Below are 49,029 nucleotides of genomic sequence, written 5' to 3'. Positions count from 1 at the left end.
CAAGGAAACCGATAGCTGGACTCCAGTCCGAACAAACCAAGCAGAAAAACTCACAGCGAATCCTTGTCGGTCGGAGCTCACGGCGCATGTCCAACGTAAACTCGCGAAAAATTGGCTAAACAAACAAAGTCCCACAGGAATCAACCAGCGGGCCATTTGGGTGTTGATGGGCCGAAAAGCTAAGTCGTCTCACCAAGGACTTGAAAGAGTGTCGCCACCATTTGGTCGATCATCTCGTCTTCAACGATCAACGGTGGGGAAAGGGCGATGATGTCGCCGGTTACTCGGATCAGGAGGCCGGCTTCGAAGCATTTGACGAAAACTTCGTAGGCGCGTTGTCCGGGGGCACTCTCACGGGATTTCAGTTCAATCCCGGCAATAACGCCTATGGTTCGGATGTCCTTGACGTGTTTTGCGTCTTTGAGGCTGTGCATCCGGTCTTCCCAGGTGCCGGAAATCTCGGCGCCACGGGTCAAGAGACCTTGCTTTTCGTAGATGTCGAGCGTTGCGAGGCCGGCGGCGCAGGCGGTTGGATGGCCGGAGTAGGTGTAGCCGTGGAAGAGTTCGATTGTTTCTTCCGGACCGCCCATGAAGGCCTCATGGATGGCATCCTGGGCGAACACCGCCCCCATGGGGATAACGCCGTTGGTGAGACCCTTGGCCGTGGTGAAGAGATCCGGTTTCACACCGAAAAAGTCGGACGCGAAGGGGGCGCCGAGGCGTCCGAAACCGGTGATGACCTCGTCAAAGATCAGCAGAATGCCGTGACGGTCGCAGATGGCGCGCAGTCGTTCCAGATACCCTTTGGGCGGGATAAGCACGCCAGTGGAACCGGCAACCGGTTCGACAATGACCGCAGCGATTGTTTCCGCCCCATGAAGCGCGACGATCCGTTCCAGGTCGTCTGCAAGATGCGCGCCCCAGGCTGGCTGCCCCTTGCTGAAACTGTTGTGTTCGGGGGCATGGGTGTGCGGCAGGTGGTCGACCCCGGTCAGGAGGGATCCGAAGTGGCGGCGGTTGTTGACGATGCCGCCAACGGAAATGCCGCCGAAGCCCACGCCATGATAGCCGCGTTCCCGCCCGATCAGCCGCGTGCGGGACGCATCGCCCCGGGCCCGGTGATAGGCGAGCGCCATCTTCAATGCCGTGTCGACGGATTCGGATCCGGATCCGGTGAAGAACACGTGGTTGAAACCCTCCGGAGCGACCTGTTTCAGGCGCTCGGCAAATTCGAAAGCGATCGGATGGCCCATCTGGAAGGACGGCGCGTAGTCCAGTTCGGACAGCTGGCGGGCGACCGCATTGGTGATCTCTTCATGGCCGTGCCCGGCGTTGCAGCACCACAGGCCGGCAGTGCCGTCGAGAATGCTGCGGCCATCGTCGCTGCGGTAATGCATGCCCTTGGCGGACACCAGCATGCGCGGTGCCTGTTTGAACTGACGGTTCGCGGTAAAGGGCATCCAATAGGCGTCGAGCGCCTGGTTTGACCGAAAGTCTGTGTCGCTGCTGACGATGTTCATATACGCCTCCTTGGTCGGTCGCACTAGAAAGCACCGATTTTGAAGCGACGAACAGTCTGTTTCTTCTCCATATCAAGCCCTTGAAAAGACGCAGCTTCAGTGGGAAAGTGTTTACGATGGTAAACACACTAAACACACTAAACACCGATGACTTCTCACGTGATGTCGGATTGCGCCTTCGAGCGATCCGCGCAGCACACGGATATTCGCAGCGAGAGTTGGCCAAGCGGGCCGGTGTTACCAATGGCTTCATCTCCCAGATCGAGGCAGCCAAGATCAACACGTCCCTCAGTGCGTTGAAACGTGTTCTGGACGGGATACCCATCGGCCTGTCGGAGTTCTTCGCCTATGAACCGGAGCGGCAGGAGCAGGTGTTTTTCGGCGTGGACGAACTGACCGAAATCGGCAAGGGCAACATTTCCTACAAGCAGGTTGGCAACAGCCTGTTCGGTCACGATTTGCAGATGCTTTATGAGGTGTATGAGCCGGGCGCGGATACGGGGCGGGTCATGCTTAGCCACGAGGGCGAGGAGGCCGGTTTCGTCATCGAGGGCCGGCTTGAGGTCACCGTTGGCGAGCAGAGAAAGATCCTCGGTCCGGGGGATGCCTATCTCTTCAGGAGCACGACCCCGCACAGGTTCAAGGCGCTCCGGAACGAGCGGTGCGTCGTCGTCAGCGCCTGCACTCCACCGACGTTCTGAACCGAGCTCTAGAACAGGCCAAGTTTCTTCGAATTGGCCTTCCATTGCACCAGCCGGTCAGCGGAAACTGTCTCGTTCGCCCTGGCAGCCACATCGACCATCAGGCTGAGCGCCGCCACAATGCCGATGATCGATTCCAGAAAAAGTCCCGTTCGGGAGGGGGCGTAGATGGCCGCGTCCGCGATCTCCCGGCTCCAGTGGCAATATTCGTCCGAGACAACAATGACCGACCGGCCTTGGCTTTTCGCCAGCCGGGCAAGCTTCACGGATTCTGACGCATAGGGAACGACATCCACCAGTATGAGGCAACTGGAGGCGGCGCTTTCCGGGCTTTGGTCGAGCCATTCTCCCAGCATGCTGTCGTGAGCGGACAGGAAATGGACATTCTTCCGCGCGAGTGCCAGCCGGCGGGCGAAGTCCTCGACCGTTCCACGGACCGACTGAAATCCTGTGGCGAAAATCGTCTCTGCGTCCGACAGCAGCCGGGTGACTTCATCCCAATTACTGCCCTGGGTCTGGTTGAACACATTGGTCAGGCCCTGCACCTCGGCCTCCAGTGTCTTGACGAACCGGACCGGAATGTCACCATCGGTGACGATGGAGGCGGTGGTGACGGAATAATGGTCGCGCAGAAGCTGCTTCAGCCCTTTCATCCCGTCGCATCCGAGGCGGCGCAGCAACCGGCCGACGGTAACCTCCGACACGCCGGCTTTTTCCGCGAGCGACTTGCCGGTTTCCAGTCCCAGAGATGAAATATTCAGACTGACAAACTGCGCAAGCCGGGCTTCCTGCTTGGGAAGCTTCGGCGTTTCATCCTGCAAGCGCTTGAGGAATTCATCGAATTTCGCTTGCGGGAAGGACGAGAAACCGGCTTCCATGTCAGCTCCCAAAATGACAGAAAAATAACATTTGACAGAAATGTCATAATTCAATCTCCTTTTGGATGCAAGCCCGTTCACCTCCCAGAAACGTGGCAGCAAACCAGAGGGTTCCATGACTAACAACACGCTGAAGAGAGTTGCCAAGGCAACACTTGCGGCAGCGGCACTGGTGGCTGTTGCCAGTGCTGCGCAGGCCGAGGAAGAACTGAATCTCTACAACTGGGGCGACTACATCAATCCGCAGGTTCTGGCCAAATTCACCGAGGAGACCGGGATCAAGGTCAACCTGGATACCTACGGCTCCAACGAGGAAATGCTGGCGAAAATCCAGGCGGGCGCTACCGGCTACGATATTGTGTTCCCATCGGTCCACATGCACGACATCATGTTCCAGCTCGGCCTTCTGGAAAAAACGGATATCGGCAGCGATCCGGCCTTCAAGAACATCGATCCGCAGTTCATCCGCGCGAAGACCGATCCGGATGCAGAATATTGCCTGCCCTATGCCTGGGGCACCGTCGGCATCGTCTACAACAAGAAAAAGGTCGCCGAGATGTCCGGGTGGGAAGACTTCTTTGCCCTGGCCGACAAGGGCGAGAAGATCATCCTGCTGGACGATCTGCGTGAGACGATTGGCATCGGTCACATCATGAACGGCACGTCGGTCAATTCCACCGACGAAGACGAAATCAAGGCCGCCGCCGATTACATTCTGGAGCGCAAGAAGAACGTTACCGCCTTTACTTACGACAGCATTCCGCTGGTTCAGTCGGGCGATGTGGCGGCAGCGCATTGGTATGTCGGCGCGAACATCTTCGTGCAACAGGCTCCTGACGTGCTTGCCTATGTCATCCCGAAGGAAGGCGCGACTATGTACCAGGAGGACATCTGCGTCCTCGCAAGTGCTCCGAACAAGGAAAACGCCAAGAAGTTCCTGCAGTTCTATCTTCAGCCGGAAATTGCCGCGCTGAACGTGCAGCAGCAGATGAACGGCACGCCCAACCTGTCGGCGCAGGAGCTTCTGCCGCCGGAAATCGCCAACAATGAAAGCATCTACCCGCCTCAGGACGTGATGGACAAGTTGCAGATCTTCGAGGACCTCGGCCGCGACCTGCAGCTTTACAACAGCGAATGGACGCGCATCAAAACGGCTCAATGAGCCCGGATGCGCACGACCGTCACGAGAAGACTGCGCGGCCTTGGGCCGCGCACGTCGCCTGACGTTCCGAGGGGGTAGAATGCAAGGAATTTTAAGGATCGAAAACGCCTCCAAGAGCTTTCAGGCTCCCGAAGGCGGCGTTATTCGCGCGTTGCACGAAGTGTCCCTGACGGTGGCTCATAACGAGTTCCTGACGCTGCTTGGGCCATCGGGCTGCGGCAAGACCACGTTGCTGAGGGCAGTCAGCGGGTTCGAGGATCTCGACAGCGGCGAGATCTACATAGATGGCCAGCCTGTGTCGGATCAGCCGGCGCACAAGCGGCCGGTCAACACCGTCTTTCAAAGATATGCCCTGTTCCCGCATCTGACGGTGGAACGGAACGTGGCCTACAGTCTCGAAGTGCGAGGCATCGCCAAAGCGGAGATCAGGGAGCGTGTCGGCAACATGCTCGAGCTTGTCGGCCTTGCCGGTATGGGCGCCCGCAAGATCGGCCAGCTTTCCGGCGGGCAGCAACAGCGGGTGGCGCTGGCAAGGTCACTGGTTGCCCAGCCGAAAATTCTGCTGCTGGACGAACCTCTGTCGGCCCTCGACAAGAACCTGCGCCACAAGATGCAGCAGGAATTGAAAATCCTGCAGCACGAACTCGGCATCTCCTTCATTTTCGTGACCCACGATCAGGAAGAAGCGCTGGTGATGTCGGACCGGATCGCGGTGTTGAACGGTGGCACCATCCAGCAGCTTGACGCCCCCGAGGAGCTGTACCGCCGTCCCGGGAACGAGTTTGTCGCCCGCTTTATCGGGGAGAGCAATCTTCTGGATGCCACGGTGGTTTCGGTTGAGGGCGAAAGCTGCGATGTCGTCCTGACCGACGGCACGGTCATACGCGATTGCCCGGTGAACGGCCTGAAGCAGGGCGATCCGGCAAAGGTGCTGATCCGGCCGGAAAACCTCGTCGAGAGCGTTGGGCAAAGCAGTGCTGACGAGCGGGCTGGGCACGAGATCTCGGGCACGGTCAGCGAGAGTTTCTTCGCCGGAACCGACTATCATCTTGTCCTGGCGTGCCAGGGGCTGCCGCCCGTCCGGGCGTCGCTTCGGGCAGGGCCAGGCACGTCGCATCACACGATCGGCGAACAGACCTCGCTGTTCGTACCGCATGATGCCGTGCACCTCATTCCGGAACGGGGAGCACCGGCATGAGCAAGGCGCGCCGCACATTGGAAAACAGGCGCAGGTTGACGCTGTTCGGCCTGCTGCTGCCGCCGTCCGCCTTCCTCGCGATTTTCTTCCTCGGGCCGCTCGCCATCATGATCGTCTATTCCTGGCTCACGCCGGGACTATACGGCGGCGTTGAATGGAAGTTCTTTCACCTGAACTACGGGCGCATTCTGGGCTGGGCAGACACCAAATACGAACGCTTCGATCCGGTCTATTTCGAGATCTTCCTGCGTTCGGTGAAGCTCGCCGCGACAACTGTTCTCCTCAGCCTCATCCTTTGTTATCCGGTCGCCTTCTGGGTGTCGCGCATGCCGGAGAAGCGCAAGAACCTGGTTATCTTCCTGATCACGCTGCCGTTTTTCATCAGCCTGATCGTACGCCTGTTCGCCTGGGTCCTGATCCTGCGGCCGACCGGTTTCTTCAATCAGGCGCTGATGGGGCTTGGGCTGATCGATGAGCCGCTGGAAATCATCTTCACCGGAACCGCGGTCGTCATCGGCATGGTCTATGTATTCGTGCCGTTCATGTTCCTGCCGCTTTATGCCAGCATCGAAAAGCTGGACCTCAGCCTGATCGAAGCCTCTCAGGACCTGGGCGCCAACCGGATTCAGACGTTCTTTCGCGTCATCCTGCCGATGACCCTGCCGGGCATCGTCGGGGGTTCGATCATCGTTTTCATCCCGAGCCTCGGCAACTTCATCGTGCCGTCGCTTCTGGGCGGGGCGAAGGTGGTGATGATCGGCAATCTGATCGAGCAGCAGTTCCTGTCGGCGCGCAACTGGCCCTTCGGAGCGGCGCTCGGAATGATGGTCATGGCCGCCGTGCTGGTCCTGCTGCTCTACTACATCCGCATCGTCACACGTGAAGAGCGGCAAGCGGACGGGCCGAAAGTGGCTGAGGAGGTCGCGGCATGAGGCGCAAGATGTCCTGGCGAAACCTGTTCCTGTCGGTCTACGGATGGCTGTTTCTGGTCTTCATCTATGTGCCGATCCTGTTGATCACGGTGTTCTCGTTCAACTCCAACCCGGTCAACATGATGATCTGGCAGGGGTTCACCTTCGACTGGTACCGAACGATCTTCGGGTTCCCGACAGAGCTGAACGAGCTGACGCTATATGTGGAATCCACGGACCAGCTCTATCACGCGGTTCTGAACAGCCTGACGGTGGCCCTGATCACCACGGCGGTGTCGACGGTGCTCGGCACGTCGGTCGCGCTGGCGGTTGCCCGCTTCAGGTTTCGTCTCAAGAACTTTTACCGGGCCCTGATGTTCATGCCGATGATCATGCCCGACATCATCCTCGGCATCGCGCTGCTGATCTTCTTCGTGTCCTTCGGCTTCGGCCTGGGTTTGCATACGATCATCATCGGCCACTGCACCTTCCTCAGCAGCTATGTGTTCATCGTGGTCAGCGCGCGCATCTCGGATATGGACGACAGTCTGGAAGAGGCGTCGGCGGATCTGGGGGCGGACGGCTGGACGACGTTCAAACGGGTGACCCTGCCGTTGATCGCACCGGGGGTTATCGGCGGCGCCATGCTCGCCTTCATCATCTCGATGGACGATCTGGTGATCACCTATTTCATCTCCGGCGTCGATTCCACCACGCTACCCGTGCACATCTACGGGATGCTGCGCAGGGGCATCAAACCGGAAATCAATGCTATCGCCACGGTCATGCTGGCGTTCTCCTTCATCATCGCCTCCGTAGGCCTCTACATGCGGTCCCGCAAGAAATGACGCAGAAACTCAAGTCCAAACGCGCCCGCGATCTGGGGCTGACCTTGCCGGGCACGCCGGGTCCGCATAACGCGATTACCGATGTTGAAGGTGTGCTCGTCGGCTACGAGACGCTGTCCTCACGCAAGACACCCGCGCTGGAGACCAACGGCCTTCCGGTGCAGACCGGCGTAACGGCAATCCTGCCCCGGGGCCGCTTGTCGACACCGCGTCCCGTGTGGGCGGGGCTGCATGCGCTGAATGGCAATGGTGAAATGACCGGCAGCCACTGGATCAAGGACGCGGGCTATTTCACCGGCCCGATCCTGATCACCAACACGCACAGCGTGGGCGCCGTACATGAGGCCGCCGTGCGCTGGATGGTCGATACCTACCGCGATGCCTGGCAGAACAATCATCTGTGGGCCATGCCGGTTGTTGCGGAAACCTATGACGGTGTCCTGAACGATATCAACGGCCTGCATGTGCGGCCGGAACACGCGGCAAAAGCCCTTGAAAATGCAACATCAGAGCCCCCAGCCGAAGGCAATGTCGGCGGCGGCGCGGGCATGATCTGTTACGAGTTCAAGGGTGGAACCGGCACGGCCTCGCGGCGTGTCGAAGCGGGTGAAAAAACCCATACGCTCGGGGTTCTTGTGCAGGCCAATCACGGCGTTCGGCCATGGCTCAAGGTGCTGGGACAGCCGGTGGGCGAGAAAATGACGGAGAACCGGATACCCGGCTTTAATGCGGAGCGCGGGTCGATCATCGTCATCATCGCAACGGATCTGCCGCTGCTGCCGTGCCAGCTCGACCGCCTGGCCCGCCGCGCGACAATTGGCATTGGGCGGGGCGGCACACCGGGTGGAAACAATTCCGGCGACATCTTCCTTGCCTTCAGCACCGCCAATGAAATGGATTTGCCGCAGCTCAGCGGTCCGTGGAAATCCATGGTGTCGCTGAACGACGATCTGCTCGATCCGGTCTATATGGCCGCTGTGGAAGCGGTCGAGGAGGCTGTCCTCAACGCCATGCTGGCGGCTGAAGACACGCCGACGGCCCGTCCATCCGGGTCGGTTTGCCGGGCGATCGACCCGGAAGCCCTCAAGAAGCTTCTCGCATAGCTCAGACAAGAACCCACCGGCGCCAATGTCTGCAAGGCACCGGCGGGTTGATTTCTGTCTTTATCGACCGATGGCGTAGGCCTGCATCAGGCGCGGTGTTGCCGCTGCCTTCAGAACGCCGTCTGCGCTGCGTTTGGCAGCGGTCAGCCGGCCGATGGTCCAGTTGCCGGAAACCTCCACCGAATGCCCGCGGGTCCGCAGCAGATTGATCGTCTCGGCGCTGAAATTGCCTTCGGCCATTACGTGCCCCGGCTGGCGCTGGCGCGGGTGGAACGAGGTCGGGAAATGGGTGGTGTGGAACAGCGGCAGGTCGATGGCTTCCTGCAGGTTGAGGCCATGATGTACGAGCCGCAGGAACAGGGAGAGCTGCCACTGGTCCTGCTGGTCGCCGCCGGGCGTACCGAACACCATCGTCGGGCGGCCTTCATGGAAGGCGAGGCTCGGTGTCAGCGTGGTGCGCGGGCGTTTGCCGGGTGCCAGGCTTGTGGGCAGACCGTCTTCCAGCCAGAACATCTGCGCCCGTGAGTTCAGGCAGAAGCCGAGCGAAGGTATGATCGGCGAGGACTGCAGCCAGCCACCTGACGGGGTCGCGGCAACCATGTTGCCCCAACGGTCGATAATGTCGAGATGAACCGTGTCGCCCCGCCGTTCGGAAAGATGCGCCATCGTCGGTTCGTAAATGCCTGTGTTGGCTATCCCGGCGCGTTCGATCACGGCCATGTTGGCCGCCACCTGGTCTTCGAAGCCCGGAAGGACGCCGGGGCGCAGGTCGAAGGAGGCGGTATCGGAAATCAGTTTGCGCCGCGTGTCGTTATAATCGTCCGACAACAGCGCGTTCATCGGAACGTCAACAAAGGCCGGGTCGCCGTAATAGACCTCGCGGTCCGCATAGGCGAGCTTCATGGCTTCCGTCACATGGTGGACGAAGTCAGCCCCGGCCGGGTCCATCGCGCCGATGTCGAAGCCTTTCAACAGAGCCAGCGCCTGCAGCAGCACGGGTCCCTGTCCCCACGGGCCGGTCTTGGCAACGGTCCAGTCGTGATAGTCGCTCAACAGCGGATCTTCGTAAGTCGCGCTCCAGTTCGCCAGGTCGTCGGCAGTCAGGACACCCTTGTGTTTGGAGCCCGAGCCATCCATCACCTCGGTCTTTTCCAGGAAGGCGGCGATCTCTTCGGCAATGAAGCCGCGGTAGAAACAGTCGCGTGCCGCGTCGATCTGCGCCTCGCGTCCGCTCTGGCTTTCCGCTTCGCTCAAAAGCCGCGTCCAGGTTTGCGCGAGAACCGGGTTCTTGAACATCTCGCCGGCTTCCGGCACGTTTCCGCCCGGCACCCAGGTCTCGAAGGACGTCGGCCACTCGGTCTGGAAGAAGTCCTTCAGCCCGCTGATGGTCGCCGCGGCACCCGGCAGCATCGGCTGGCCGTTTTCAGCGTAGTAGATCGCAGGCTCCAGCACATCGCGCAGGCTCAAGGTGCCATGGTCGCGCAGCATCAGCATCCAGCCGTCGAAAGCGCCCGGAATGACGGTCGACAGCAGGCCGTTGCCCGGAATGAGATCCAGGCCTTCCGCCTTGTAATGCTCGATTGTGGCTCCCGCCGGGGCAGGGCCCTGGCCGCAGACGACCTTGGTTTCGCCGGTACCGGCCTTGTGAAAGATCACCGGCAGATCGCCGGCCGGACCGTTCAGATGCGGCTCCAGAACCTGCAGCACAAGTCCGGTCGCAACGGCGGCATCAAAGGCATTGCCGCCTTTTTCCAGGATGCTCATGCCGACGGCGCTTGCGATCCAGTGGGTGGAGGTGACGACACCGAAGGTGCCGGTGATTTCGGGGCGGGTGGTAAAAGTCGGCATGAGTTACTCTTTGGGTTTTAAAAAACGGATCAGCTCTCGCGCGGGTCGAGGGCATCGCGCAGGCCATCGCCCAGCAGGTTGAAACCGAGAACGACCAGAAAGATCGCCGCACCCGGCCACCAGGCCATCCAGGGTGCCTGGGTCATGAAGTTCTTGGCGACGTTCAGCATGGAGCCCCAGCTTGGGGCAGGGGCTTGCTGACCGAGGCCGAGGAAGGAAAGGCTTGCTTCGGCGATGATCGCGGTCGCGACCGTCAGCGTCGCCTGAACCAGAACCGGTGCAAACACGTTGGGCAGGATGTAGCGGGACATGATCGCAACATGGCTGAGCCCGATGGCCCGGGCTCCTTCGACATAGTCTTCCGTCTTGACTGACAGCACCTGTCCGCGTGTCAGACGCACGAAGATCGGCATGGCCGAAAGCCCGATGGCAATCATGGCATTGGTCAGGCTTGGCCCCAGAAAGGCGGCAAGCGCGATGGCGAGAATGAGGAAGGGCGTTGCAAGCAGTGCATCTGTGACCCGGGAGATCGCCTGATCGGTCCAGCCGCCGAAGTAACCGGACAGAAGACCGAAGGGTACGCCGATCAAGACAGCGATCAACACCGACACGACACCAGCCATCAGCGAGGCCTGAGCCCCCCAGATCATGCGCGAGAGGATATCCCGGCCAATCTCGTCGGTGCCAAGCCAGTGGGCGGCGGACGGCGCCTTGCGCACCGCGCCCCAGTCGGTTGCGAGCGGATCCGCAATGGGCAGCACGGGCGCGGCGACGGCAATGCCGATGAAAAAGGCGACGATGATGAAACCGAAAAGCGCGCTCTTGTTGGCCTTCAGCTTTTTCCAGGCGCGGCTTTCGAGGCGGATTGTTTCCTCGGCCGGATCTGCGGCGGTGGTCACGGCGCTCACAGGCTGCTCCTCATGCGCGGGTTGAGAAGGAAATAGAGGACGTCAGCGATCAGGTTCATCAGGATGAAACCGGCGGCCGTGCACATGACGACACCCTGCACGACAGCGTAGTCACGGGTGAAAACGGCATCCACGATAAGCTTGCCGAAGCCGGGGATGGTGAAGATCTGTTCCGTCAGCACCGCGCCGGCGAGCAATTCGCCGAAGAGCAGGGCGCTGAGGGTCACGATAGGCAGCAGGGCGTTGCGGAAGGCGTGTTTCAGGATGACCACGTTTTCCAGAAGGCCCTTGGCGCGGGCCGTGCGGACATAATCGGCCTTCAGCACGCCAAGCATTGCCGAGCGCGTGTGGCGCATCAAGGTGGCGGCCAGCGCCGTGCCCAGCACAAAGGCGGGCATGATCATTGTCTGGAGTGACTTCAGCGGATCGACGAAGGGCGATTCATAGCCTGACGCCGGCAGCCATCCCAATTGGACGGAGACCAGCATGATCAGCATGATACCAAGCCAGAAATTCGGAATGGACAGACCGGACAGCGCCACGAAATTGGCGATGTAGTCGATGGCGGTGCCCTTGCGCACCGCGGACAGGATGCCGGCGGGAATGCCGATCGCAAACGCGATGATCATTGCCATCACGGCGAGCTGGATCGTGACCGGCAGCTTGTCGGCAATGAGCTCCGTCACCGGCAGATTGGTTCGCAGTGAAATGCCGAGGTCGCCCTGCAGCATGGCCTTCATCCAGTAGAAATACTGGTAGATGATCGGGTCGTTGAGCCGGTATTTGTCGCGAATGAACTCCAGCACAGCCGGATCGCGTTCTTCACCGGCAAGCACGAGTGCCGGGTCGCCGGGCAGCAGTTTCTGCAGCACGAAGACGAAGATCGAGACCAGAATGAGCGTAGGGATGGCGATGACCAGCCGGCGCGCGATGTAGGACAGCATTCGGGCAAAATCCGTTTAAGACGGGGCCCGGCCTTCGCCGGGTCCCGTCATCGGTGGGGTTACTTGAACTTGACGTTCTCGAGGCGGATCATGCCGTCCGGATAGGCGGTGAAGCCGTCAAGCTTGCCGGACAGCGCCCAGATCCAGGTCGGGTGGTAGAGATAGATGATCGGCAGTTCCTTGATCAGAATATCCCGTGCCTCGTCATATTTTGCCTTGCGCGTGGCGGTGTCGTTGCTCTGCCGTGCTTCGTCCAGCAGCTTGTCGACTTCGGGAATGCAGACCTTGGAATCGTTGATCCCGCCCTTGCAGGTCATGAACTGGTGGATGTTGCCGTCCGGATCGACACGGCCCGACCAGCCCACCTGGCTTGCCTGGTAGTTGCCGGCAGACTGATCCGCCAGCAGGCTGGCGAATTCCATCGACTTCAGTTTGACGTTGAAACCGGCTTCCGCCGCCATCGACTGAACAACCTGCATCATCTGGGTCTGCACAGGGTTGTTGGCCACCTGCACCTCGACATCGAGGCTGTCATAGCCGGCTTCCTTGAGCAGGGCCTTTGCCTTTTCGACATCGCGGCCCGGGACCGGATAGTCCTTGTCAAACCAGGGGCTTGTCGGCGGGAACGGCTGGTTGCCGGGGGCAAACGCACCTTCGAAGACAACCTGGTTGATCGCGTCACGGTCGAGCGAGAGGCTGAAGGCCTGACGGATTTTCGGGTCGTTGCCGAACGGGTTGTCACCCTTTTCGCCGTTGTTGATGTTCACCGTGATGCCCTGGTAACCCAGGCTGACGGCTTCGGCAAAGCCGAGGGAGTCGTCGCCCTTTACCGAGGCAACGTCGGTTGCCGCGAGGCGTTCCAGCATGTCGATGTCGCCGGAGCGCAGGTTGGCAAGACGGACGGTGGTGTCGGGGATCGGCAGGAAGGTCACCGTGTCGAAGTTGATGGCGTCCTTGTTCCAGTAGTCGTCGAACTTGGACAGGACGATCCGGTCCTGCTGGACACGCTCGACGAACTTGAACGGACCGGAGCAGACCGGATTGTTGCCGAAATCGGCACCGGCTGCCTCGGCGGCGGTCGGCGACACCATCATGCCCGCGCGGTCGGCAAACTGGGCCAGCAGCGTCGCGTCCGGTGCAGTCAAGGTGAACTTGATCTGAAGCGGGCCGGAAACCTCCACGCTTTCGATGGATTTGACCTCGCTCTTGCGGCGGCTTTCCGGCAGGTTCTTCGAGCGTTCGATGTTGGCCTTCACGGCTTCCGCGTCAAAGGGGGTGCCATCGTGGAAGGTCACGCCTTCGCGCAAGTCCATGGTCAGGACCTTGCCGTCGTCTGACCAGCTCCAGCCGGTGGCCAGTTGCGGGATGATTTCCAGATCCGGAGTGATGTCGACCAGCTTGTCGCACAGCGACGTGTAGACGATACGGCCGACAAAGGTCCGGGACTGATCTGGATCCAGCACATCGGCGTCGTCCTGCAGGCCGATGCGAAGATCGGCGGCGTGGGCGGCCGTTGCCAGGGTTGTTGCGCTGAGTAGCAGCGCGGCAAGGAAATGCTTACGCATGTTGGTTCTCCTATCGAAAAGGCTCGATTTAAGGTCTTGTGGCCGTCGTTGGCTCTTGTTGTTGGCTACGGGTTCGGAACAGCGCGAAGCGCTTTTCCGCATTGGGGCTCCTTGGCGGCTCCTGAACCGGGGACCGGTCAGCGTCCGCGATTTTTTCCCAGTGATGGCAGGCAACGGTTCTGTCTCCTGCAACGGTTGCAGGTGCCGGTTTTTCCTGGCTGCAAAGATCGGTTGCATGCGGACAGCGCGGATGAAAGCGGCAGCCCGAGGGAGGATCGAGCGGTGAGGGCACGTCTCCCGAAAGGGCGGCCTTCATTGACCTGCCGTGCGGCGAGGCAATCGGGATCGCGCGCATCAGGGCCTGTGTGTAGGGATGCAGAGGCTTGTCGAACAGCGCGTCATTGGGGGCCAGCTCGACGATTTCACCCAGATACATGACCGCCACCCGGTCGCTCATGTGGCGGATAACCGCCAGGTCGTGGGCAATCAGGATCAGCGTCAGGTCGAATTCCGACTTCAGGTCTTCCAGAAGATTGATGACCTGGGCCTGCACCGAAACATCCAGCGCCGAGACGGGTTCATCACCGACGATCACCTTGGGGCCGCTGGCCAGCGCCCGGGCGATGCCGATGCGCTGACGCTGGCCGCCGGAAAACTCGTGCGGATAGCGATTGGCGAAGGCGGGACGAAGCCCGACCCTGTTCAGGAGTTCAGCCACCTTCTGCCGGCGTTCGGCACGCGAAAGCGTGGTGTGGACCTTCATCGGTTCCTCGATCAGCGCACCGACGCTCATGCGTGGATTGAGCGAGGAGAACGGGTCCTGGAAAATGAATTGCAGATCCTTCCGCAAGTGGCGCATTTCCTGTTCGGAAAGGGCGGAGATATCGTTGCCGTCATAAAGAACTGCGCCGTCCGAAGGGGTCAGCAGGCGGACCAGAAGGCGGGCCAGCGTGGACTTGCCGCAACCGCTTTCCCCGACGATGGAGAAGGTTTCTCCGCGCTTGATATCCAGCGACACGCCATTGACGGCACTGACCGAGGTTGCCGGTTTGAACAGGCTCTTGCGGCCGCCGAACCTCTTGGTGACGGCGCGTGTCTCGATGATCTTGTCCCGGGTTGTCAGGCTCATCCTGCGGCCTCCGCAAATGCGCTTTCCAGCGGTGCATAGTGACAGGCCGCCTCGTGGGCGGGGCCGAGTTCGACAAGCGGCGGTGCGCTGTCGCAACGGGCTCCTGCAAAGGGACAACGAGGCGAAAACCGGCATCCGTTCGGCATGTTGTCGATGGTGGGAACCATGCCACCGATGGTTGCCAGCTTGCCGGAGCGCGGGCCGACCGACGGGACGGAACTCATCAGGCCGATGGTATAGGGGTGCTGCGGATCGTCGAAAATCGCAGAAACCGGGCCGTCCTCCACCGCACGTCCGGCGTACATTACACACACGCGGTCGGCGATTTCGGCAACGACACCCAGATCGTGCGTGATCATGATCAATGCCGTTCCGCTCTCCTTCTGCAGGTCCTCGATCAGGTCGATGATCTGGGCCTGAATGGTGACGTCGAGAGCGGTGGTGGGCTCGTCGGCAATCAGCAGGACCGGATCGTTGGCAAGCGCCATGGCGATCATCACGCGCTGGCGCATGCCGCCGGAAAGCTCATGCGGGTAATCGTCCAGCCGGCTGGAAGCAGCCGGGATCTTGACCCGTTCCAGCATTTCCTGCGCCCGTGCGCGGGCTTCGGCCCGGCTCACCGGGCGATGACGCAGCACAATTTCCGCAACCTGGTCGCCGATCCGGTAAGACGGATTGAGCGAGGTCATCGGCTCCTGGAAGATCATGGAAATGCGGTCGCCGCGCAGGTCCGCCAGAGCCCGTTGCGGCAGCGCCAGCAGATCCTGTCCGCCAAAGGTGGCCGTTCCGGACATGACTCTGGCAACGCCCCTCGGCAGCAGGCCCATCAGCGACAGGGCTGTAACCGACTTGCCGCAGCCGCTCTCTCCGACGATGCACAGGGTTTCCCCCGGACGGACGGCAAAGGACAGACCATCGACGATATTGGCCGGAGCGCCCTTGAAACGGAGCGAGAGGTCCTGAACCTCCAGGACCGGGGCGCTCGACGGAGCTTCAGTCGGCATTGGCCGCCTCGCTTGCACTCTGGAACAGGAGACGCTCTTGCAGCGCCAGCAGGTGGGCACGCATGGTTTTTTCCGCAGTGATGGGGTCCCGGTTGGCAATGGCCGCGATGATGTCGACATGCTGCGACCGGTAGAGCGTCAGGGCATCGTCGGTTCTCAGCGCTTCGCGCACGTGGCGCCAGGCGGTATCCTGCCGGACCCGGTCAACGACATCGAACAGGGCCAGGAACAGGGTGTTGCGCGCAGCCCGCGCGATGGCCCGGTGCAGGGCACTGTCCCACAGTTCGCGGCTGTCCATGTCTTCCGCCTTGCCCACGCGGTCGGCGAGGTCGCTCATGGCGGCGATATCGGACGGGGCTGCCCGCAGGGCCGCCAGACGGGCCAGCACGGGCTCTATCTGCAGCCGGACTTCCATCACCTCGAGCATGTTGGAGTTTTCGTGCAGCGACAGGATCTGTTTTTCCGGTTGGGCCGGTTCACTGCCGATAAAGGTCCCCGCTCCCTGCCGGCGCCAGATCTTGCCTTCGGTTTCCAGCACCTCCAACGCGCGCCGAACTGCCCTTCGGCCAACGCCGATGGTTTCGGACAGCTCGCGCTCGGTGGGAAGCTGCTCCGCCCCCTCCGCCGTGAGCTGGTCCACGATGATGCGAAGGCGTTCCAGAGCCATGCTGGAATTACGCTGCGAAGGTTTCTCGGTGCCGCTCATGCCATACCAATACGAACCAATTTGAATTGGTCACATTATTGGCGCGATATTTTTCGCGATGCAAGCCGGACTTTTTGCCGTGACAGGTCTGATGTCAGCTTGGGCCCATTCCTGGAGAGGCCGGAAATTGCAAAGGTTCCGTGAAATGAAAATCAAATAAGTATCTGTAAAATAAATGAAAAAATAACAGACAGTGATGGCATCGGCACCTTTGCCAAGCAATGCCTCGAAGCTTCTGCCTGAAATTTGTGCTAGGGAACAAATTTTAATCGGTTCCGCGACTTTCGTCGGGTTATCTCCTTTTGTGAAACTTTGTGCTCCCCATACAGTCTGAAGGGGTCGATTGTTGCTCGTTTGGCTGGCGAATTTGTCATTCTTTTCAAGAGAAGGGGCGGATTTTGATGTGTTGACTCTCGTTTGGCGTATGCGTCAAAATTGGTTCACCTGAGGCTGCTTGCCGCTGCAGTCGCTTGTGGCGAAATTTTATGCGTGGCTGATGTTTGAGCTTTGCGGCGATTGACAAGAATTTTTTCTTCGGCAATCCTGATCTCGAAATAGCGGCAATCGTTCAGCCGCACGGCAATTGCGCCCCGATCTGTCGCAGGTAGTCACCTGCGGGTCGGGGTTTTTTTATGTTCAGCCCCCACGGTTCACATCGTTCGGCTGAAGGGCAGGGTAATACATGGCCTTTGGTGAAATACCGGTTGGCGTTCTGTTTTCGAAATCCGGATCCTATGCCGCGATCGGGCAGGAAGGCTATTGGGGCGCCCGGATCGCCATTGACGAAATCAATGCGTCCGGCCTGTTCGATTTCCGCTTCCTGCGTGTGGATGGAGACCCCAGGGGATCTACCGAAAACTACGCCGTGGAAGCCGAACGAATGATGCGCGAGGCCGGTTGCCGGCATATCGTCGGCACTCAGACCTCGTCCTCCCGCAAGGAAGTGCTGCCGGTGATGGAGCGTGGCCGCGGGCTGCTCTGGTACACCACGCCTTACGAAGGCTTCGAAAGCCATGACCGCGTGGTCTATACCGGCGCCTGCCCGAACCAGGGCGTGGTCCCGCTTTTCCGCCACATCGTTCCGGAATCCGGCCGCAGGGCGTTCCTGCTCGGGTCCAACTACATCTGGGGCTGGGAAACCAACCGCATTGCCCGCGAGCTTCTGGCCGGATGCAACGGCGACGTTCTGGGCGAGCGCTATGTTGCCATCGGCGACGAGAACATCGACCATCTGATTGTTGAAATCCGCGAAAAACGCCCGGATTTCATCTTCAACAATCTGATCGGTGAAAGCAGCTACGCCTTCCTGCGCGCCATGAAACGGCTTGCGAAGGAAGATCCCGCCTTTGCGCCGAACCGCTGCCCGATCCTCAGCTGCAATCTGACCGAAGCCGAGCTGCCCATCCTGGGGGCGGCTGCGGAAGGGCTTGTGTCCACCTCGACCTATTTCGAGACGCTGGACACACCGGAAAACGAGGATTTCCTCAGCCGTCTGGAAGGCCTGCGCGGACCGGAGGCATCGATCTCGTCCATGTTCGTCGGCCCCTATGAGGCTGTCTGGCTGCTTGCCCGCGCCATCGAGGCCTGCGGCTCGGATGCACCGGATCATGTTCTGTCGGAATTGTGCCGACGGCCGCATCGCACGCCGTTGCGCGACATCCGCATCGATCCGCAAACGCAGCACGCCTATCTTCAGCCGCTGATCGCAGTGGTGGAAACCACCGGTCCTGAGCGGCTTCGTTCCCGGTTCAGGATCATCGAAAAGACGTCCGGGCCGTTGGCTCCGGACCCCTATCTCGTTCACTATGATCCGCTGGAAAGCGGCGCCGGGTCCTCCGGGGACGCACCGGTTCCGGACAACGGCAATGCGCCGGGATTGAGGCTGGTGTCGTCATGAGCAGCCTGTTCCGCACCCCCAGTTTCCGCGGCTGGTCCGCAATGGTCCTGCACAAGCCCCATTCCGACAGGGATGCAGTCTGCCGCCAGCTTGACCGTCTGGGCATCGCAACCTCCACCGCCTGGCCGGAACTTCCGGAAGACGCCCGGCGGGCCGATCTGGTGATCTTCGAGGCCGATGCAGGCCACGACGCCCAGTTTCCCTGGCCGGTGGAAGAGCACCCGATGCCGATGATCGCACTGATGGGCAGCGAGGCTCCGGGCCGCGTCGAATGGGCCATCCGGCGCGGTGCCATTGCTCATCTGAGCAAGCCCATCGCATCGAGCGGCGTTTACGGCGCGCTCGTCGTGGCCACGCGAACTTTTGCCATGCGCCGTGCATCGGAAGACAGGATCGCGAAACTGGAAGCCCGCCTCGCGTGTCGGCCTCAGGTGGCCGAAGCCATCATCCTGCTCATGCAGCACCAGGGGGGCGACGCTGAAACCGCCTACAAGCTGCTGCAGGACATGGCGATGGCAAGCCGGCAAACAATGGAAGACGTCGCGCTCGATCTGCTGGCGCGCTCAGGAGGGCAGAATGCCGGCCGACGTGAAGCCTGAAGCAATGCCGGATACCGTGCAAGCTGCCGCACCCGAAGCGCCCAAAGGCGTCTGGCGCCGTCTCCTACAAAGGAAACTGGCCGTAGTCGCCCTGGTTCTGGTCGGCGTGATTGTTGGCGCCGCTGTATTCGCCCCCTTTGTCGCGCCTTACGATCCGGCGGAACAGTTTTTCGAAGGCCTGACCCTGGAAGGCGCGCCCTTGCCGCCGAACGAAACCTTCTGGTTGGGCACCGATCTGCTCGGGCGGGATCTTCTGTCACGCCTGATCTACGGCGCGCAAACCTCGCTGATCATCGGGATCGTCGCCAATGGGATCGCCGTTGCGGTGGGGGCCTTTGTCGGCATTCTCGCCGGTTTTTTCCGGGGCTGGGTGGAAACGGTGCTGATGCGCTTCACCGATTTGATGATGGCCTTCCCGGCGCTGCTGCTCGCGATCACGCTGGCGGCGCTGTTCCGGCCCTCGCTCTGGATCGTTGCCATGGTGATCGCCATGGTCAACTGGGTACAGATGGCGCGTGTCGTCTACACCGAAACCAGATCGCTGTCGGAGCGCGAATTCATCCTGGCCGAGCGGGCCATGGGCGCGGGTCTCTTCCGCATTCTGTTCCGGCACATCCTGCCGCATCTTCTGTCGACCATCGTCGTTTTCGGCACGCTGGGCATCTCGACGACCGTGCTTCTGGAAGCAACGCTCAGCTATCTCGGCATCGGCGTTCAGCCGCCGACACCCTCCTGGGGCAATATCATCTACGAGAACCAGACCTATTTCACCTCGGCCCCTTGGCTGGTGTTCTTCCCGGGTGTCGCCATCATCGCGCTGGCGCTGGGCTTCAACCTGCTGGGCGATGCGCTGCGTGAGGTGCTCGATCCGACACAGAAGGGGAGGCACTGATCATGGGCGGTTATATTCTGCGCCGGGTGTTCCAGTCCGTGCTGATCCTTATCGGCATCACCTTCCTGACCTTCGTCCTGCTCTATCTGATCCCGGCCGATCCGGCCCGTCAGATCGCGGGCCGCAGCGCCACCGCGCAGACGGTCGAGAACATCCGCGAGCAGCTTGGCCTCAATCTGCCGTTCTATCAGCAGTATTTCCGTTATCTCACCGGGTTGCTGCAGGGCGATCTCGGCCGGTCCTACCTGCAGAAGACGGAAGTCGGCGCGCTCATCTGGTCGCGCCTGCCGGCAACGCTTCTTCTCATGGTTGGCGCCATCGTCTGCGAACTGGTCATCGGACTTACCATGGGGCTCGTCGCAGCCCTGCGCCGGAATACGGCGACAGATACGAGCCTCATGGTCCTTTCCTTTGTCGGGGTGTCCTCACCCCAGTTCGTGATCGGCATCCTGCTGCTCTATGTCTTTTCGGTGCAGCTCGGCTGGTTCCCCATCGGCGGCTACGGCACCTTCATGCACATGGTGCTGCCGTCGCTGACCCTCGGGTTCCTGGGCGCCGGCTGGTATTCGCGCATGATGCGCTCATCCATGATCGACGTGCTGCGCCAGGACTTCATCCGCACCGCCCGTGCCAAGGGCCTGAAACGCTGGCAGGTTCTGTTCGGCCACGCTCTTCCCAACGCGCTGCTTCCGATCGTCGCCATGATCGGGATCGATATCGGCCTCTTCATGAGCGGCATCGTTGTGGTTGAAAGCGTGTTCGGCTGGCCCGGCATCGGCCAGCTCGCCTGGCAGGCCATCCAGAGGGTCGACATTCCCATCATCATGGGCGTCACGCTCGTATCCGCATTCGCGATCGTTGCCGGCAATTTCCTCGCCGACCTGATCGCCCCCCTGATTGATCCGAGGATCAAGCTGCGCTGACGCGCGGCAATGGCCGGAAACCGTCACCAGAGCGGCCCGGCACATCACCGTAAGAACCGGAGGTTGGACTATGAAGAAGACAGTATTGGCAGGGGTTGCCGCCCTTCTTGCCGCCACCGCCCTGACATCGGCATCCGCTCTGGCGGACGATATCAAGCAAGGCGGATCGATGATCGTCACCTACAAGGACGACGTCTCCACGCTTGACCCGGCCATCGGCTACGACTGGCAGAACTGGTCGATGATCAAGAGCCTGTTCGACGGCCTGATGGATTATGAGCCCGGCACCACCAACCTGATGAAGGACCTTGCCGAGGACTATACGATTTCCGACGACGGCACGGTTTTCACCTTCAAGCTGCGCGAGGGCGTCAAGTTTCACAATGGCCGTGAAATGACCGCGGAAGACGTGAAATACTCGCTCGACCGTGTCACCAACCCGGCCACCCAGAGCCCGGGCGCGGGCTTCTTCGGCTCCATCAAGGGATATGATGCCGTAGCGGCCGGAGATGCCACCAGCCTGGAAGGCGTCACTGTCGTTGATCCCTACACGGTCAAGATCGAGCTGTCCCGCCCGGACGCGACCTTCCTGCACGTGATGGCCATCAACTTCTCGTCCATCGTGCCGAAAGAGGCCGTGGAAGAATGGGGTGCCGACTTCGGCAAGCATCCGGTTGGCACCGGCGCATTCTCGCTGGATGAATGGACACTTGGCCAGCGTCTGGTGTTCAAGCGCAACGAGGATTACTGGCGCGCAGGCGTGCCCAAGCTCGACGAAATCACCTTCGAGGTCGGGCAGGAGCCCGTGGTTGCGCTTCTGCGTCTGCAGCGCGGCGAAGCCGACATTCCGGGCGACGGCATTCCGCCGGCGAAGTTCCTGGAAGTGACCAAGGACCCGCAATACAAGGACCTGATCATCGAAGGCGGGCAGTTGCACACCGGCTATGTCACCATGAACGTGAAGATGCCGCCTTTCGACAAGCTGGAAGTGCGCAAGGCCGTCAACATGGCGATCAACAAGGATCGCGTCGTGCGCATCATCAACGGGCGCGCCGTGCCGGCCAACCAGCCGCTGCCGCCGAGCATGCCGGGATATGACGACGAGTACACCGGCTATCCCTACGATCCGGAAGCCGCCAAGGCGCTTCTGGCCGAGGCCGGGTTCCCCGATGGGTTCGAGACCGAACTCTATGTCTACAACACCGACCCGAACCCGCGCATCGCCCAGTCCATCCAGGCCGACCTTGCCGCAATCGGCATCAAGGCCGACATCAAGGCACTGGCCCAGGCCAATGTGATTGCAGCCGGCGGCGAACCCGATCAGGCACCGATGATCTGGTCCGGCGGCATGGCCTGGATCGCCGATTTCCCGGATCCGTCCAACTTCTACGGCCCGATCCTGGGCTGTGCCGGCGCGGTCAAGGGTGGCTGGAACTGGTCCTGGTACTGCAACGAAGAGCTGGACAAGCAGGCAACGGCTGCTGATAGCATGACCGATCCGGCACAGAAGGCCGAGCGCGAGGAAGCCTGGCGCAAGATCTTCATTTCGGTAATGGACGATGCGGCCTGGGCGCCGGTCTTCCACGAGCAGCGTTTCACGATGCGGTCCGAGCGGCTGGGTGGCCCTGACGCCATCTTCGTCGATCCGGTCCACATTCCCGTCAACTACGACTACGTTTGGGCGAAAGATGTGCAGTAACTGCAAGGCCGCATACACGATCCACGCGGCACAACACCATTTCGGTTGGGACAATTCCAATACCCCGGCCGAAACGGTGGCACCGGGCACGGTGCTGGAATTCGAATGTCTCGACAGTTCAGCCGGGCAGTTGACGCCCGAAAGCACTGTCGAGGATGTCTCGACGCTGGATTTCGGCAAGATCAATCCGGTCAACGGCCCCATCTATGTGGATGGGGCCGAGCCGGGCGACGCACTGGTGGTCAAGATCCACGAGTTCAAGCCGTCCGGTTTCGGCTGGACCGCCAACATTCCGGGCTTCGGCCTTTTGGCGGATCAGTTCAAGGACCCGGCCCTGCATGTCTGGTCCTATGACAAGGACAAGCTGGGCACGTCGGCCTTTGCTCCGTTCGGCAAGGTGCCGCTGAAGCCGTTTGCCGGCACCATCGGTGTCGCGCCGGCGGAAGCGGGTCTTCATTCCATCGTTCCGCCCCGGCGGGTCGGTGGCAACCTGGACATTCGCGACCTTGCCGCCGGAACGACGCTCTACCTGCCGGTGGAAGTTGCCGGAGCCCTGTTCTCCATCGGCGACACCCATGCGGCGCAGGGCGATGGCGAGGTCTGCGGAACCGCTATCGAAAGCCCGATGAACACGGTGGTAGAACTGGATCTGATCAAGGGGGCCAATCTCAGCATGCCGCGGTTCGAAACCCCGGGCCCGGTGACCCGCCATCTTGACGAGATGGGCTACGAGGTCACCACCGGTATCGGCACCGATCTGTTCGAGGGTGCTCAGGCGGCCGTGTCCAACATGATCGATCTCCTGTGTGCCCGTCACGGCTACAGCGCGGTCGATGCCTACATGCTGTGCTCGGTCTGCGGTGATCTCAGGATTTCGGAAATCGTGGACATGCCCAACTGGGTGGTCTCGTTCTACTTCCCGAAAGTCGTTCTCCAGTAATGCAGTCGGGCGGCGGTCAGCGCCGCCGCCCGTTTTCCAGAGTTCAAGAAAGACCAGGACGTCCGGATGTCCCGCCAGCCAGACCACGAAACCGTTGCCGAAGACGTCGTTCTTTCCGTCAGGAACCTGCGCACGGATGTCGCAACGCCGTCCGGGCGAAAGACCGTGGTCAAGGGCCTGTCGTTTGACCTGAAGCGCGGCGAAACCCTCTGTATCGCGGGCGAATCCGGCTCCGGGAAGTCGATCACCGCTCTTTCCATCATGGGGCTTCTGCCCGAGCCGATGGCCCGGGTGTCCGGCGGCGAAGTGCTGTTTCAGGGCAAGGACCTGACCAAACTCCCCGAGGATGCCATGCGCCGCATTCGCGGCGGCGACATCGCGATGATCTTTCAGGAGCCGATGACTTCGCTCAATCCCGTGCTGACGGTTGGCCGACAATTGCGCGAAGCGATCCTGGCGCATCAGGACGTCAGCGGAAACGAAGCCAACAAGCGCGCGCTGGCCATGCTGGAATCGGTGCGCCTGTCGGAACCGGCACGACGGTTGAAACAATACCCGCACGAGCTTTCCGGTGGCATGCGCCAGCGGGTGATGATTGCCATGGCGCTGGCCTGCAATCCGAAGGTGCTGATCGCCGACGAACCGACGACCGCGCTCGACGTGACGATCCAGGCGCAGATCCTGCAGCTCATCCGTGACCTGCAGCGCGATTTCGGCACGGCCGTCATCATGATCACCCACGACATGGGCGTCGTTGCCGAAATGGCAGACCGGGTGATTGTCATGAACCACGGCAATATCGTGGAACGCGGCACGGTTTCGGACGTGTTTGAACGTCCTTCGGACAGTTACACGCAGCACCTCCTGGATGCCGTGCCAAAGCTTGGCGCCATGACCGGTGTCGACAGTGCGGCCCGGACAACCGGTCAGCCCGAAGCGCCGGTTCTCGAGGTGGAAGACCTTGTCGTCCGCTTCGATCTGCATGGCGGTTTGCTCAATCGGGTGACCTCCCGCGTTCATGCGGTCGAAGGTGTTTCCTTCACGCTGGCTCCGGGCGAAACGCTCGGCCTTGTGGGAGAAAGCGGCTGCGGCAAATCCACCATCGGCAAGGCCCTGATGAACCTGGTGCCCTGGGAAGGAGCCATCCGGATTGCCGGACATCACGTCGGTCTCGGCAGCGCGCAAGAACAGCAGCGCCGCAGGCGCGACATGCAGATGATCTTTCAGGATCCCTATGCCTCGCTCGATCCACGCATGACCGTTGGCGATATCGTAGGAGAACCTCTGGTGATTCACGGTCTGGCGCGCGGCAGGGAGTTGAAGGACACGGTGGTGTCGCTGTTCGAGCGGGTCGGCCTGCCGGCAGACATGCTCACTCGGCATCCGCACGAATTTTCCGGCGGTCAGCGCCAACGTATCTGCATTGCCCGCGCCCTGGCGCTTTCACCCAAGGTCATCGTCGCGGATGAAAGTGTTTCGGCGCTCGATGTGTCGGTTCAGGCCCGTGTTCTGGATCTTCTCCAGCAACTTCAGGAGGAGTTGGGGCTCTCCTATCTGTTCATTTCCCACGATATGGCGGTGGTCGAGCAGGTCTCGCACCGCATCGCGGTCATGTATCTCGGCCAGATCGTGGAAATGGGCACGCGCCGGCAGGTGTTCGAAAACCCGCAGCACGACTATACCAAGCGGCTGCTGAAGGCGGTGCCGATCCCCGACCCCAAGCGCCGGCGCACCATTTTCGACGTGCCGACGGGGGAGATCCCTTCACCGGTTCTGCCGCTCGGGCAATCGGTCGAGCGAGTGCGCTATCTGGATGTCGGCGACCGGCATCTGGTCGCCGCGTCCTGAACCGGAACAGATCAGGCCAGATCAACTCAGATCAGGCTGGTGGTGCGCCGATGGCGTCCGGGTGGGCGTCTTTGAACGCGTCCAGTGCCTCTGCGGCCGCAGCGGCGCGCAGGATCTTCGGAAAACCGGACACATCCACACCCCAGCGGTTGGCATTATACAGCTGAGGCGCAAGGCAGCAGTCGGCCATGGTCGGCGTTTCGCCGTGGCAGAACGGGCCGTTGTCTTCCAGAAGGTTCTCGAAGGCGGCAAGGCCCTTGCCGATGAAGCGTTGCATCCAGGCTTTCTTGGCATCATCGCCACCACCGGTCAGTTCCGCCACGTGGCTGACAATGCCGAGATTGCAGACCGGGTGGATTTCCATGGCAATCGCATAGGAGAGCTGGCGCACCTTGTACTGGCCGTCGACGTCTTCCGGCATCAAGGTGGAACCGGGCGTGGTCGCGTGCAGATATTCGATGATGGCCAGCGACTGCGTCAGCGTCTTGCCGTCGACAATCAGCGCCGGCAGCAGGCCCTGAGGGTTGAGAGCGAGATAGTCGTCTTTCAGTTGGGCCCGGGTCAAAAGGTTCACCGGCCGGTACTCGGCCTCGAGCTTCAGCAGATTGAGCGCGATGCGAACGCGATAGCTCGCCGAAGACCGCCAGTAGTCATATAAAACAATATCTTTCGCCACGAATCTCTCCCAGCAACGCAGTGTGCATTGATACACTTATTTGGCCCTGAATTGGCAAGTCCATCTGTGCCAAATGGCTTCATGAGCCGATTATTGAGAAGCTGGCGAAAGCGGTTGCGCCCTCAGCTAAACGCAGCGCCGATCCACCTTCATCGATGACCTTCGTCTGTCTTTATCCTCACCGCCGCCTTCAGGACCCGCAGCCTCGTTCAGTCTTTGCGGCGGGTTTGAAAGATCCGGTCCGACATGTCTTTTGCCGGCGCAACAACGTGTTGAGGATCCAGCTCCTTCTGCCAATCCAGACCGACAGGGGCAATCTTTGCGAGGGCTTCGGCAAAGGGGGCACTGTCCTTTGCTGCGGCTGCGACAAGATCCTTTGCTTCAGCGCGGGAGACGCCGTTGCGGGCGAGAACGAAACTGGCGGTCTCGGCCGTGATTTCTGGGTTCGACTCCAACGTAGAAGCCAGTTTGATCTCATTCGCCTGCAGGCTGGTGGCTAGATCTTCTGCGTGAACCAGCGCAGCACCGGCAGCCAGGAGCATCTGCGGCAGGAAATGCCACTCCAGAGGCCAGGCGGTGCCGTCGCGCTCCTCCAGTGGGCTGGCGGCAGCGGCTAGTCCGGCCTGTGCGGCAATGGCAATGGTGTTGAGCACCTGGATGGTCTCAGCCTGCACCGGGTTGGCCTTTTGCGGCATGGTCGATGACCCGCCGCCGGTGCCGCTGGAAAGCTCCGCAATGTCCGTGCGTCCGGAAAGCGCCAGGTCTCCCGCCATCTTGGCAAGGGCCGAGGTAACCTGTTGCAGCCAGCCGGCAAGCGCCAGAACCGGGGTCCGGTTGACGTGCCACGACGGGCTGTCCTCAAGGCCGAGCTCCCTTGCAAGGGCTGCCGAGACGGCGGTTCCGTCCGGAGCGATTGCACTGTTGATGCCCGATGCACCGCCGAACTGGACGCGTAAGACGGCAGTTCGGAGCGCGGGCAGCGCATTTTCCGCGTCGATCAGCGGATGGGCCCATTGCGCGATCCGGTAGCCGAGAGTGATCGGTGTCGACACCTGGCTGCGGGTGCGGCCCGCCATGAGTTGCCCCGCATGGCGTTCACTCTGCCGTTCCAGCGTGTTGATCAGCTTTTCCAGCCGCGCGCCCAGGATTTCGAGTGCCACTTTCGCCTGCAGAACCATCGCCGTGTCGATGACATCCTGGCTGGTCGCCCCCCAGTGCAGCCACGCCCCTGCGTCGGCCCCAAGCTGCTTGCGCAGTTCCGCGACAAGCGCCGGAACAGGCACACCGGCGGATCGTGTGCCCGCCGCAAGGCTGGCGGGGTCAATCTGAATGTCGGCTAGCTTTTCCGAGATCTCCTGAGCGGCCTGCGCCGGAATGATCTCCAGACTCCCCTGCACGGTGGCCAGGGCACGCTCGAAGGCAATCATATGCGCGACGTCGCTGCGATCATCGAGTAACCGGGTCAACTCGCCGTCGGCAAAGAGGCTGGCGTGGATCTGGCTGGAAAAGAGAGAAAGAGGCATGGCTCGGCTGGGTCTCTGGATGGGCCCTTATTGAGAGCCAAGTGGAAAGGCGGGTCAAGCCGCCTTCAGCGGCAGTCCCAGGATCTCGCGCGCCTGCTGCCAGGTAGCGACGGGGCGTTCGTATGTCTCGCAAAGATCCGCCGCCCGTTTCACAAGCGCCGCATTGGAAGGAGCAAGGGTGTCCCGGTCAAGGCGGATGTTGTCCTCCAGGCCGGTGCGGGTATGACCGCCTGCAGAAATACACCACTCGTTGAGCGTGAGTTGATGTTGCCCGATGCCGGCGGCACACCATTCCGCGTCCGGTGCCAGCCGTTCAACGGTTTTGATGTAATAGTCGAAAACATCCCTGTCGACCGGCATGGCGTTCTTCACGCCCATGACGAACTGCACATAGAGCTTGCCGGGAATACGTCCGTCCCGGTTCATCGCGGCCGCCTGATGAATGTGGCTCAGGTCGAACGCCTCGATCTCCGGTTTCACGTGATGGGCGCGCATCTCGCTGGCGAGCCAGTCGACCAGATCCGGCGGGTTCTCATAGACCCGGGTTGGGAAATTGTTGGAGCCGACCGAAAGCGACGCCATGTCGGGCTTCAGGGCAATCATGCCGCCCCGTTCCCTGCCGGCGCCTGAACGCCCGCCAGTGGAAAACTGGATGATCATGCCGGGGCAGTGTTTTTCCAGCCCTTCCTTCAGCCTAGCGAACTTCTCCGGATCGGAGGACGGCGTTTCATCGTCGTTGCGCACATGGGCGTGGACGATGCTTGCACCGGCCTCGAAGGCTGCCTGCGTGCTTTCCACCTGCTCCGAGATGGTGATCGGTACCGCCGGGTTGTTTTCCTTCTTCGGCAGCGAACCGGTGATCGCGACACAGATGATGCAGGGTTTGGACATGTTTCACGCCGTTCCGGTTTCGCCAGTGTCGTCCGTGCAAAGAGCACGGCGACTGTTGCTTTGCTCCCCCTCATCCTGAGGAAGCGCTTCAGCGCTGTCTCGAAGGATGGGCCACATACTCGGAATGTGCCGCCCATCTCTCGAGACGCTTGGTGTGACCAAGCTCCTCAGGATGAGGAGGAGTTGTTTTGTGCCTTCTCAAATATCGAAGAACACCGTTTCGTCCGGGCCTTGCAGCTTGACCTCGAAACGGTAGACCGTCTTGCCGTCACGCTCGGTCTTGCGGGCGATCAAGGTCTGGCGACGCTTTTCCCATTCGATCAGGTTGATGACCGGGTCGGCGGCGTTGGCTTCGGCCTCGTCCTCGAAGTAAAGGCGCGTCTGAAGGCCGACGTTGATCCCGCGTGCGACGATCCAGAGGCTGATGTGAGGCGCGGAAACCTTGCCGTCCGGCAGCTTCACCGGGCCGGGCTTTACGGTGTCGAACCCCCATTCGCCGGTGTCGAAATCGGTGATGACCCGGCCCCAGCCGCGAAATCCGTCTTCGACGTCACCGGCATGTTCGGGATGGGCGTAAATGCCCTCGCTGTTGGCCTGCCAGGTTTCCAGCATCACGTCCTTGATCGGCGAGCCCATGCCGTCGATGACGACACCCTCGACGCGGATGCGTTCGCCCTTGGCGTTGGGTCCGGCAATGTCCCAGCCCAGTTCCTGCCGGTAGATGTCGAAACCGGCGGCGCCGGGAGCAAGACCGATATGAACGTAAGGTCCGGCCGTCTGGGAAGGCGTTTCCTTAAGATAGTCGAGTTGCTGCGTCATGATCAGTTCCCCTCCGGCCGGTTTTCGAACAGGGTCGAGCGGCGTCCGCGCAGGACGATGTCGAACTTGTAGGCGATCGTGTCGAGCGGAATGGTGGCGTTGAGGTCGAGCTTGGCGACAAGCTGCTCAATCGCTGCCGGATCGGGAATGGTGTTCACGATCGGGCATTTGGCGATCAGCGGATCGCCCTCGAAATAGCATTGGGTGATCAGGCGCTGGCAGAAGGCGGTGCCGAAGATCGACATGTGAATATGCGCCGGCCGCCAGTTGTTTACCCAGTTGCGCCAGGGATAGGCGCCCGGTTTCACCGTGCGGAAATAATAGTAGCCGTTCTCGTCGGTCAGGGTGCGGCCGCAGCCACCGAAATTCGGGTCGATGGGCGCAAGATAGGTGTCCTTCTTGTGCCGGTAGCGCCCGCCTGCATTGGCCTGCCAGATCTCGACCAGAGTGTTCGGGATCGGCTTTGCGTTTTCGTCCAGCACCCGGCCATGCAGGATGATCCGCTCGCCAATCGCGCTTTCACCCGACTTGGCATAATTGTAGATCAGATCCTTGTCGAGCGGGTCGATGTCGTTGTGGCCGAAGGTCGGCCCGGTGATCTCGCTGACGTTGTTTTCCAGGCTGATCATCGAATATTGCGGCGAACGGGACACGCTGGTCTTGTAGTTCGGCGTGTGCGCAGGCGGATGCCACTCGCGGTCCCGCTGGTAGAAAGGTCCGGGTTTCAACATCGATTTTCCTCCGTTAACCGCCTGTCGCGGTCAGCTTCTGGCCGCTGCGTTCCATTTCGGCGTAGGTTTCCTTGGCGATCTTCAGCGCCTGGTTGGCACGCGGCACGCCGGCATAGACCGCCACATGCTGAAACGCCTCGAGCACGTCCTGCTTGCTGGCGCCGGTGCGGGCGGTGGCGCGGATGTGCATGGCAATTTCCTCAAAATTGCCGAGCGCCGCCAGCAGCGCGAGTGTCAGCATCGAACGCTCCCGTTGGCTGATCCCCTCCGACGCCCACACAGTGCCCCAGGCCCCCTCGGTGATCAGGCTCTGAAACGGTTCGTCAAATGGTGTCTTGGCGGCTTCCGCCCGGTCGACATGTTCATCGCCAAGCACCGACCGCCTGACCTTCATGCCGGTTTCAAAACGCTCAGACATGGAGGTCCTCCTTCAGAAAAGTCATGAGATGGCCGGTAAAGACATCCGGCTTTTCGACGCAGGGCAGGTGCCCCACACCGGAAATTTCGACATACCGGCTGCCCGGCACCAGGTCCGCCGTGCCGCGCACCATGGCGGGCGGGCTGGCAAGGTCCTCGCTGCCGCCGATACCCAGTACGGGCAGGCGGAGCTCTGACGTGCTGTCCGTCAGATCCGTGCCGGCAATCGCCTCGCAGCAGCCGAGGTAACCTTCGACCGGCGTGCGGACCAGCATGTGACGCCAGGCCAGACAGTCGGCCGTGTGGCGAAAATCTGCCGAAAACCAGCGATCCAGAATCGCATCGGCAAGGCACTCGATACCGCCCGCGCGGATCTTTGAAATGCGGTCCTGCCACATGACGGCTTCGCCCATCTTCGCGCCGGTGTTGGAGAGCACCAGGCCCTTGATGCGTTTCGGCTGTCGGTGCGCCAGAAGCTGGCCGATCATGCCACCGATGGAAAGCCCGACGAACATGCAGGACCCGATTTCAAGATGATCGAGCAGATGTTCCGCGTCGCTGGCGAGAGCGTCCATGGAGTAAGGACCGCGCGGGCAGGACGACAGGCCGTGGCCGCGTTTGTCGAAACGGATCAGCCGCAGGCCAGTCTCTGGCAGAAGGTCGATGACATTGTCCCAGAGCCGCAAATCCGTGCCGAGCGAATTGGCAAAGACGACGGGCGTGCCGTCAGGATCGCCATCTTCGCGCCAGTGAATGTCGGCTCCAGGCAAGCTCGCGATCTTCATCAGTAGGGTAGCCCCACATAGTTCTGCGCAAACCACTTCTGCGCAATTTCATTGTGGTGCAGCGACTCGATTTCCGCCCGCTGCATCTTGAGGTCGAAGTCGGACTGACCCGGGAACCTGTGCAGCATGTTGGTGGTCGCCCAGCTGAAGCGCTCAGCTTTCCAGATTCGTGCCAGGGCCTTTTCCGAATAGGTGTCGATGCCGTGGCTGTCCTTGTCCTGATAGTAGTGCACCAGCCCCTCATAGAGATAATGCACGTCGGACGCGGCGGTGTTGAGACCCTTGGCGCCTGTCGGCGGCACGATATGGGCCGCATCACCGCACAGGAACAGGCGTCCCCAGCGCATTGGCTCGCTGACGAAGGACCGCAGCGGGGCAATGGATTTCTCGATGGAAGGTCCGGTCACCAGCTTGTCGGCAATGGCTTCGGGCACGCGGCGTTTCAGTTCGTCCCAGAACTTCTCGTCGGTCCATTCGAAGATGTCGTCGCTGACATCGCACTGGACATAGTAGCGCGACAGGTTCTCGTTGCGCATCGAGCAAAGCGCGAAGCCGCGTGTGGAGTTGGCATAGATGAGTTCCTCGTGCACCGGCGGCGTCTCGGAGAGAACGCCCAGCCAGCCGAAGGGAAACACCTTCTCGTAGTCCTTGCGCACGGTGTCCGGAATGGTCTTGCGGCTGACGCCATGAAAGCCGTCGCAGCCGGCCACGAAATCACAGTCGATCCGCCGCGCGCTGCCGTCCACGGTGAAGGTGACATAGGGCGCGTCCGTGTCCGCGTCCCGGATCTCGACCCCTTCGACCTCGAAGATCGTCTGCCCGCCAACCGCATCGCGCGCGTCATAGAGATCGCGCGTGACTTCCGTCTGCCCGTAGACGACGACGTTCTGGCCGATCAGCTTCTGGAAGTTGATGGCGAACATCTCGTTTTCATAGGAGATGCAGGTGCCGTCATGGACGAAGCATTCCTTGTCCATCCTCTCGGCCACACCGGCCTCGCGCATCATGTTGACGAGGCCCGTTTCCAGAATGCCGGCCCTGATGCGGCCAAGCACATATTCGCGTGTCTTGCGTTCGAGAATGATGGTCTCGATGCCCTTCAGATGAAGAAGCTGCCCGAGCAGCAGGCCGGACGGTCCACCGCCGACAATGACAACCTGAGTTCGCATCCGAACCTCCCTTGTTAAAGGGATATTGAATGAACGAAATAGTGAAGTAAAATGAGATATTCAGCTTCTTTCTTTCCAAAAAGAGAAACTAAATGATCGACCGTCGCATCAAGTTCCGGCATATCCAGTGTTTCGTCGAGATTGCCCGGGAGCGCAGCCTGAAACTGGCCGCCGACAAGTTGAACCTGACGCAGCCGGCGATCTCCAAAACGCTCAAGGAACTGGAAGACATCATCGGTGCCAGTCTGATGACGCGAAACCGGGCCGGCATCGCGCTGACCAAGCAGGGCAAGGTGTTCCTGCATTTTGCCCAGATATCGCTGGCAAGCCTGCAACAGGGGCTGGACGGGGTTGAGAAGGAGGGCGAACACGCTCGCGCCACCCTGAAGGTCGGCGTTCTGCCCAGTGTCGCGGCCAGCTTCATGCCGCCGGTGATCAAGGAATTTTCGGAACTGGCCCCCCATGTCATGATCCAGATCATGGATGGGCCACACGCTTATCTGATTGACCGGCTGAAGATGGGCAAGCTCGATCTGGTGATCGGCCGTCTCGGCAGACCGGTTTCCATGGAAGGCGTTTCCTTCACCCAGCTTTATTCCGAACGGGTCGACGTGATCGTCCGGACCGGCCATCCGCTTCTCGAAAACCCGGACATCAAAAGCATTGTCGACTGGCCGGTGCTCTATCCGCCTGAGGGCGCGGCGATCCGCCCGCTGGTCGAGCGTTTCATGATTGCCAACGGCGTCGGCGAGATACCGAACAAGATCGAGACCGTTTCCGGCGCCTTCGGCCGGGTCTATACCCGCCGGACTGACGCGGTGTGGATCATTTCGTCCGGCGTCGTGCAGAACGAAACCGCCGACGGCCACCTGGTCCGTCTGCCGTTCGACACCGACATGACAAAGGGCCCCGTCGGCCTGATGACGCGTCCAGACACCCAGCCGGGAGCCGAGGAACAGGTTTTCCGGCTGGCGGTACAGTCTGTGATCGAGGAGCTGGGGTTGAGTTCCTGAGGGAAAGCCGCCGCAGCGCCCTACATCCGTGCCGCACACCCCGCCAAGGCGGCGAAATCGTCATCAAGCAGATGAACCGGAATGCCGGAAACCAGCTTCTGCTGACGGCCCTTCGCGCAAAAGGCGTTGATGAATTCCGGTTCCGCCAGAAATCTTGCCAGGCTTCTTGTGACGCCGCCTGTCAGCACGATGCCGCCGAGGGAGAGAAACATCAGCGACAGGTCGCCGATGACCCGGCCAAGAAAGGTCACCCATTGCCGGGCGGCGGCAACGCAAAGCGGATCGGTCCCGGAATTTGCCCGCTCGGCAATCTCGGCGGGCGAGAGGTCTCGCGGTGACAGGCCCTGCTCCAGACAATACCACTCGTGTATTTCCTTGAGGCCGCTGCCCGACAGCGCCCGTTCGACGGAGGCACGCCCGCGGTTGAGAGCCAGATAATTCCAGAGACGCAGTTCGTCTTCGGTTTCGACCGGCAGTGTCGCGTGGCCGCATTCTCCGGTGCCCACATGAAGACCGGTGGGTGTGTGAAACAGTGCGGCTGCATTGAAACCGGTTCCGGCCCCGACAACCAGCCGTGTCGCATTGCTGCGCAGCTTCACATCGGGCTGATGAACGGGCTGGAGCCGTTCGGCAGGAACCGCGTCCAGCGAATAGGCCAGGGCTTCGAAATCGTTCAGAAAGGTAATGTTTGCCCCGCCCAGAACCTTGCCTATGCATTCGGCACGGAATGTCCAGGGATGGTTGGTCATGCGGATGGCGGGGCCGTCGATGGGGGCCGCGATGGCGATGACGGCGGACGCGCAGGTCGGCCTTCCAGCCTCCGACAGATAGCGGCCGATGGCCGCTTCCGGCGTTTCAAAATCCGCGTTGCGGAACCGCGCGATCGTGTCTTCCAGAACCCGGCCGTTCTCCACCAGTGCCAGCCGTGTGTTGGTGCCGCCGATATCGGCGGCAAGGCCTCGTTGAATGCTCATAAGCGGTTACCCGAAACAATGTCGAAATAGGAAATCTTGGATAGATCGAAGGCAATGGGCACACGCTGACCGGCGTCAACCGGCGCATCAGCGGACAACCGCGCAATGGCTTCCGTCCCCCCGAGCTGAACGACCGCATAGGTGTCGGCACCGGCCGGTTCGACCACATCCAGAAGGCATTCGGCGCTTTGCAGGGTGCGCCCGTCGATGCCGCTGGCCCGCATGCCGAGATCCGTCATGGCTTCCGGACGCAGGCCGATGATGAGCTCTGCCGTACCGCCGGCAGCCAGGTTTTCAGGTCCCCGGCCATGGTCGAACAGTTCCAGCGGTGGACCTTCCGGTGTCGGGATCTGCAGCCGGACATGATCGCCTTCGCGGGTTGCCGTGCCTGTCATCAGGTTCATGGAGGGCGCGCCCATGAAGTCGGCGACAAAGGCATTCACCGGCGTGTTGTAGATCTCCTGCGGCGTACCGATCTGTTGCACCACGCCGTCCTTCATCACCACGATCCGGCTGGCCAGCGTCATGGCCTCGATCTGGTCATGGGTGACATAGACGATGGAAGCGCCCGTCGTCTGGTGGATGCGCTTGATTTCCGTGCGCATGGTCACGCGCAGCTTGGCATCGAGATTGGACAGCGGTTCGTCGAACAGAAACAGCTTCGGTTCACGTACCAGGGCCCGTCCCATGGCAACGCGCTGGCGCTGTCCGCCGGAAAGCTCCGCCGGGCGGCGATGCAGCAGGTGCTCGATTTTCAGAAGATCCGCGACCTCGGCCACCTTCCGTTTCTTCTCCGCCTCATTCACCTTTCGCACTTCAAGGCCGAAGCCGATATTGCGTTCAACGCTCATGTTGGGAAACAGGGCATAGGACTGAAACACCATGGCGATGTCCCGGTCGGCGGGTTCATCGTTGGTGCGGTCCTTGCCGGCAATGTGAATGGTGCCGGAGGAAATGTCGGTCAGGCCGGAAATGCAGCTCAGCAGCGTCGATTTTCCGCAGCCGGACGGCCCGACGAGAACAAGAAACTCACCGGGCATCATGGAGAGATTGATGTCCTTGAGGACATCGACGTCGCCATATCTCTTCTGCAGGCTGCTGATTTTGAGGATGGGATCTTGCGTCATTGCAGCGTTCATTCCTTTTCAGTCTCCTGCTTGAGTCAGCCCTTGACGGATCCGGCGACGAGCCCGGAGACGATGAATTTCTGGAAAGCGATGGCGAGAATGGCCGGCGGGAGTGTCGCCAGAACGCCAACCGAGGCGATGACGCCGTAATCGGTCACGCGCCCGGCAGAGAAATCCGCAATCGCCACGGGAAGCGTTTTCGCGCTGAGGTCGTTGGTGAAAATCAGGGCGTAGAAGAACTCGTCCCAGGCCACCAGGAAGGACAGCATCGCGGTGGCGGCAATGGCCGGCAGGGCCAGCGGCAGCACCACTTGCCGGATTGTATAGGCGGTTCCCGCCCCCTCCATGAAGGCGGCCTGTTCCACTTCCACCGGCAGAACGTCGATATTGGCCTTCATCAGCCAGGTGGCGAAGGGCAGCAGCATGGCCGTGTAGACGATGATCAGCGTCACGGTGTGGTTCAGCAGGCCCAGGCTGCTGAAGGTTGAATAGAGCGGCAGCACATAGGTGATCGGCGGCATCATGATCGTTGCCAGGAAGGCAAACAGCAGCACGATAGACGCCTGCCGCCTGGAAAACGCATAGGCAGCGGGAATCGCCAGCAGAAGTGCGGCTGCCGTGGCTCCGCCCGCTGTCAGGAGCGAGTTGCGCAGCGCCATCAGGAACCGTTCGCCATTGCCGCCTTCCAGGCTCAAAAGGTTGGCATAGCGGCTGAAGTCGACTTGCGAGGGGATCCAGCGCAGAGGAACTTCGGTCAGGTCCGTCGGCGCGCTGATGCTCATGACGGCAAGCCAGAGCAGCGGTCCTGCGGTGAAGGCGGCCAGCAGCAGGGCGCAGCCGTAAAGCAGGATGGATTGAACGAGCGAGCGTTTCATGCCGCGCCTCCCGCCGTCTGCCGCTTGGTCGCGGAATAATAAAAGACGATCAGCACGGCACTTATGCCGGCGACAAGCACCGCATAGGACGCACCGCTGCCGCTTCTCAGGTAGTTGAAATATTCCTGGTAGACGTAAAAGCTCGCGGTCTTGGTGCTGTCCGCCGGGCCACCGCCGGTCATTACGTAAATGATGTCGAAGACGCGGAAAGCCTCGATGGTTCGCAGCACCATCACCACCATCAGCGGACCCGCGATCCAGGGCAGGGTGATCGAGCAGAAGCGCTTCCAGGGCCCGGCGCCTTCGATGGCGGCCGCCTTGCTGAGATCCTCCGGCACGGTCTGAAGGGCTGCCAGGGCGACATAGGCCACCAGCGGGAAGTTTTTCCAGACATCGGCCAGAACCACCATGTTCATCGCCGTTGCCGGATCGCCGATCCAACTCCGGTAGTCTGAAATAATGCCGAGCTGAAACAGCAGCGAGTTCAGCGCGCCGTAGTCAGGATGATAGATCAGCCGCCAGGCAACGGCGTTGACGATCGTCGGCACCGCCCAGGGCAGAATGATGAGCGCCCGCAACAGCGTCCGGCCGCGAAATTCCTGATTGAGCAGCACGGCAACGGCGATGCCGAGTACACCTTCCAGCCCCACCGAAACGATGGTGAAATAGAGCGTCCGGAAGAGGGCATCCTGAAAATCGGGATCGGTAAGCGCGTAGACGTAGTTTTCCAGGCCGATGAAATGCACCGGCTCCGGCAGTGCTGAAATGCGCGTGTCGGTGAAGCTGAGCCACAGCGTATTGGCCAGCGGTATCAGTGTGATCAGCGCGAGTACGGCAAGGGCCGGCGCCAGAAGGATCCATTTTTCACGTTTCTGGCGTCGGCCAAGCATGGTCAGTCTCCTGTCAAACGCAAGCTTAGCGGATCCGCTTCACGCGGTTCGCGGCAGCGTCCAGCGCTTCATCCACGCTTGCCTGCCCGAGCAGGACCTGATGGATGTTCTTTTGCAGGATGTCGGACACTTCCGTGTAGGACGGCACCAGAGGGCGCGGATACATCACCGCGATGGACTCTTTCGCCGCCGCGATCAGGTCTTCCTGGCCTTCCATCACCTTCGGTTCGGAATAGGACGCCTTCCAGATCGGCAGGCTGAGTTTTGCATAGTCGTCCTGAACGTTCTGCTGCGTGAGGAACGAGATATAGGCCCAGGCTTCGTCCGCATGCGGGCTGTTGGCCGGAATGCCCAGCCCCATGGAGCCGTTGACGCTGGAGGCGGTGGACTTGCCCTTGACGCCTGGTGCGGGCGCAACCTTGACCTTGCCGGCTACCTTGCTTTCCTCGGGATCGTTCGCAAGGGCGTTCATGTAGGTCCAGTTGAGCGCGAAGGCCGCTTCGCCGTTGGAGAACACGCGCCGGACATCTTCTTCGAAATATTCGCGTGAAGACGGATTGGTCAGGCCTTCGTCGAGTGTCGCCTTCATGAAGCTGACCGCGTCCTTGGCACCGCCGGTGGTAAAGGCCGGCTCACCGTCCTTGAAGAAGGCACCGTCATAGGCAGCCGTCAGCGTGGTGAAATCGCAGATCATGGCTTCTGACTGCGACCAGCTCCAGACCAGCGGATATTCCACAATGCCCTTGTCCTTGATCTGCCTGGCCTGTTCCGCCAGTTCTGTCCAGGTTTTGGGCGGTGCAGAAATGCCGGCTTCTTCCAGCATTTCGGTATTGTAGAAGAGGTATTTCGTATCGAGGATCCAAGGCATGCCGTAGCGCTTGCCGTCATACTCGACAGTCGTCCAGGCGCCGTCGAAAACCTTGTCGGTATAGTCGGCAGGAATGCGGTCGGTGACATCCTGCAGGAAGCCGCGCGTTGCAAATTCGGCCGGCCAGATCACGTCGAACAGCACAACATCATAGCCGTCGTCACCTGCGCCCGCTGCCGCGATGATCTTGTCGTGCAGAGCCTCATAGGGAACGAATTCCAGCGCCACGGTGACGCCGGGATTGGCTTCCTCGAATTTGGCGGTCATCGACTCGATGTCTTCTTCACTGTAAGCCGCCTGGCTCATGAAAAGTGCGTTCAAGGTGGTGTCGGCCAATGCCGTCGTGGTCATGGCCAGGGTCGCGAATGCGGACCCCAAAATCATCTTTCCAAACGTGTTCATCTCGCCCTCCGGTTTTTGTGTAGGCGAGGCATCCTATCTTCGATTTTTTTATTTTGTCAAATTGATAGAAAAAATAATTTCTGGTCTATTGGAGCCATGAACGACAGTGCGCCGATGCTCCCCTCCTTCCGTACCAGCGGTACAAACCTCACCCGCGCCAAGACGCATAATCACCGCGTCGTGCTGGAAGTCATCCGCACGCGAGGGCCGATAGGTCGTACGGAAATATCTGAAATCACTTCGCTTTCCCGCCAGACGGTGCAGAACATCGTCGGTGAGCTGGAAAGCCGCGGTATCGTCGAAATGCATGCCCAGAAGGCCAGGGGGCGCGGCCATCCGGGCATGATGGTGAAGCTCAGGTCCGATCACGCCTACAGTCTCGGTTTCCACGTCGATCGGCTGTCGGTGACGGCGATCGCCTGCGATCTGCTGGGCAATATTGCCTGGCAGTCGACTGCCGCCATGGCCGCGGCCACACCCGAGGCAGCCAACAGCCGGATCCTGTCGATGGTCGAAGACTTCCGCGCGGCCCATCCGGCCATGGCCGAACGTCTGTTCGGTGTCGGCCTGGCGGCACCCGGTCCCTTCGAAACCGGAGCGCAGTCATTGAGCGGAACGGACGCCACCACCTTTTCGGATTTCGGCTTGCCGGAAAATCTGGCAGAGCTTCAGACGGCGGTCGGCCTGCCTGTGGTGCTGCAGAACGATGCCTCCGCCGCGGCGCTGGGCGAGCACGTTTACGGAATAGGCCGCAGTTTCAGCAGCTTCGCCTTCATCCAGTTCGGCATGGGCCTTGGCGCCGGGTTTGTCCTCAATGGTGCGCTCTATCCGGGAGCATCGAAAAACGCCGGTGAAATCGGTCATGTGCTGATCGACCCGAAAGGCCCAGCCTGCTCCTGCGGCAACTCCGGATGCCTCGAACGCTACCTGTCATTGAATGCGCTGTGCGAAAGGCTTGGTCTGGAACCGACCGAGCCGGGCTCTGTCGCGCGGATCGAGGCCTTGTTTGCCGAGCGGGATCCGGCAGTTCTCGGCTGGATTTCAGATGTCGCGCCGCTCATGCGCCAGATGATCAGCATGGTCGACATGATGCTCGACCCGGAAGCGCTGATCCTCGGGGGTATCATTTGCCCGGATTTCCTGCAGGCGCTCCTCGACAGCGCGTCCCCGCTTCCCCGCCGTCTTGACGGTTCGCCGGAAGAAGACAGGATCCGTATCGGCACGTCCGGGGCAACGGCAGTCGCCCTCGGCGCCACAGCCGCCGCCGTCGACGCCCTCTACGCACCTTCGGTCTCGCACCTGCTGCTGTGAGGCCGCATTTCTCGCACTTAACCGAAAAGCGACCCTCATGCTGAGGAGGACCGTCAGGTCCGTCTCGAAGCATGGGCGGCATATCCCGGGCAAGCAGCCCATCCTTCGAGACGCCGCCAGGGCGGCTCCTCAGGATGAGGTTGGTGGGGAGTGTCGGTAAATCCGCCCCTAGCTCAGCCCCAGCATCTTGCGGATCTGTTCCTGGTCGGTCTCACCACCGGCGAAATCGTCGAAGGCCTTGTCGGTGACTTCGATGATGTGGTGCTCGATGAAGGGTGCACCTTCTGCGGCACCCTGCTCCGGCGACTTCAGGCAGCATTCCCATTCCAGAACGGCCCAGCTGTCATAGCCGTATTGCGCGAGTTTGGAAAAAATGCCGGAGAAATCCACCTGTCCGTCGCCCAGCGACCGGAACCGGCCCGCGCGGTTGACCCAGCCCTGATAGCCGGAATAGACGCCCTGGCGTCCGTCCGGATTGAACTCGGCATCCTTCACGTGATAGGCGCAGATGCGCTCGTGGTAGATGTCGATAAAGGCCAGATAATCGAGCTGCTGCAGCAGGAAATGTGACGGGTCGTAGTTGATCTTGCAGCGCTTGTGACCGCCGAGCGCCTCCAGGAACATCTCGAAGGTTGCACCGTCGAAGACATCTTCGCCCGGGTGGATTTCATAGCCGACGTCAACACCGTTTTCGTCGTAGACATCGAGGATCGGTTTCCAGCGGGCCGCCAGTTCCTTGAACGTTTCGTCGATGAGCCCTGCGGGTCGCTGCGGCCAGGGGTAGAGATAGGGAAACGCCAGCGAGCCGGTGAAGCTGACGGAGGCACTGAGGCCAAGCCGCTTGCTGGCAATCGCCGCCTTTTTCATCTGGTCGACAGCCCATGCCTGCCGCGCTTTGGGGTTGCCGTGAACTTGCGATGGCGCAAAACCGTCGAAGGCCAGGTCATAGGCCGGATGTACCGCAACGAGCTGGCCCTGCAGATGCGTCGACAGCTCGGTGATCTCGACGCCGGCATCTGCGCAAATGCCTTTGACTTCATCGCAATAGGCATCGCTTTCGGCGGCCTTGTCGAGGTCGAACAGGCGGCTGTCGAAGGTTGGGATCTGGATCCCCTTGTAGCCAAGGTCCGCAGCCCATTTGGCAATTGCGGGAAGCGAATTGAACGGCGCATCATCTCCGGCAAACTGGGCCAGGAAAAGCGCGGGTCCTTTGATCAGTCCAGCCATCATTGTCTCCCAAGTTTAAACGGGGCGTTGCAAGGCTGGTGCCTCACGTTCCCTCTGGCGCGTATGAAAATCTGCTGAAATCGGCGGTTTTTCCCTGTCCGGTTATGTCGAAGGCCAGCATGCCGACAAAGGCTCCGGTAAACGAGCCGTGTTCACCGCGCCCGCCTTCATCCGAAATCACGCTGGCATCCAGATCCGGCCCGAAGGGGGTCCAGTCACCGTCCTGCTGCCGCCAGAAGAAACGCTGGAGAGCACCGTTGACGTCGACTGCAAGCTCGACCGGTCCGTCGGCAAGCGCAATCGGATCCACCGGAAACGACATGCGCCCGTCCGGCCAATCACCGGGGCAGGAAAGGATCGTCAGGCAGCGGCCGAGCCGTTCCGTCCAGCTGACAGCCAGAAAATGGAACTTGTGCCGGTTGTAATAAGTCGTCAGTCCGGCCGCCTGCTGATAGGTGGTCGGAACAAAGTCTGTCAGGGTCGTTTCCGCGCGGTAGCTGAGGTGTTCCTGCCGCCGGGCCACCAGCGATTGCTCGTACCAGCTGCCGATGCTTTCCCGCCCGGTCAGGCGCAGGGCTTTGCCCGTCAGCGAGAACAGCCGCTCTGGATAAGGCGTGCGCAACCACTGGAACTCTGGCGGTAAGCTGTCGCCGGTGAAACTGCGTTCCACCCGTTGAAGTGGACGCGGTTCTGCCGCAGACAGGCCCGGAACCTCGACTTTCGGAACCGTGCCTTCCTGTTCCAGATAGAGCCAGCCATCGTCCCGCCATTCACATTTCTGGATCGCGGTTTCCCGTCCCAGTGGCGAGAACCGTCCCGGCAACGGCCGGGAACACAGATGGGTATGGTAGACCTTGCCGTCCGGCGTCTCGACGATCTGGCCATGGCCCGCCCGCTGCAGCGGGGCGTCCGGCGTGTCCTTGGAGGTGATGAGATGGGTCTGCGGGTGGAGTTCGTAGGGCCCTTCGATGGACCGGGAACGGGCCATCGTGACGGCGTGATCGTAGCCGGTACCGCCTTCGGCAACGGTCATATAATACCAGCCGCCGCGCTTGTGGAGATGCGGGCCTTCTGTCAGTCCATGGGGGCTACCTGAAAAGATCTTGCGGATCTCGCCTTTCAGCCCTTCGTTTTCGGACCATTCCTGCAGCAGGATGCCGTCAAAGGCCGGATGGCGCGGGTGCCCGCCAACGGAATTGGAAATGTGGTTCCATTGCAGCACCAGGAACCATGTGCGGCCGTCGTCATCATGAAACAGCGACGGGTCGAACCCGTGCGAACTCACATAGATCGGGTCGCTCCACGGCCCCTCGATTGAGGGGGCCGTGACGATGTAGTTATGTGCATCCTTGAAATTCCCATCCAGCCGTTTGACGTCCGTATAGACCAGCCAGAACCGTCCGTCCGCGTAGGAAAGGCACGGCGCCCAGATACCGCCGCTGTCCGGATTGCCGCGCATGTCGAGCTGGCTCGCCCGGCTCAGGGGCCGGCAGGCCAGATCCCAGTTGACCAGGTCTTTTGAGCGGTGGATCTGGACACCCGGATACCATTCGAAGGTCGAGGTGGCGATGAAGTAGTCATCGCCCGCCCGGCAGATCGAGGGGTCCGGGTTGAACCCCGGCAGGATGGGATTTCGGATCATTTCCGGCTGGGTCCTTTCCGTTCCGCCGAGGCCGCCCAAAGGTTGATGTCCGCCTCGCGGGTGGTTTCCTCGATCAGCTTCAGTTCGTCCTGGGAGAACTGGAGATTGGCAATCGCGCCGACACAGTCCGCCACCTGGCTGCCCCGGCTTGCACCGATCAGCGCCGTGGTCACCCGGCCGTTGCGCAACACCCATGCAAGGGCCATTTGGGCCAGCGTCTGGCCACGCGTTTCGGCGATCTCATTGAGTGCCCGGATCGTGGCGAGGTTTTCTTCGCTCAGGAACTGGGTCTTCAGCGATTTGCCCTGGTTCGCCCGGCTGTCTTCCGGAATGCCTTTCAGATATTTGCTGGTCAGCATGCCCTGGGCCAGCGGCGAGAAGGCGATGGAGCCGATACCGAGGTCGTCAAGCGTATCCAGCAGGCCGTCCTCCTCAACCCACCGGTTGATCATGGAATAGCTCGGCTGGTGGATCAGGCACGGCGTGCCCAGGTCCTTCAAAATGGCGGCCGCTTCCCGTGTCCGTTTGGAGTTGTAGGACGAGATACCGGCATAGAGCGCCCGGCCGGACCGCACGATGTGGTCGAGCGCCATCATGGTCTCTTCCAGTGGTGTGTCCGGATCGAAGCGGTGCGAATAGAAGATGTCGACATAGTCGAGCCCCATCCGCTTCAGCGACTGGTCGCAGGACGCAATCAGATATTTCCGGCTGCCCCATTCGCCGTAAGGCCCTGGCCACATTCCGTAGCCGGCCTTGGACGAAATGATCATCTCGTCCCGATAAGGCGCGAAATCGGTCCGCAGCAGTTCGCCGAAGGCGGTTTCCGCCGATCCGGGCTTCGGTCCGTAATTGTTCGCCAGATCGAAATGGGTGATGCCGAGATCAAAGGCGGTCCGGGCAATCTCCCGTTTCCTGTCGAGCGGCGTGTCGTCGCCGAAATTGTGCCACAGGCCCAGCGAGATCACCGGCAGTTTCAAGCCGGATTTCCCGCATCGGCGGTATTCCATGGTGTCGTAGCGCGATTCCGCTGCTGTCCAGGTCATTTGCTATCCTGTTAAACGAGAAGGTCTTTCGCCGCCTGCGGGTCCAGGGCTTCCGGGCGCTCGCAGGTGGTTTTGATGTCAATGAACGTCCCACTCTCACCGGAGGCGAGAATCGACGTCATCACATCGACAACATGCAGAGCAAACTCCAAAGAGCAACGGTGTGGCCGGCCTTCCAGGATGGCGAGGGCCATATCGGCCAGGCCCGCTGTCCGGTAGTTGGCGTGTCCGCGATCATTCGCCTTGGAGAACGGGTGCTGCCAGGCTTCAGATAGCGTTACGAAGCTGCCCTTGTCGGTCATGCGCACTTCGCCGCCGAAGAAATTCGGATCCGGCACATGCAAGGTGCCCTCGCGGCCATAAAGCTCCATGTTGGAATGGCCGTGCTGCCAGACATCCCAGCTCGCGCAATAGGTGATCTGAGCGCCGGACTGGAATTGCATCACCGCGTGAATGGTCGTCGGTGTTTCCACCTTGATCTTGTCGCCATGGCGCGGCTGCGAAGTGATCGTGCGGTATTCGGAGCCTGAAGAACTCATGGCACAAACCCGCTGCACCGGCCCCAGAAGCTGAACCAGATTGGAAACGTAATAGGGTCCGAGGTCGAGGATCGGGCCGCCGCCGGGCTGGAAGAAGAAATCCGGGTTCGGATGCCACATTTCCATGCCCGGGCTCTGCACGAAACAGGTTCCTGAAGTCACCTTGCCGATGGCGTCACTGTCGATCAGGTGCCGCACAAGCTGGTGCGCACCGCCCAGGAATGTGTCCGGCGCCGAGCCGACCCGAAGGCCTTTTTCCTTTGCAATCGCGGCAAGGGACTGGCCCTCTTTCAGGCTCAGCACGAACGGTTTTTCCGAATAGACGTGCTTGCCGGCCTCCAGAACCTGTCTGGAAACCTCGTAGTGAACTGCGGGCACCGTCAGGTTGACGATAATGTCGATATCGCTGGCTGCCAGAAGGCCGTCGACGGTTTCAGCCCTCAGGCCGAATTCTTCCGCGCGCGCCTTGGCGGCCGTTTCGTTGATGTCGGCGCAGGCGCGCACCTCAATGCCATTGAAGAGCGGAGAAAGGCGCATGTAGGCGGCCGAAATGTTTCCGCACCCAAGGATGCCAATGCCAAGTGTCTTGCTCATGGGGTTTCCTCAGTAGGCGCGGAAGGCTGCGATGGAGCGGGTTGCGAAACGGTCGTAGTCCGACGGTTTGTCGTGTTCCATCACGAACAGATCGACCCCTGCACCCTTGAGGGCCTTCATGAGGCCTTGCCAGTCCATGGTGCCCTGGCCGACATCCGCCCAGCCATCCTCGTCGGTGCATTCGCCCTCGGGCGCGATGTCCTTCACATGGGCGGTGGTGATGCGGCTTGCGTATTTCTCGATCCAGTCGAGCGGGTCCTGGTTGCCGCGCACGATCCAGGCAATATCGGCTTCCCATTCGATGGATGGAGCAGCCTCCAGCAAGATGTCCATCGGCAGCCGACCATCGGCGCAGGTCTCGAATTCGAAATGATGATTGTGCCAGCCAAACCGCAGGCCGGCATCGCGGATCTTCTGGCCGATGGTTTCCAGCCGTTCGGCGATGGACTGCCACATGGCCGCGTCCGGAATGCGCTGCTCGGGCGGCACGGCGGGAACGAAGATTCGCTCCATGCCCAGGGTCCTGGCAGTGTCGATCACCTTGGCGAGGTCGTCCTCGAACTGCTCCATGGGAAAGAAGTGGCCCGACGGCATCTTGAGGCTCTGGGCGTCGAGCATGTCGCGAAAGGCGGCGGGGTTCTCGTAATTGCCGCCGAAGCCTTCGACCTGGGTATAGCCAAGGTCGGCAAGCCGCTTGAGAACGCCGTCCCAGGGGGTGAAGTCGCGAGCGGAATAGAGCTGGAAGGAAATATCCATCTTGAGTGTCCTGAAGTGTGGGCCTGACGTGAAGGAGGCCGGTCTAGAGCCGGGATTCCGTTGTTTTGTCGAAAAGATTGGCGCGGGCCGGATCGAAGCCGACGGAAATGGCATCGCCGTGCCGGACAGTTGCCTGGCCGTCCATCCGTACCCAGAGGGCCTTGTCACCGATGGTGAAGCGGACAAGCGTATCCGAGCCTAGCGGTTCCACCAGTTCCACCGTGCCGGCGAACTGCACAAGGGCCATTTCGGCCTCCGCGCCGCAGACCATGTGCTCCGGACGGATGCCGAACCACGCCGGACCTGTTGCCGGAGGGCCGTACTGGAAGTCATAGCCGTCAAGCGAGAAGGACTTTCCGCTGGATGTGAACCGGTACTTGCCACCTGTTTCTTCCAGGGTGCCGTCAAAGAAATTCATCGACGGTGATCCGATGAACTCGGCCACATATTTGCTGGCTGGCCGGTTGTAGATCTCGTGGGGCGAAGCCAACTGCAGGATCTGACCGCCGCGCATGATGGCGATCCTGTCGGCCAGCGTCATGGCCTCGATCTGGTCGTGGGTGACGTAGATCATGGTGTTGGAGAGCTTCTGGTGAAGCTGTTTGATTTCGACCCGCAGGTCCGCCCGCAGCTTGGCATCCAGGTTGGAAAGCGGTTCATCGAACAGGAACACGTCGGCGTCGCGCACCAGGGCCCGGCCGATGGCGGCGCGCTGGCGCTGGCCTCCGGAAAGGGCGGCCGGCTTGCGGTTGAGCAGCGGCTCGATCTGCAGGATCTTCGCCGCCTTGTTCACCCGTTCCTCGATTTCCGCCTTGGGCAGGCCCGCATTCTTCAGACCGAAGCTGAGGTTCCCGCCAACGGTCATCTGCGGGTAGAGCGCATAGGACTGGAACACCATGCCGATGCCGCGCTGGGAAGGCTCAGCCCAGGTCACGTTGCGCCCACCGATGAAGATCTGACCGCCGGTGACATCCAGCAATCCGGCAATGCAGTTCAGCAAGGTGGACTTTCCGCAGCCCGACGAGCCGAGCAGCACGAGAAATTCGCCCCTCCCGACATCGAGGTTGAGATCCTTCAGAACGTCGAGGCTTCCGAAACTCAAGGACAGGTTCTTGATGGAGATGCTTGGTTCCATGGGTCGTCTCGTTAGCCTTTCACCGCGCCGGCGGCGATGCCGCGCACGAAGAGTTTTCCGGAGATGAAGTAGATGGTGAGCGGAACGAGGCCGGTCAGGATCGTCGCGGCCATGTTGACGTTGTATTCCTTCACCCCTTGTGTGGAATTGACGATGTTGTTGAGCTGCACGGTCATGGGGTAGAGGTCTGGCTTCGTGTAGATCACGCCGAACAGGAAGTCGTTCCAGATACCGGTGACCTGAAGGATCATGGCGACGACGAAGATCGGCAGGCTCATCGGCACCATGATCTGGAAATAGATCGCCCAGAAACCGGCCCCGTCCACGCGTGCCGCCTTGAACAGTTCCTGGGGCACAGATGCGAAATAATTGCGGAACAGCAGCGTCAGGATCGGCATGCCGAAGATGGTGTGCACGATCACCAGCCCGGTCAGGCTGCCGTAAAGGCCGATTTCCCGCAGCATGATCACGATCGGATAGATCATCACCTGATAGGGAATGAAGGCCCCGACGATCAGGATGGCGAAAAAGGTTTCCGAGCCTTTGAAGCGCCAGTTGGCGAGCGCGTATCCGTTCACCGAGGCAATCGCGATCGACAGGATCACCGAGGGGATCAGGATCCTGACCGAATTGAAGAAGCCGCGCGACAGGCCATCGCAGTTGAGGCCGGTACAGGCCTCCGCCCAGGCTTTCACCCAGGGCTGGAAGGTGACCTCCACCGGCGGAGCGAAGATGTTGCCCAGCCGGATTTCCGGCATGCCCTTCAGCGAGGTGACGATCATCACGTAAAGCGGCAGCAGGTAATAAAGACAGACGACGATCAGCGTGCCGTAGATCAGGATATTCCGGCGGGACAGCGCCTTGCGCGGCTTGCGGCCGGCGGGGCCTTCAACCATACGGTTGCCGGATGACGTGCCGTCGCCGTGCCGGAGGGCGCGGTCGGGACCGGTTTCCGGCGCAGTGTCGTATGTCATGGAGCCTTTCAGCAGGTGGGGCGCCTTGGTCATTTCCGCTTGCCTCCGAATTCGAGATAGGCCCATGGCACGACAATGACGACGACCGTCAGCAGCATCATGGTGGAGGCGGCAAAGCCCTGGCCGAGGTTCTGGGACAGGAACATGGCGTCATAGACGTATTTGGCTGGAACTTCGGAGGAAATGCCGGGCCCGCCGCCGGTCTGGGCGACGACCAGGTCGTAGACCTTGATGATGCCGGAGGCGATCAGCACGACGGCAGTGATGAAGATGCCGCGCATCATCGGAATGACGATGAAGAGATAGGTCTTCCACATCGGGATGCCGTCGATCTTGGCGGCCTTCCAGATGTCCTCGTCAATCCCGCGCAGGCCTGCCAGCATCAGGCACATGATCAGCCCGGTTCCCTGCCAAAGGCCGGCGATCAGGATGCCATAGATGACGATCTCGGGATTGTAGAGCGGGTCGAAGTTGAAACTCTCCCAGCCGAGACTGCGCACCACGTGCTGAATGCCGAAGTCGGGATTGAGAATCCACTGCCATGCCAGACCGGTAACGATAAAGCTGAGCGCGAAGGGATAGAGCAGGATTGTCCTGAACGTGTCCTCGAAGCGGATCTTCTGGTCGAGCAGGGCCGCCAGCATGAAGCCGATCAGCAGCGAGAAAACCAGCGAGAAAGCGCCGTAGATGGCCAGGTTCTCGATGGAAATCAGCCACTTGCTGCTGCTCCACAGCCGTTCGTACTGGGCAAGGCCGACGAATTTCTCACGCGGCAGAAGCTTTGAGTTGGTGAAGGAATAAAGAACCGTCCAGGCGGTTCCACCGATGAAGACCACCACGGCAGTGATGATCATCGGTACTGCGGCCACCTTGGCGCTGATGTTCCGATGCCACCTCGCGGGGCGCGTAGCTGCGGACATGCCGAAAACTTCCTTGTCGAGACGTCGTCCAGGGTGATGTCGGGCGATCCCTGCGCGCCGCGGCGCGCAGGGTTGGAGGACGCCGCCCGGCCACTGCCACCGGAATTCCGGTGGCGCGAGGCGCGGACGACGGGGCCTTTGCCAGTGTTAGTCGGCGTCTGCGACGATCGAGGCGAACGTCGCCTGTGCATCTTCTGCGGACATGGACGGGTCGTTGAAGAACTCGACGAACAGGTCGTTGACCTGGGTCAGGCTGTCGGCCGACATCAACTGGTCCGGAGACTGGATGACATTGCCCTTGGCCAGGATGTCGAGGCCCTTCTTCATGCAGTCGTTTGCAGCGGCCAGATCAACGTCGCCGCGCACGGGCAGCGAGCCTTTCTTCAGGTTGAAGGCAACTTGTGTTTCCGGGGAGAGCATGACCTTGGCCAGTTCGCCCTGGGCTTCGGTGATGGCCGGGTCATCCACTTTCGGGAAGTAGAACGCGTCTCCCCCGGTCATGATG

46 protein-coding genes (1 of these 46 running past the window's edge) are annotated in these 49,029 nt (G+C 61.0%); 15 read left to right on the top strand and 31 right to left on the bottom strand.

Annotated features, from left to right (window positions below; genetic code table 11):
- Positions 1-179: 179 nt before the first annotated feature.
- The gene (gene aptA / locus AC2A6O_RS23835; RefSeq protein WP_498930829.1) at positions 180-1,520 is read right to left on the bottom strand and encodes an omega-aminotransferase AptA; all 1,341 of its coding nucleotides are present in this window, start codon (positions 1,518-1,520) and stop codon (positions 180-182) included.
- Between the two features lie 116 nt (positions 1,521-1,636).
- Here aptA and AC2A6O_RS23830 point away from each other — a divergent pair, with 116 nt between their 5' ends.
- Positions 1,637-2,221, top strand: coding sequence for a cupin domain-containing protein (locus AC2A6O_RS23830; RefSeq protein ID WP_498930827.1), 585 nt, complete (start codon positions 1,637-1,639; stop codon positions 2,219-2,221).
- Between the two features lie 8 nt (positions 2,222-2,229).
- Here AC2A6O_RS23830 and AC2A6O_RS23825 read toward each other — a convergent pair whose 3' ends face one another.
- Entirely contained in the window at positions 2,230-3,099 is an 870-nt protein-coding gene (locus AC2A6O_RS23825; protein ID WP_148581957.1) for a MurR/RpiR family transcriptional regulator, read from the bottom strand.
- 115 nt (positions 3,100-3,214) lie between these two features.
- Between AC2A6O_RS23825 and AC2A6O_RS23820 the strand changes: the two genes are divergently transcribed.
- The 5 genes from AC2A6O_RS23820 (at position 3,215) to AC2A6O_RS23800 (ending at position 8,321) form a co-directional block, all read left to right on the top strand.
- On the top strand, positions 3,215-4,261 hold the full coding sequence (locus AC2A6O_RS23820) for an ABC transporter substrate-binding protein (RefSeq protein WP_498930825.1): 1,047 nt from the start codon (positions 3,215-3,217) through the stop codon (positions 4,259-4,261).
- A 79-nt stretch (positions 4,262-4,340) separates the two neighbouring features.
- On the top strand, positions 4,341-5,459 hold the full coding sequence (locus tag AC2A6O_RS23815; protein WP_498930823.1) for an ABC transporter ATP-binding protein: 1,119 nt from the start codon (positions 4,341-4,343) through the stop codon (positions 5,457-5,459).
- A complete protein-coding gene (locus AC2A6O_RS23810) occupies positions 5,456-6,391 on the top strand; it encodes an ABC transporter permease (RefSeq protein ID WP_498930821.1) in 936 nt (311 codons plus the stop codon). Before AC2A6O_RS23815 ends, AC2A6O_RS23810 begins: the two co-directional genes overlap by 4 nt.
- Positions 6,388-7,218 (top strand): ABC transporter permease, encoded by an 831-nt coding sequence (locus AC2A6O_RS23805; RefSeq protein ID WP_148581961.1) that lies wholly within the window; start codon positions 6,388-6,390, stop codon positions 7,216-7,218. Before AC2A6O_RS23810 ends, AC2A6O_RS23805 begins: the two co-directional genes overlap by 4 nt.
- A complete protein-coding gene (locus AC2A6O_RS23800) occupies positions 7,215-8,321 on the top strand; it encodes a DmpA family aminopeptidase (protein WP_498930819.1) in 1,107 nt (368 codons plus the stop codon). Before AC2A6O_RS23805 ends, AC2A6O_RS23800 begins: the two co-directional genes overlap by 4 nt.
- 60 nt (positions 8,322-8,381) lie before the next feature.
- Here the strand turns inward: AC2A6O_RS23800 and AC2A6O_RS23795 are convergent, their stop codons facing one another.
- From AC2A6O_RS23795 to AC2A6O_RS23765, 7 genes are read right to left on the bottom strand one after another with little or no spacing between them, the layout of a single operon-like run.
- Positions 8,382-10,169, bottom strand: a complete 1,788-nt coding sequence (locus tag AC2A6O_RS23795) for a gamma-glutamyltransferase family protein (protein ID WP_498930817.1) — start codon at positions 10,167-10,169, stop codon at positions 8,382-8,384.
- Between the two features lie 29 nt (positions 10,170-10,198).
- Positions 10,199-11,068 (bottom strand): ABC transporter permease, encoded by an 870-nt coding sequence (locus tag AC2A6O_RS23790; RefSeq protein ID WP_148582373.1) that lies wholly within the window; start codon positions 11,066-11,068, stop codon positions 10,199-10,201.
- 5 nt (positions 11,069-11,073) lie between these two features.
- On the bottom strand, positions 11,074-12,021 hold the full coding sequence (locus AC2A6O_RS23785) for an ABC transporter permease (RefSeq protein WP_498930815.1): 948 nt from the start codon (positions 12,019-12,021) through the stop codon (positions 11,074-11,076).
- A 59-nt stretch (positions 12,022-12,080) separates the two neighbouring features.
- Positions 12,081-13,586 carry an ABC transporter substrate-binding protein gene (locus AC2A6O_RS23780; RefSeq protein WP_498930813.1) on the bottom strand — a complete coding sequence of 502 codons (1,506 nt, stop codon included), beginning with the start codon at positions 13,584-13,586 and terminating at the stop codon, positions 12,081-12,083.
- A 28-nt stretch (positions 13,587-13,614) separates the two neighbouring features.
- Positions 13,615-14,715 carry an ABC transporter ATP-binding protein gene (locus AC2A6O_RS23775; protein ID WP_498930811.1) on the bottom strand — a complete coding sequence of 367 codons (1,101 nt, stop codon included), beginning with the start codon at positions 14,713-14,715 and terminating at the stop codon, positions 13,615-13,617.
- Positions 14,712-15,719 (bottom strand): ABC transporter ATP-binding protein, encoded by a 1,008-nt coding sequence (locus AC2A6O_RS23770; RefSeq protein WP_498930809.1) that lies wholly within the window; start codon positions 15,717-15,719, stop codon positions 14,712-14,714. The genes AC2A6O_RS23775 and AC2A6O_RS23770 overlap by 4 nt, the downstream gene beginning before the upstream one ends.
- The gene (locus AC2A6O_RS23765; protein WP_498930807.1) at positions 15,709-16,425 is read right to left on the bottom strand and encodes a FadR/GntR family transcriptional regulator; all 717 of its coding nucleotides are present in this window, start codon (positions 16,423-16,425) and stop codon (positions 15,709-15,711) included. The genes AC2A6O_RS23770 and AC2A6O_RS23765 overlap by 11 nt, the downstream gene beginning before the upstream one ends.
- A gap of 682 nt (positions 16,426-17,107) precedes the next feature.
- On the opposite strand from AC2A6O_RS23765, the gene AC2A6O_RS23760 reads away from it, so the two are divergent.
- The 7 genes from AC2A6O_RS23760 (at position 17,108) to AC2A6O_RS23730 (ending at position 25,223) form a co-directional block, all read left to right on the top strand.
- The gene (locus AC2A6O_RS23760; RefSeq protein ID WP_498930805.1) at positions 17,108-18,322 is read left to right on the top strand and encodes a transporter substrate-binding domain-containing protein; all 1,215 of its coding nucleotides are present in this window, start codon (positions 17,108-17,110) and stop codon (positions 18,320-18,322) included.
- Positions 18,319-18,921, top strand: a complete 603-nt coding sequence (locus AC2A6O_RS23755; protein ID WP_148581970.1) for an ANTAR domain-containing response regulator — start codon at positions 18,319-18,321, stop codon at positions 18,919-18,921. Before AC2A6O_RS23760 ends, AC2A6O_RS23755 begins: the two co-directional genes overlap by 4 nt.
- Before the next feature lie 4 nt (positions 18,922-18,925).
- A complete protein-coding gene (locus AC2A6O_RS23750; RefSeq protein ID WP_498930861.1) occupies positions 18,926-19,813 on the top strand; it encodes an ABC transporter permease in 888 nt (295 codons plus the stop codon).
- 2 nt (positions 19,814-19,815) lie between these two features.
- Positions 19,816-20,736, top strand: a complete 921-nt coding sequence (locus AC2A6O_RS23745; protein WP_498930802.1) for an ABC transporter permease — start codon at positions 19,816-19,818, stop codon at positions 20,734-20,736.
- Positions 20,737-20,806: 70 nt separating this feature from the next.
- A complete protein-coding gene (locus AC2A6O_RS23740; RefSeq protein ID WP_148581972.1) occupies positions 20,807-22,435 on the top strand; it encodes an ABC transporter substrate-binding protein in 1,629 nt (542 codons plus the stop codon).
- Positions 22,425-23,375 (top strand): acetamidase/formamidase family protein, encoded by a 951-nt coding sequence (locus tag AC2A6O_RS23735; protein WP_498930800.1) that lies wholly within the window; start codon positions 22,425-22,427, stop codon positions 23,373-23,375. The genes AC2A6O_RS23740 and AC2A6O_RS23735 overlap by 11 nt, the downstream gene beginning before the upstream one ends.
- Positions 23,376-23,441: 66 nt before the next feature.
- A complete protein-coding gene (locus AC2A6O_RS23730; RefSeq protein ID WP_498930798.1) occupies positions 23,442-25,223 on the top strand; it encodes an ABC transporter ATP-binding protein in 1,782 nt (593 codons plus the stop codon).
- A 31-nt stretch (positions 25,224-25,254) separates the two neighbouring features.
- On the opposite strand, the gene maiA is transcribed toward AC2A6O_RS23730, so the two are convergent.
- The 8 genes from maiA to pobA all read right to left on the bottom strand — a co-directional run bounded on the left by maiA (position 25,255) and on the right by pobA (position 32,234).
- On the bottom strand, positions 25,255-25,899 hold the full coding sequence (maiA, locus tag AC2A6O_RS23725) for a maleylacetoacetate isomerase (protein ID WP_498930796.1): 645 nt from the start codon (positions 25,897-25,899) through the stop codon (positions 25,255-25,257).
- 209 nt (positions 25,900-26,108) lie between these two features.
- Positions 26,109-27,422 (bottom strand): lyase family protein, encoded by a 1,314-nt coding sequence (locus tag AC2A6O_RS23720; protein WP_498930794.1) that lies wholly within the window; start codon positions 27,420-27,422, stop codon positions 26,109-26,111.
- A gap of 54 nt (positions 27,423-27,476) precedes the next feature.
- Positions 27,477-28,313, bottom strand: coding sequence for a 3-oxoadipate:acetyl-CoA acetyltransferase (locus tag AC2A6O_RS23715; protein WP_498930793.1), 837 nt, complete (start codon positions 28,311-28,313; stop codon positions 27,477-27,479).
- A gap of 198 nt (positions 28,314-28,511) precedes the next feature.
- A complete protein-coding gene (gene pcaG / locus AC2A6O_RS23710) occupies positions 28,512-29,132 on the bottom strand; it encodes a protocatechuate 3,4-dioxygenase subunit alpha (RefSeq protein ID WP_022999300.1) in 621 nt (206 codons plus the stop codon).
- Between the two features lie 2 nt (positions 29,133-29,134).
- Complete coding sequence (gene pcaH / locus AC2A6O_RS23705) at positions 29,135-29,863, bottom strand: protocatechuate 3,4-dioxygenase subunit beta (protein ID WP_498930791.1); 729 nt, start codon at positions 29,861-29,863, stop codon at positions 29,135-29,137.
- Between the two features lie 13 nt (positions 29,864-29,876).
- The gene (pcaC, locus tag AC2A6O_RS23700; RefSeq protein WP_498930789.1) at positions 29,877-30,281 is read right to left on the bottom strand and encodes a 4-carboxymuconolactone decarboxylase; all 405 of its coding nucleotides are present in this window, start codon (positions 30,279-30,281) and stop codon (positions 29,877-29,879) included.
- Positions 30,274-31,065 carry a 3-oxoadipate enol-lactonase gene (gene pcaD / locus AC2A6O_RS23695; RefSeq protein ID WP_498930787.1) on the bottom strand — a complete coding sequence of 264 codons (792 nt, stop codon included), beginning with the start codon at positions 31,063-31,065 and terminating at the stop codon, positions 30,274-30,276. Before pcaD ends, pcaC begins: the two co-directional genes overlap by 8 nt.
- Complete coding sequence (gene pobA / locus AC2A6O_RS23690; RefSeq protein ID WP_498930785.1) at positions 31,065-32,234, bottom strand: 4-hydroxybenzoate 3-monooxygenase; 1,170 nt, start codon at positions 32,232-32,234, stop codon at positions 31,065-31,067. Before pobA ends, pcaD begins: the two co-directional genes overlap by 1 nt.
- A gap of 92 nt (positions 32,235-32,326) precedes the next feature.
- On the opposite strand from pobA, the gene pcaQ reads away from it, so the two are divergent.
- A complete protein-coding gene (gene pcaQ / locus AC2A6O_RS23685; protein WP_498930783.1) occupies positions 32,327-33,247 on the top strand; it encodes a pca operon transcription factor PcaQ in 921 nt (306 codons plus the stop codon).
- 20 nt (positions 33,248-33,267) lie between these two features.
- On the opposite strand, the gene AC2A6O_RS23680 is transcribed toward pcaQ, so the two are convergent.
- The 5 genes from AC2A6O_RS23680 to AC2A6O_RS23660 are packed head-to-tail and all read right to left on the bottom strand — an operon-like array spanning position 33,268 to position 38,383.
- Positions 33,268-34,221 (bottom strand): glucokinase, encoded by a 954-nt coding sequence (locus AC2A6O_RS23680; RefSeq protein WP_498930782.1) that lies wholly within the window; start codon positions 34,219-34,221, stop codon positions 33,268-33,270.
- Positions 34,218-35,360, bottom strand: a complete 1,143-nt coding sequence (locus tag AC2A6O_RS23675) for an ABC transporter ATP-binding protein (RefSeq protein ID WP_148581987.1) — start codon at positions 35,358-35,360, stop codon at positions 34,218-34,220. The genes AC2A6O_RS23680 and AC2A6O_RS23675 overlap by 4 nt, the downstream gene beginning before the upstream one ends.
- Before the next feature lie 23 nt (positions 35,361-35,383).
- On the bottom strand, positions 35,384-36,223 hold the full coding sequence (locus tag AC2A6O_RS23670) for a carbohydrate ABC transporter permease (protein WP_498930780.1): 840 nt from the start codon (positions 36,221-36,223) through the stop codon (positions 35,384-35,386).
- The gene (locus AC2A6O_RS23665; RefSeq protein ID WP_498930778.1) at positions 36,220-37,113 is read right to left on the bottom strand and encodes a carbohydrate ABC transporter permease; all 894 of its coding nucleotides are present in this window, start codon (positions 37,111-37,113) and stop codon (positions 36,220-36,222) included. The genes AC2A6O_RS23670 and AC2A6O_RS23665 overlap by 4 nt, the downstream gene beginning before the upstream one ends.
- Positions 37,114-37,138: 25 nt before the next feature.
- Positions 37,139-38,383: an extracellular solute-binding protein gene (locus AC2A6O_RS23660; protein ID WP_498930776.1), complete on the bottom strand. Its 1,245-nt coding sequence runs from the start codon at positions 38,381-38,383 to the stop codon at positions 37,139-37,141.
- Positions 38,384-38,479: 96 nt separating this feature from the next.
- Between AC2A6O_RS23660 and AC2A6O_RS23655 the strand changes: the two genes are divergently transcribed.
- Positions 38,480-39,694 carry an ROK family transcriptional regulator gene (locus AC2A6O_RS23655; protein WP_498930774.1) on the top strand — a complete coding sequence of 405 codons (1,215 nt, stop codon included), beginning with the start codon at positions 38,480-38,482 and terminating at the stop codon, positions 39,692-39,694.
- A 168-nt stretch (positions 39,695-39,862) separates the two neighbouring features.
- On the opposite strand, the gene AC2A6O_RS23650 is transcribed toward AC2A6O_RS23655, so the two are convergent.
- From AC2A6O_RS23650 to AC2A6O_RS23610, 9 genes are all read right to left on the bottom strand, one after another.
- Positions 39,863-40,921 (bottom strand): sugar phosphate isomerase/epimerase family protein, encoded by a 1,059-nt coding sequence (locus AC2A6O_RS23650; protein ID WP_498930772.1) that lies wholly within the window; start codon positions 40,919-40,921, stop codon positions 39,863-39,865.
- A 43-nt stretch (positions 40,922-40,964) separates the two neighbouring features.
- Positions 40,965-42,563, bottom strand: coding sequence for a glycoside hydrolase family 43 protein (locus tag AC2A6O_RS23645; RefSeq protein WP_498930771.1), 1,599 nt, complete (start codon positions 42,561-42,563; stop codon positions 40,965-40,967).
- Positions 42,560-43,606 carry an L-glyceraldehyde 3-phosphate reductase gene (gene mgrA / locus AC2A6O_RS23640; RefSeq protein WP_498930769.1) on the bottom strand — a complete coding sequence of 349 codons (1,047 nt, stop codon included), beginning with the start codon at positions 43,604-43,606 and terminating at the stop codon, positions 42,560-42,562. The genes AC2A6O_RS23645 and mgrA overlap by 4 nt, the downstream gene beginning before the upstream one ends.
- A gap of 11 nt (positions 43,607-43,617) precedes the next feature.
- A complete protein-coding gene (locus AC2A6O_RS23635; RefSeq protein ID WP_498930767.1) occupies positions 43,618-44,739 on the bottom strand; it encodes a Gfo/Idh/MocA family protein in 1,122 nt (373 codons plus the stop codon).
- Positions 44,740-44,748: 9 nt separating this feature from the next.
- Positions 44,749-45,495: a sugar phosphate isomerase/epimerase family protein gene (locus AC2A6O_RS23630; protein ID WP_498930765.1), complete on the bottom strand. Its 747-nt coding sequence runs from the start codon at positions 45,493-45,495 to the stop codon at positions 44,749-44,751.
- A gap of 43 nt (positions 45,496-45,538) precedes the next feature.
- Entirely contained in the window at positions 45,539-46,630 is a 1,092-nt protein-coding gene (locus AC2A6O_RS23625; protein ID WP_498930763.1) for an ABC transporter ATP-binding protein, read from the bottom strand.
- 11 nt (positions 46,631-46,641) lie between these two features.
- Complete coding sequence (locus tag AC2A6O_RS23620; protein ID WP_148582375.1) at positions 46,642-47,526, bottom strand: carbohydrate ABC transporter permease; 885 nt, start codon at positions 47,524-47,526, stop codon at positions 46,642-46,644.
- Positions 47,527-47,633: 107 nt separating this feature from the next.
- Entirely contained in the window at positions 47,634-48,524 is an 891-nt protein-coding gene (locus tag AC2A6O_RS23615; protein WP_498930761.1) for a carbohydrate ABC transporter permease, read from the bottom strand.
- Positions 48,525-48,671: 147 nt separating this feature from the next.
- Positions 48,672-49,029 carry the end of an ABC transporter substrate-binding protein gene (locus AC2A6O_RS23610; RefSeq protein ID WP_148581999.1) on the bottom strand. It continues 878 nt past the right edge of the window, so only the last 358 of its 1,236 coding nucleotides appear in the window; its start codon lies off the right edge, out of view; the stop codon is at positions 48,672-48,674.

This window comes from Labrenzia sp. ATLA3 (assembly GCF_057180185.1).
The sequence above is the reverse complement of the archived record's forward strand: the minus strand, read 5'-3'. Positions and strand labels throughout refer to the sequence as shown.

Bases quoted from the DNA above. Each gene is read 5' to 3' on its own strand.
- aptA (WP_498930829.1), bottom strand. From the start codon at position 1,520: ATGAACATCGTCAGCAGCGACACAGACTTTCGGTCAAACCAGGCGCTC.
- AC2A6O_RS23830 (WP_498930827.1), top strand. From the start codon at position 1,637: ATGGTAAACACACTAAACACACTAAACACCGATGACTTCTCACGTGAT.
- AC2A6O_RS23825 (WP_148581957.1), bottom strand. From the start codon at position 3,099: ATGGAAGCCGGTTTCTCGTCCTTCCCGCAAGCGAAATTCGATGAATTC.
- AC2A6O_RS23820 (WP_498930825.1), top strand. From the start codon at position 3,215: ATGACTAACAACACGCTGAAGAGAGTTGCCAAGGCAACACTTGCGGCA.
- AC2A6O_RS23815 (WP_498930823.1), top strand. From the start codon at position 4,341: ATGCAAGGAATTTTAAGGATCGAAAACGCCTCCAAGAGCTTTCAGGCT.
- AC2A6O_RS23810 (WP_498930821.1), top strand. From the start codon at position 5,456: ATGAGCAAGGCGCGCCGCACATTGGAAAACAGGCGCAGGTTGACGCTG.
- AC2A6O_RS23805 (WP_148581961.1), top strand. From the start codon at position 6,388: ATGAGGCGCAAGATGTCCTGGCGAAACCTGTTCCTGTCGGTCTACGGA.
- AC2A6O_RS23800 (WP_498930819.1), top strand. From the start codon at position 7,215: ATGACGCAGAAACTCAAGTCCAAACGCGCCCGCGATCTGGGGCTGACC.
- AC2A6O_RS23795 (WP_498930817.1), bottom strand. From the start codon at position 10,169: ATGCCGACTTTTACCACCCGCCCCGAAATCACCGGCACCTTCGGTGTC.
- AC2A6O_RS23785 (WP_498930815.1), bottom strand. From the start codon at position 12,021: ATGCTGTCCTACATCGCGCGCCGGCTGGTCATCGCCATCCCTACGCTC.
- AC2A6O_RS23780 (WP_498930813.1), bottom strand. From the start codon at position 13,586: ATGCGTAAGCATTTCCTTGCCGCGCTGCTACTCAGCGCAACAACCCTG.
- AC2A6O_RS23775 (WP_498930811.1), bottom strand. From the start codon at position 14,715: ATGAGCCTGACAACCCGGGACAAGATCATCGAGACACGCGCCGTCACC.
- AC2A6O_RS23770 (WP_498930809.1), bottom strand. From the start codon at position 15,719: ATGCCGACTGAAGCTCCGTCGAGCGCCCCGGTCCTGGAGGTTCAGGAC.
- AC2A6O_RS23765 (WP_498930807.1), bottom strand. From the start codon at position 16,425: ATGAGCGGCACCGAGAAACCTTCGCAGCGTAATTCCAGCATGGCTCTG.
- AC2A6O_RS23760 (WP_498930805.1), top strand. From the start codon at position 17,108: ATGGCCTTTGGTGAAATACCGGTTGGCGTTCTGTTTTCGAAATCCGGA.
- AC2A6O_RS23755 (WP_148581970.1), top strand. From the start codon at position 18,319: ATGAGCAGCCTGTTCCGCACCCCCAGTTTCCGCGGCTGGTCCGCAATG.
- AC2A6O_RS23750 (WP_498930861.1), top strand. From the start codon at position 18,926: ATGCCGGATACCGTGCAAGCTGCCGCACCCGAAGCGCCCAAAGGCGTC.
- AC2A6O_RS23745 (WP_498930802.1), top strand. From the start codon at position 19,816: ATGGGCGGTTATATTCTGCGCCGGGTGTTCCAGTCCGTGCTGATCCTT.
- AC2A6O_RS23740 (WP_148581972.1), top strand. From the start codon at position 20,807: ATGAAGAAGACAGTATTGGCAGGGGTTGCCGCCCTTCTTGCCGCCACC.
- AC2A6O_RS23735 (WP_498930800.1), top strand. From the start codon at position 22,425: ATGTGCAGTAACTGCAAGGCCGCATACACGATCCACGCGGCACAACAC.
- AC2A6O_RS23730 (WP_498930798.1), top strand. From the start codon at position 23,442: ATGTCCCGCCAGCCAGACCACGAAACCGTTGCCGAAGACGTCGTTCTT.
- AC2A6O_RS23720 (WP_498930794.1), bottom strand. From the start codon at position 27,422: ATGCCTCTTTCTCTCTTTTCCAGCCAGATCCACGCCAGCCTCTTTGCC.
- AC2A6O_RS23715 (WP_498930793.1), bottom strand. From the start codon at position 28,313: ATGTCCAAACCCTGCATCATCTGTGTCGCGATCACCGGTTCGCTGCCG.
- pcaG (WP_022999300.1), bottom strand. From the start codon at position 29,132: ATGACGCAGCAACTCGACTATCTTAAGGAAACGCCTTCCCAGACGGCC.
- pcaH (WP_498930791.1), bottom strand. From the start codon at position 29,863: ATGTTGAAACCCGGACCTTTCTACCAGCGGGACCGCGAGTGGCATCCG.
- pcaC (WP_498930789.1), bottom strand. From the start codon at position 30,281: ATGTCTGAGCGTTTTGAAACCGGCATGAAGGTCAGGCGGTCGGTGCTT.
- pcaD (WP_498930787.1), bottom strand. From the start codon at position 31,065: ATGAAGATCGCGAGCTTGCCTGGAGCCGACATTCACTGGCGCGAAGAT.
- pobA (WP_498930785.1), bottom strand. From the start codon at position 32,234: ATGCGAACTCAGGTTGTCATTGTCGGCGGTGGACCGTCCGGCCTGCTG.
- pcaQ (WP_498930783.1), top strand. From the start codon at position 32,327: ATGATCGACCGTCGCATCAAGTTCCGGCATATCCAGTGTTTCGTCGAG.
- AC2A6O_RS23680 (WP_498930782.1), bottom strand. From the start codon at position 34,221: ATGAGCATTCAACGAGGCCTTGCCGCCGATATCGGCGGCACCAACACA.
- AC2A6O_RS23675 (WP_148581987.1), bottom strand. From the start codon at position 35,360: ATGAACGCTGCAATGACGCAAGATCCCATCCTCAAAATCAGCAGCCTG.
- AC2A6O_RS23670 (WP_498930780.1), bottom strand. From the start codon at position 36,223: ATGAAACGCTCGCTCGTTCAATCCATCCTGCTTTACGGCTGCGCCCTG.
- AC2A6O_RS23665 (WP_498930778.1), bottom strand. From the start codon at position 37,113: ATGCTTGGCCGACGCCAGAAACGTGAAAAATGGATCCTTCTGGCGCCG.
- AC2A6O_RS23660 (WP_498930776.1), bottom strand. From the start codon at position 38,383: ATGAACACGTTTGGAAAGATGATTTTGGGGTCCGCATTCGCGACCCTG.
- AC2A6O_RS23655 (WP_498930774.1), top strand. From the start codon at position 38,480: ATGAACGACAGTGCGCCGATGCTCCCCTCCTTCCGTACCAGCGGTACA.
- AC2A6O_RS23650 (WP_498930772.1), bottom strand. From the start codon at position 40,921: ATGGCTGGACTGATCAAAGGACCCGCGCTTTTCCTGGCCCAGTTTGCC.
- AC2A6O_RS23645 (WP_498930771.1), bottom strand. From the start codon at position 42,563: ATGATCCGAAATCCCATCCTGCCGGGGTTCAACCCGGACCCCTCGATC.
- mgrA (WP_498930769.1), bottom strand. From the start codon at position 43,606: ATGACCTGGACAGCAGCGGAATCGCGCTACGACACCATGGAATACCGC.
- AC2A6O_RS23635 (WP_498930767.1), bottom strand. From the start codon at position 44,739: ATGAGCAAGACACTTGGCATTGGCATCCTTGGGTGCGGAAACATTTCG.
- AC2A6O_RS23630 (WP_498930765.1), bottom strand. From the start codon at position 45,495: ATGGATATTTCCTTCCAGCTCTATTCCGCTCGCGACTTCACCCCCTGG.
- AC2A6O_RS23625 (WP_498930763.1), bottom strand. From the start codon at position 46,630: ATGGAACCAAGCATCTCCATCAAGAACCTGTCCTTGAGTTTCGGAAGC.
- AC2A6O_RS23620 (WP_148582375.1), bottom strand. From the start codon at position 47,526: ATGGTTGAAGGCCCCGCCGGCCGCAAGCCGCGCAAGGCGCTGTCCCGC.
- AC2A6O_RS23615 (WP_498930761.1), bottom strand. From the start codon at position 48,524: ATGTCCGCAGCTACGCGCCCCGCGAGGTGGCATCGGAACATCAGCGCC.